The 54,631-nt window shown below is 61.9% G+C and carries 60 protein-coding genes and 1 pseudogene (1 of these 61 cut by a window edge); 24 read left to right on the top strand and 37 right to left on the bottom strand.

The features are described 5' to 3' along the window. The 3 genes from NKH98_RS25605 to NKH98_RS25595 all read left to right on the top strand — a co-directional run. On the top strand, window positions 1-630 hold the 3' end of the coding sequence (locus tag NKH98_RS25605) for a cytochrome b (protein WP_352902744.1). 672 nt of this gene lie to the left of the window's left edge; only the last 630 of its 1,302 coding nucleotides appear in the window; its start codon lies beyond the left edge, outside the window; the stop codon is at window positions 628-630. 89 nt (window positions 631-719) lie between these two features. Continuing rightward, window positions 720-1,592, top strand: coding sequence for a cytochrome c1 (locus tag NKH98_RS25600; protein WP_352477976.1), 873 nt, complete (start codon window positions 720-722; stop codon window positions 1,590-1,592). A 214-nt stretch (window positions 1,593-1,806) separates the two neighbouring features. Then, the gene (locus tag NKH98_RS25595; protein ID WP_254819181.1) at window positions 1,807-2,352 is read left to right on the top strand and encodes an adenine phosphoribosyltransferase; all 546 of its coding nucleotides are present in this window, start codon (window positions 1,807-1,809) and stop codon (window positions 2,350-2,352) included. Between the two features lie 41 nt (window positions 2,353-2,393). Here the strand turns inward: NKH98_RS25595 and NKH98_RS25590 are convergent, their stop codons facing one another. From NKH98_RS25590 to NKH98_RS25565, 6 genes are all read right to left on the bottom strand, one after another. Continuing rightward, window positions 2,394-2,864 (bottom strand): MaoC family dehydratase, encoded by a 471-nt coding sequence (locus tag NKH98_RS25590; protein WP_352477975.1) that lies wholly within the window; start codon window positions 2,862-2,864, stop codon window positions 2,394-2,396. Continuing rightward, window positions 2,861-3,322: a MaoC family dehydratase gene (locus tag NKH98_RS25585; protein ID WP_352477973.1), complete on the bottom strand. Its 462-nt coding sequence runs from the start codon at window positions 3,320-3,322 to the stop codon at window positions 2,861-2,863. Before NKH98_RS25585 ends, NKH98_RS25590 begins: the two co-directional genes overlap by 4 nt. Before the next feature lie 132 nt (window positions 3,323-3,454). Then, window positions 3,455-4,429 carry a magnesium/cobalt transporter CorA gene (gene corA, locus NKH98_RS25580; RefSeq protein ID WP_352477971.1) on the bottom strand — a complete coding sequence of 325 codons (975 nt, stop codon included), beginning with the start codon at window positions 4,427-4,429 and terminating at the stop codon, window positions 3,455-3,457. Window positions 4,430-4,647: 218 nt separating this feature from the next. After that, window positions 4,648-5,751 carry a redox-regulated ATPase YchF gene (gene ychF, locus NKH98_RS25575; protein WP_352806516.1) on the bottom strand — a complete coding sequence of 368 codons (1,104 nt, stop codon included), beginning with the start codon at window positions 5,749-5,751 and terminating at the stop codon, window positions 4,648-4,650. Between the two features lie 109 nt (window positions 5,752-5,860). Then, entirely contained in the window at window positions 5,861-6,586 is a 726-nt protein-coding gene (pth, locus tag NKH98_RS25570; RefSeq protein ID WP_352646587.1) for an aminoacyl-tRNA hydrolase, read from the bottom strand. Window positions 6,587-6,609: 23 nt separating this feature from the next. Then, window positions 6,610-7,254, bottom strand: coding sequence for a 50S ribosomal protein L25/general stress protein Ctc (locus tag NKH98_RS25565; protein WP_352646586.1), 645 nt, complete (start codon window positions 7,252-7,254; stop codon window positions 6,610-6,612). 389 nt (window positions 7,255-7,643) lie between these two features. Here NKH98_RS25565 and NKH98_RS25560 point away from each other — a divergent pair, with 389 nt between their 5' ends. Beyond that, the gene (locus NKH98_RS25560) at window positions 7,644-8,906 is read left to right on the top strand and encodes a flavin-containing monooxygenase (protein ID WP_352902742.1); all 1,263 of its coding nucleotides are present in this window, start codon (window positions 7,644-7,646) and stop codon (window positions 8,904-8,906) included. 126 nt (window positions 8,907-9,032) lie between these two features. Here the strand turns inward: NKH98_RS25560 and NKH98_RS25555 are convergent, their stop codons facing one another. Further along, complete coding sequence (locus NKH98_RS25555) at window positions 9,033-10,268, bottom strand: MFS transporter (protein ID WP_254819189.1); 1,236 nt, start codon at window positions 10,266-10,268, stop codon at window positions 9,033-9,035. Between the two features lie 131 nt (window positions 10,269-10,399). On the opposite strand from NKH98_RS25555, the gene NKH98_RS25550 reads away from it, so the two are divergent. Further along, complete coding sequence (locus NKH98_RS25550; RefSeq protein ID WP_352477962.1) at window positions 10,400-11,266, top strand: AraC family transcriptional regulator; 867 nt, start codon at window positions 10,400-10,402, stop codon at window positions 11,264-11,266. Between the two features lie 114 nt (window positions 11,267-11,380). Here NKH98_RS25550 and NKH98_RS25545 read toward each other — a convergent pair whose 3' ends face one another. The 6 genes from NKH98_RS25545 to lgt form a co-directional block, all read right to left on the bottom strand. Next, the gene (locus NKH98_RS25545) at window positions 11,381-12,316 is read right to left on the bottom strand and encodes a ribose-phosphate pyrophosphokinase (RefSeq protein ID WP_254819191.1); all 936 of its coding nucleotides are present in this window, start codon (window positions 12,314-12,316) and stop codon (window positions 11,381-11,383) included. Window positions 12,317-12,569: 253 nt separating this feature from the next. Further along, complete coding sequence (locus tag NKH98_RS25540) at window positions 12,570-13,190, bottom strand: hypothetical protein (RefSeq protein ID WP_352806525.1); 621 nt, start codon at window positions 13,188-13,190, stop codon at window positions 12,570-12,572. A 54-nt stretch (window positions 13,191-13,244) separates the two neighbouring features. After that, the gene (locus NKH98_RS25535; protein WP_023678425.1) at window positions 13,245-14,396 is read right to left on the bottom strand and encodes a M24 family metallopeptidase; all 1,152 of its coding nucleotides are present in this window, start codon (window positions 14,394-14,396) and stop codon (window positions 13,245-13,247) included. Further along, complete coding sequence (gene pgeF, locus NKH98_RS25530) at window positions 14,396-15,184, bottom strand: peptidoglycan editing factor PgeF (RefSeq protein ID WP_352806528.1); 789 nt, start codon at window positions 15,182-15,184, stop codon at window positions 14,396-14,398. The genes NKH98_RS25535 and pgeF overlap by 1 nt, the downstream gene beginning before the upstream one ends. A 138-nt stretch (window positions 15,185-15,322) precedes the next feature. After that, window positions 15,323-16,411: a class I SAM-dependent methyltransferase gene (locus NKH98_RS25525; protein WP_352902740.1), complete on the bottom strand. Its 1,089-nt coding sequence runs from the start codon at window positions 16,409-16,411 to the stop codon at window positions 15,323-15,325. After that, window positions 16,408-17,259: a prolipoprotein diacylglyceryl transferase gene (lgt, locus tag NKH98_RS25520; protein WP_352806532.1), complete on the bottom strand. Its 852-nt coding sequence runs from the start codon at window positions 17,257-17,259 to the stop codon at window positions 16,408-16,410. The genes NKH98_RS25525 and lgt overlap by 4 nt, the downstream gene beginning before the upstream one ends. 131 nt (window positions 17,260-17,390) lie before the next feature. Between lgt and NKH98_RS25515 the strand changes: the two genes are divergently transcribed. From NKH98_RS25515 to NKH98_RS25505, 3 genes are all read left to right on the top strand, one after another. Continuing rightward, window positions 17,391-17,693, top strand: coding sequence for an accessory factor UbiK family protein (locus tag NKH98_RS25515; RefSeq protein ID WP_352902735.1), 303 nt, complete (start codon window positions 17,391-17,393; stop codon window positions 17,691-17,693). 331 nt (window positions 17,694-18,024) lie between these two features. Next, window positions 18,025-18,525, top strand: a complete 501-nt coding sequence (locus tag NKH98_RS25510; RefSeq protein WP_023678420.1) for a type III secretion system chaperone family protein — start codon at window positions 18,025-18,027, stop codon at window positions 18,523-18,525. A 6-nt stretch (window positions 18,526-18,531) separates the two neighbouring features. Beyond that, a complete protein-coding gene (locus NKH98_RS25505; RefSeq protein WP_352477950.1) occupies window positions 18,532-18,891 on the top strand; it encodes a tRNA-binding protein in 360 nt (119 codons plus the stop codon). Between the two features lie 12 nt (window positions 18,892-18,903). On the opposite strand, the gene NKH98_RS25500 is transcribed toward NKH98_RS25505, so the two are convergent. From NKH98_RS25500 to NKH98_RS25485, 4 genes are all read right to left on the bottom strand, one after another. Then, window positions 18,904-19,926, bottom strand: a complete 1,023-nt coding sequence (locus NKH98_RS25500; RefSeq protein ID WP_352902733.1) for a glycosyltransferase family 4 protein — start codon at window positions 19,924-19,926, stop codon at window positions 18,904-18,906. Window positions 19,927-20,131: 205 nt separating this feature from the next. Beyond that, a complete protein-coding gene (locus NKH98_RS25495) occupies window positions 20,132-21,547 on the bottom strand; it encodes an ATP-binding protein (RefSeq protein WP_352806541.1) in 1,416 nt (471 codons plus the stop codon). 49 nt (window positions 21,548-21,596) lie between these two features. After that, a complete protein-coding gene (locus NKH98_RS25490) occupies window positions 21,597-22,316 on the bottom strand; it encodes a response regulator (RefSeq protein WP_023678415.1) in 720 nt (239 codons plus the stop codon). Further along, a complete protein-coding gene (locus NKH98_RS25485) occupies window positions 22,303-22,830 on the bottom strand; it encodes a MarR family winged helix-turn-helix transcriptional regulator (protein WP_023719182.1) in 528 nt (175 codons plus the stop codon). Before NKH98_RS25485 ends, NKH98_RS25490 begins: the two co-directional genes overlap by 14 nt. Window positions 22,831-23,073: 243 nt before the next feature. On the opposite strand from NKH98_RS25485, the gene NKH98_RS25480 reads away from it, so the two are divergent. The 3 genes from NKH98_RS25480 to NKH98_RS25470 all read left to right on the top strand — a co-directional run bounded on the left by NKH98_RS25480 (window position 23,074) and on the right by NKH98_RS25470 (window position 25,237). Continuing rightward, window positions 23,074-23,967, top strand: a complete 894-nt coding sequence (locus NKH98_RS25480) for a branched-chain amino acid aminotransferase (protein WP_352896143.1) — start codon at window positions 23,074-23,076, stop codon at window positions 23,965-23,967. Window positions 23,968-24,112: 145 nt separating this feature from the next. Further along, on the top strand, window positions 24,113-24,424 hold the full coding sequence (locus tag NKH98_RS25475) for a hypothetical protein (protein WP_254819202.1): 312 nt from the start codon (window positions 24,113-24,115) through the stop codon (window positions 24,422-24,424). 171 nt (window positions 24,425-24,595) lie between these two features. After that, on the top strand, window positions 24,596-25,237 hold the full coding sequence (locus NKH98_RS25470; protein ID WP_352896146.1) for an MBL fold metallo-hydrolase: 642 nt from the start codon (window positions 24,596-24,598) through the stop codon (window positions 25,235-25,237). A gap of 70 nt (window positions 25,238-25,307) precedes the next feature. Here the strand turns inward: NKH98_RS25470 and NKH98_RS25465 are convergent, their stop codons facing one another. From NKH98_RS25465 to NKH98_RS25455, 3 genes are all read right to left on the bottom strand, one after another. Further along, window positions 25,308-25,718 (bottom strand): BA14K family protein, encoded by a 411-nt coding sequence (locus NKH98_RS25465; RefSeq protein ID WP_254819204.1) that lies wholly within the window; start codon window positions 25,716-25,718, stop codon window positions 25,308-25,310. Window positions 25,719-25,911: 193 nt separating this feature from the next. Continuing rightward, complete coding sequence (locus NKH98_RS25460) at window positions 25,912-26,124, bottom strand: cold-shock protein (RefSeq protein ID WP_006202521.1); 213 nt, start codon at window positions 26,122-26,124, stop codon at window positions 25,912-25,914. Between the two features lie 224 nt (window positions 26,125-26,348). Further along, window positions 26,349-26,561, bottom strand: coding sequence for a cold-shock protein (locus NKH98_RS25455; protein WP_006202520.1), 213 nt, complete (start codon window positions 26,559-26,561; stop codon window positions 26,349-26,351). A 498-nt stretch (window positions 26,562-27,059) separates the two neighbouring features. Here NKH98_RS25455 and NKH98_RS25450 point away from each other — a divergent pair, with 498 nt between their 5' ends. Continuing rightward, a complete protein-coding gene (locus NKH98_RS25450; protein ID WP_352879031.1) occupies window positions 27,060-27,455 on the top strand; it encodes a Kazal-type serine protease inhibitor family protein in 396 nt (131 codons plus the stop codon). Between the two features lie 10 nt (window positions 27,456-27,465). Here the strand turns inward: NKH98_RS25450 and NKH98_RS25445 are convergent, their stop codons facing one another. The 4 genes from NKH98_RS25445 to NKH98_RS25430 are packed head-to-tail and all read right to left on the bottom strand — an operon-like array spanning window position 27,466 to window position 28,327. Continuing rightward, window positions 27,466-27,690 carry a hypothetical protein gene (locus NKH98_RS25445; protein WP_254819206.1) on the bottom strand — a complete coding sequence of 75 codons (225 nt, stop codon included), beginning with the start codon at window positions 27,688-27,690 and terminating at the stop codon, window positions 27,466-27,468. A gap of 32 nt (window positions 27,691-27,722) precedes the next feature. Next, window positions 27,723-27,860 carry a hypothetical protein gene (locus tag NKH98_RS25440; RefSeq protein WP_254819207.1) on the bottom strand — a complete coding sequence of 46 codons (138 nt, stop codon included), beginning with the start codon at window positions 27,858-27,860 and terminating at the stop codon, window positions 27,723-27,725. A 45-nt stretch (window positions 27,861-27,905) separates the two neighbouring features. After that, entirely contained in the window at window positions 27,906-28,151 is a 246-nt protein-coding gene (locus tag NKH98_RS25435; RefSeq protein WP_254819208.1) for a hypothetical protein, read from the bottom strand. Continuing rightward, window positions 28,148-28,327 (bottom strand): hypothetical protein, encoded by a 180-nt coding sequence (locus NKH98_RS25430; protein ID WP_502894322.1) that lies wholly within the window; start codon window positions 28,325-28,327, stop codon window positions 28,148-28,150. Before NKH98_RS25430 ends, NKH98_RS25435 begins: the two co-directional genes overlap by 4 nt. A 424-nt stretch (window positions 28,328-28,751) precedes the next feature. Here NKH98_RS25430 and NKH98_RS25425 point away from each other — a divergent pair, with 424 nt between their 5' ends. The 3 genes from NKH98_RS25425 to NKH98_RS25415 all read left to right on the top strand — a co-directional run bounded on the left by NKH98_RS25425 (window position 28,752) and on the right by NKH98_RS25415 (window position 31,050). Then, window positions 28,752-28,934 (top strand): hypothetical protein, encoded by a 183-nt coding sequence (locus NKH98_RS25425; RefSeq protein ID WP_352902729.1) that lies wholly within the window; start codon window positions 28,752-28,754, stop codon window positions 28,932-28,934. A 10-nt stretch (window positions 28,935-28,944) separates the two neighbouring features. Beyond that, complete coding sequence (locus NKH98_RS25420; protein ID WP_254819211.1) at window positions 28,945-29,211, top strand: DUF1488 family protein; 267 nt, start codon at window positions 28,945-28,947, stop codon at window positions 29,209-29,211. Window positions 29,212-29,394: 183 nt separating this feature from the next. Beyond that, entirely contained in the window at window positions 29,395-31,050 is a 1,656-nt protein-coding gene (locus NKH98_RS25415; RefSeq protein ID WP_352902727.1) for a tetratricopeptide repeat-containing sulfotransferase family protein, read from the top strand. On the opposite strand, the gene NKH98_RS25410 is transcribed toward NKH98_RS25415, so the two are convergent. The 6 genes from NKH98_RS25410 to NKH98_RS25385 form a co-directional block, all read right to left on the bottom strand. Next, a complete protein-coding gene (locus NKH98_RS25410; protein ID WP_254819213.1) occupies window positions 31,037-31,390 on the bottom strand; it encodes a DUF1428 domain-containing protein in 354 nt (117 codons plus the stop codon). The two genes, NKH98_RS25415 and NKH98_RS25410, sit on opposite strands and share 14 nt — an antisense overlap. Before the next feature lie 78 nt (window positions 31,391-31,468). After that, window positions 31,469-31,897 (bottom strand): VOC family protein, encoded by a 429-nt coding sequence (locus NKH98_RS25405; RefSeq protein ID WP_352896162.1) that lies wholly within the window; start codon window positions 31,895-31,897, stop codon window positions 31,469-31,471. Between the two features lie 127 nt (window positions 31,898-32,024). Further along, window positions 32,025-32,198: a hypothetical protein gene (locus NKH98_RS25400; RefSeq protein WP_023719167.1), complete on the bottom strand. Its 174-nt coding sequence runs from the start codon at window positions 32,196-32,198 to the stop codon at window positions 32,025-32,027. A 103-nt stretch (window positions 32,199-32,301) separates the two neighbouring features. Further along, on the bottom strand, window positions 32,302-33,486 hold the full coding sequence (locus tag NKH98_RS25395; RefSeq protein ID WP_352902724.1) for an ATP-binding cassette domain-containing protein: 1,185 nt from the start codon (window positions 33,484-33,486) through the stop codon (window positions 32,302-32,304). 73 nt (window positions 33,487-33,559) lie between these two features. After that, a complete protein-coding gene (gene uvrB / locus NKH98_RS25390; protein WP_352902722.1) occupies window positions 33,560-36,874 on the bottom strand; it encodes an excinuclease ABC subunit UvrB in 3,315 nt (1,104 codons plus the stop codon). Between the two features lie 113 nt (window positions 36,875-36,987). Next, window positions 36,988-38,241 (bottom strand): hypothetical protein, encoded by a 1,254-nt coding sequence (locus tag NKH98_RS25385; protein WP_352902720.1) that lies wholly within the window; start codon window positions 38,239-38,241, stop codon window positions 36,988-36,990. A gap of 143 nt (window positions 38,242-38,384) precedes the next feature. Between NKH98_RS25385 and NKH98_RS25380 the strand changes: the two genes are divergently transcribed. The 3 genes from NKH98_RS25380 to NKH98_RS25370 all read left to right on the top strand — a co-directional run bounded on the left by NKH98_RS25380 (window position 38,385) and on the right by NKH98_RS25370 (window position 40,497). After that, window positions 38,385-39,425: a CapA family protein gene (locus NKH98_RS25380; protein WP_352902718.1), complete on the top strand. Its 1,041-nt coding sequence runs from the start codon at window positions 38,385-38,387 to the stop codon at window positions 39,423-39,425. A 105-nt stretch (window positions 39,426-39,530) separates the two neighbouring features. Continuing rightward, entirely contained in the window at window positions 39,531-39,920 is a 390-nt protein-coding gene (locus NKH98_RS25375; RefSeq protein ID WP_352902716.1) for a hypothetical protein, read from the top strand. Beyond that, entirely contained in the window at window positions 39,868-40,497 is a 630-nt protein-coding gene (locus NKH98_RS25370) for a hypothetical protein (RefSeq protein ID WP_352902713.1), read from the top strand. Before NKH98_RS25375 ends, NKH98_RS25370 begins: the two co-directional genes overlap by 53 nt. A gap of 13 nt (window positions 40,498-40,510) precedes the next feature. Here the strand turns inward: NKH98_RS25370 and NKH98_RS25365 are convergent. After that, window positions 40,511-40,881 (bottom strand): annotated as a pseudogene (locus NKH98_RS25365) (YegJ family protein). A 320-nt stretch (window positions 40,882-41,201) separates the two neighbouring features. Between NKH98_RS25365 and NKH98_RS25360 the strand changes: the two are divergent. Continuing rightward, window positions 41,202-42,824 (top strand): FAD-binding oxidoreductase, encoded by a 1,623-nt coding sequence (locus tag NKH98_RS25360; RefSeq protein WP_352902711.1) that lies wholly within the window; start codon window positions 41,202-41,204, stop codon window positions 42,822-42,824. A 7-nt stretch (window positions 42,825-42,831) separates the two neighbouring features. On the opposite strand, the gene NKH98_RS25355 is transcribed toward NKH98_RS25360, so the two are convergent. Next, window positions 42,832-43,341 carry an RAD23 family protein gene (locus NKH98_RS25355; protein ID WP_352802680.1) on the bottom strand — a complete coding sequence of 170 codons (510 nt, stop codon included), beginning with the start codon at window positions 43,339-43,341 and terminating at the stop codon, window positions 42,832-42,834. Between the two features lie 211 nt (window positions 43,342-43,552). Between NKH98_RS25355 and NKH98_RS25350 the strand changes: the two genes are divergently transcribed. Continuing rightward, a complete protein-coding gene (locus NKH98_RS25350; RefSeq protein WP_352902710.1) occupies window positions 43,553-44,668 on the top strand; it encodes a hypothetical protein in 1,116 nt (371 codons plus the stop codon). Here the strand turns inward: NKH98_RS25350 and NKH98_RS25345 are convergent. Beyond that, the gene (locus NKH98_RS25345; RefSeq protein ID WP_023719157.1) at window positions 44,630-45,064 is read right to left on the bottom strand and encodes a DUF4383 domain-containing protein; all 435 of its coding nucleotides are present in this window, start codon (window positions 45,062-45,064) and stop codon (window positions 44,630-44,632) included. The genes NKH98_RS25350 and NKH98_RS25345 overlap by 39 nt on opposite strands. Before the next feature lie 735 nt (window positions 45,065-45,799). Here NKH98_RS25345 and NKH98_RS25340 point away from each other — a divergent pair. Next, a complete protein-coding gene (locus NKH98_RS25340; RefSeq protein WP_352902709.1) occupies window positions 45,800-46,738 on the top strand; it encodes a diacylglycerol/lipid kinase family protein in 939 nt (312 codons plus the stop codon). A 615-nt stretch (window positions 46,739-47,353) separates the two neighbouring features. Here NKH98_RS25340 and NKH98_RS25335 read toward each other — a convergent pair. The 4 genes from NKH98_RS25335 to NKH98_RS25320 all read right to left on the bottom strand — a co-directional run bounded on the left by NKH98_RS25335 (window position 47,354) and on the right by NKH98_RS25320 (window position 51,265). Then, complete coding sequence (locus tag NKH98_RS25335; RefSeq protein WP_352902707.1) at window positions 47,354-48,565, bottom strand: mandelate racemase/muconate lactonizing enzyme family protein; 1,212 nt, start codon at window positions 48,563-48,565, stop codon at window positions 47,354-47,356. Beyond that, the gene (locus NKH98_RS25330; protein ID WP_352902705.1) at window positions 48,562-50,178 is read right to left on the bottom strand and encodes a GMC family oxidoreductase; all 1,617 of its coding nucleotides are present in this window, start codon (window positions 50,176-50,178) and stop codon (window positions 48,562-48,564) included. Before NKH98_RS25330 ends, NKH98_RS25335 begins: the two co-directional genes overlap by 4 nt. Before the next feature lie 151 nt (window positions 50,179-50,329). Then, complete coding sequence (locus tag NKH98_RS25325; RefSeq protein WP_352902702.1) at window positions 50,330-50,665, bottom strand: VOC family protein; 336 nt, start codon at window positions 50,663-50,665, stop codon at window positions 50,330-50,332. A 27-nt stretch (window positions 50,666-50,692) separates the two neighbouring features. Continuing rightward, window positions 50,693-51,265 carry a GNAT family N-acetyltransferase gene (locus NKH98_RS25320; RefSeq protein ID WP_352902700.1) on the bottom strand — a complete coding sequence of 191 codons (573 nt, stop codon included), beginning with the start codon at window positions 51,263-51,265 and terminating at the stop codon, window positions 50,693-50,695. Between the two features lie 304 nt (window positions 51,266-51,569). Here NKH98_RS25320 and NKH98_RS25315 point away from each other — a divergent pair, with 304 nt between their 5' ends. From NKH98_RS25315 to NKH98_RS25305, 3 genes are all read left to right on the top strand, one after another. Next, entirely contained in the window at window positions 51,570-52,190 is a 621-nt protein-coding gene (locus NKH98_RS25315; RefSeq protein WP_352902698.1) for an SIR2 family protein, read from the top strand. A 69-nt stretch (window positions 52,191-52,259) separates the two neighbouring features. Then, window positions 52,260-53,966 (top strand): serine/threonine protein kinase, encoded by a 1,707-nt coding sequence (locus NKH98_RS25310; protein ID WP_352902695.1) that lies wholly within the window; start codon window positions 52,260-52,262, stop codon window positions 53,964-53,966. Between the two features lie 126 nt (window positions 53,967-54,092). After that, the gene (locus tag NKH98_RS25305; RefSeq protein WP_023678380.1) at window positions 54,093-54,488 is read left to right on the top strand and encodes an acyl-CoA thioesterase; all 396 of its coding nucleotides are present in this window, start codon (window positions 54,093-54,095) and stop codon (window positions 54,486-54,488) included. Window positions 54,489-54,631 lie beyond the last annotated feature (143 nt).

Below are 54,631 nucleotides of genomic sequence, written 5' to 3'. Positions count from 1 at the left end.
ACCGGCATCGAGGTCAAATCGAAGACCGACACGCTCGCCTTCACGCCTTACGCGACCATAAAGGACGGGTTCGGCATGATCGTATTCCTGTTCGTCTTCGCCTATTTCGTGTTCTACCTGCCGAATTATCTCGGCCATCCCGACAATTACACCGTGGCCAACCCGCTGAAGACGCCGGCCCACATCGTGCCGGAATGGTATTTCCTGCCGTTCTACGCGATCCTGCGCGCCATCACCTTCAATATCGGGCCCATCAACTCCAAGCTCGGGGGCGTGCTCTGCATGTTCGGCGCGATTGTCATGCTGTTCCTGGTGCCGTGGCTCGACACCTCGAAGGTGCGCTCGGCAGTCTACCGGCCCTGGTACAAGCTGTTCTTCTGGCTGTTCGTGGCCGACGCCATCCTGCTCGGCTGGCTGGGCTCGCAGCCGGCCGAGGGCAGCTATGTATTCATGGCGCAGATGGCGACGCTGTTCTATTTCGTCTTCTTCCTGGTAGCGCTGCCGGTGCTCGGGCTGATCGAAAAGCCGCGACGGCTGCCGAATTCGATCACCGAGGCGGTGCTCGAGAAGAACAAGGGCGGCGGCGGACATCCTGCCGGTGCCACGACCGCGCCGGAAACCAAGGGCTGAGCATGATCCCGAAAAGTGGAAACCGGTACTCGGACAAGGTCATGCTCGAGACGATGACAGCGCGTCAGAGAATCTCAAGGGGAATTGGCATGAAAAAGATTCTCTCCTCGCTGGCGTTGCTTGGCCTTGTGGCCGCGGGCATGGGTGCCGCAAGCACTGGAGCCAGCGCCCAGGAAGAGGCGCACAATGAGGCGGCGCCGACGCATTTCCCGATACACGAACCGAAGGAAATGGACTGGAGCTTCGCCGGGCCATTCGGCACCTACGATAAGGCCCAGCTGCAGCGCGGACTGAAGGTCTACAAGGAAGTCTGCTCGGCCTGCCATTCGATGAATTTGGTGGCGTTCCGTACGCTGGAAGGCCTTGGCTATTCGGATGCGCAGATCAAGACGCTGGCGGCCGAATATACGATCCATGACGGCCCGAACGATGCCGGCGACATGTTCGACCGTCCCGGCAAGCCGTCCGACCATTTCCCGGCGCCATTCCCCAATGTCGAAGCGGCAGCGGCGGCAAATGGCGGCGCAGCACCGCCCGACATGTCGCTGCTGGCCAAGGCGCGCGGGGTCGAGCGCGGCTTCCCGCGCTTCGTGTTCGACATCTTTACGCAATATGCGCAGGGCGGCCCCGACTACATCCACTCGCTGCTGACCGGCTACGACCAGCAGCCGCCGGCGGGCATGGTCATACCGGAAGGCACGCACTACAATCCGTACTTCCTGTCCGGCGTGTCGCTGAAGATGCCGAAGCCGCTCTCCGACGGCCAGGTTACCTATGATGACGGCGCGCCGCAGACGGTCGACCAGTACTCGCGCGACGTGTCGGCCTTCCTGATGTGGGCGGCCGAGCCGCACCTCGAGGACCGCAAGAAGACCGGCTTTCGCGTGCTGGTCTTCTTGCTGCTGTTCGGTGCGCTGGTCTACCTGACCAAGCGCAAGGTGTGGGCCGGCGTGGCGCACTGAGCCCTGCGATATACGAGAATGCGAGGGCGTCGAAGGGCGCCCTTTTCATTGCAGGCATGTCAATTGATCGCAGCCGACGCTGAGCAAGGCCCATTGCCGGACAATTTTCCGTCAGGCATCACATGGCGGTAGCCGGACTTGGCGGCACCGGGTTACGATTGGCCCATTCCTTTCACGCCTTCAGCCGAATCTGAATAGCCCGGAGAGCCGCTCGATGAAATCCTCGCTCGAAGAGACGCTGCTTGCCGCGATCCGCACCATTCCGGATTATCCCAAGCCGGGCATCCTGTTTCGCGACATCACCACGCTGCTCGGCAATGCGCGGGCCTTCCGCCGCGCCATCGACGAACTGGTGCATCCGTATGCCGGCCTGAAGATCGACAAGATCGCCGGCATCGAGGCGCGGGGCTTCATCCTCGGCGGCGCCATCGCCCACCAGCTCTCGGCCGGCTTCGTGCCGATCCGTAAGAAAGGCAAGCTGCCTTACGAGACGGTGCGGGTCGCCTACAGCCTGGAATACGGGCTGGACGAGATGGAGATGCACAAGGACGGCGTTTCTCCAGGCGAGAAGGTAATCCTCGTCGATGATTTGATCGCCACCGGCGGCACGGCCGAGGCGGCCGTCAAGCTATTGCGGCAGATCGGCGCCGATATCCTCGCCGCCTGCTTCGTCATCGACCTGCCGGACCTTGGCGGCCGAGAGAGGTTAGAGGCGCTCGGCGTGCCGGTGAGGACGCTGATCGGGTTTGAGGGGCATTGAGCGTTCCTTCCTTCTTTCCTGTGGGAGAGGGGAAACTCCGCTCACTCCACCTTCACCAGCACGGCACTTTCGAATTCGATGACCTTGTCGCCGGTCGAATCGAAGGCCTCTGAGCGGAGCGTCAGCAGCCGCCAGCCCGGTCGCGAGGCGATGGGGCGATGGGCCAGCGCGGTGCGGGTGAAAGTCACGGTTTCCCCTGCATAGACAGGTTTGGGCCATTTGAGGTTCTTGAAGCCGGGCGAGGGACCGAATTCCGGAACCGGCCCGGGGCCGGGCCAGCGGGCGACCTCTGCCTCCATGCCAGCCTGGAGGTTCAATTTCATCCAGGTGGCGGCGGTGTGCCAGCCCGAGGCGCAGAGCCCGCCGAATATACTGTTCCTCGCCGCCTCTTCGTCGATATGGAATATCTGCGGGTCGTATTTGCGGGCGAACGCCTTGATCGCCTCCGGTTCGAATCGATGTGAACCAAGCGTGACGGTGATACCGATGCAGAAGAATTCGTCGAGGCTCACGCACTGCCCTCGCGGGTGAGGAACATGACGGTGTTTTCGAGCTCGAAAACACCTTCGCCGCGCTGGTTGAACAACTCGCTGCGCATGGTCACCAGGCCAAGGCGGGGCTTCGATCTGGACAGTCGCTTGGCAAGGACGGTGGTGCTGCCGCTCAACAGGTCACCGGCCAGGACCGGCCGTTTCCATTTGACCTGGTCGACGCCTGGCGCGCCCTGGGAGGTCGAGTCGAGCAGGAAGGCATCGCACAGCATGCGCATGAACATGGCGCAGGTGTGCCAGCCCGAAGCCGCCAGCCCGCCGAGGATGCTGGCCTTGCCCGCGGCCTCGTCGAGATGCATCGGCTGGGCATCGAACTCGTCGGCGAATTCTATGATTTCAGCGGCGCTTACCAGCTTGGTGCCGAGGTCGAGCGAAGCGCCCTCGACAAAATCCTCATAAGCCCAGGTCTTTGTGGTCATGGTCTGGAAATCCTGTTCAGGATTGTACAATCGCTACGGGTCGGCTCCCGGATGCAGGCAGGGCGGCATTTGGTCAAGCAATTTCTGGTGCGCCAGCCTGCTGTGCCCAAGCCGTAGCGCGCATTGACGACCCTATAGCCAGCCGCGACGGCGGAAATACCAGAAGGGCAGGATTGCCGAAAGCACCATCATGCCGATGGCGAAGGGATAGCCAAAGTGCCATTTGAGCTCAGGGATGATGTCGAAATTCATGCCGTAGATTGAAGCGACAAGCGTCGGCGGCAGGAAGATGACAGCGGCGACGGAGAAGATCTTGATGATGGCGTTCTGCTCGATCGAGATCATGCCGAGCGTCGCGTCGAGCAGGAAGCTGATCTTCTGCGACAGGAAGGTGGCGTGGTCGGCAAGCGACAGCACGTCGCGCGACAAGGTCTTGATGCGGGCGCGGGTATCCTTGCTCATCTTGGTCTGAGTGGAGGCATGGGCGAGAAAGCCGGCAAGGCGCTGCAGCGAGATCAGGCTGTCGCGGACCGAGGAGGCGAGGTCCTCCTTGCGGCCAATGCCTTTCAACAGTTCCTGGAAGTCACGGTTGCGCTTGGAAACCTTGGTCGATCGTGCCTCGAAGATGTCGCGCGAGATCGCCTCGACGTCGCGGCCGGCGCGCTCCAGAATATCGGCGAGGCGGTCGACGATCGCCTCCAGCAGGCCAATCAGGATGGTGTCGCCGCTGGTGCAACCGGTCGCCACCTTCTCGGCGCGCAGCGGAAAGGTCTTGAACGCCTTCGGCTCGTGGTAACGCACGGTGATCAGCCTGCTGCCGGCGAGCACGAAGGTGACCGGCGACATCAAGGGATCATCCAGTTCGGTCTGAGCCGGCAGAATGGCGGTCATGAAGTAGGCGCCGTCCTCGACGTAGAGACGGCTCGAGATCTCGATCTCCTCCATCTCTTCCCGGGTCGGAACGGCAATGCCGAGCCAGGTCTCGATCGTGGTCTCTTCTTCCTTTGTCGGGCTGAGAAGGTCGACCCAGACGACAGCATCGCTGTTTTGCAGGAGATCGTCGACAAGGCGCAGGCGATCATTGTCGACGACGAAGGCCTTGATCATCGCCGGTCTCCCTTGCTGTTGCTAAAGAGGGTTTCGTTCGGAAGGGGCGCGTCACTCTGATCGCACTGACATGGCCACGTGAGGCTCGAGACCAGCGCAGAGGCCCCTTAGACCGGGCGTGACGTGCCGTCAAGCAGCGGCAAGGCGCCGCTGCGATGCCTGTTATGAAGTTGTGACCGAGCAACAGCCATTGTGGAGGCCGGGCGGGTCTCGCCGGGTCAGGTGTTGAACTTGAACAGCATGATGTCGCCGTCCTGGACGACATACTCCTTGCCTTCGTCGCGCGCCCTGCCGGCCTCCTTGGCCGCCACTTCGCCGCCCAGCCTGACGAAATCGTCATAGGCGATGGTCTGGGCGCGGATGAAGCCGCGCTCGAAATCGGTGTGGATGACGCCTGCCGCTTGCGGCGCCTTGGCACCCTTGTGCACGGTCCAGGCGCGCGTCTCCTTGGGGCCGACGGTGAAATAGGTGATGAGCTGCAAAAGCTCGTAGCCGGCGCGGATCACCTTGTTCAGGCCGGGTTCGTCCAGGCCGAGCGTTGCCAGGAATTCCATTTCCTCTTCGTCCGAGAGCTGGGCGACTTCGGCCTCGATCGCCGCTGAAATCACGACGGTGCGGGCACCTTGCGCGGCGGCCATCTTCTCGACCGCCCTGGTATGCGCGTTGCCGGTGGCGGCGTCGGCTTCGGCGACGTTGCAGACGTAAAGCACCGGGTGTGAGGTCAAGAGATTCAGCCCCTGCAGGATGCGCAGATCCTCACCCGAGATGCCGTTGAGCAGGATGCGGGCGGGCTTGCCGGCCTGCAGCAGTTCAAGCGCCGCTTCCATCATCGGAAGTACGGTCGCTGCTTCCTTGTCCTTGCCGGCGGCACGCTTGCGGATCTGCACGATGCGGCGCTCGAGGCTGTCGAGGTCGGCAAGCATCAATTCGGTCTCGACGGTCTCGGCATCGGCGACAGGATCGATGCGGCCCTCCACATGGGTAATGTCGTCATCCTCGAAGCAGCGCAGCACATGGACGATGGCGTCGACCTCACGGATGTTGGCGAGGAATTGGTTGCCAAGCCCTTCGCCTTTCGAGGCGCCACGCACCAGGCCGGCAATGTCGACGAACGAGATGCGGGTCGGGATGATCTCTTTCGACTTGCCGATCGCGGCGATCTTCTGCAGGCGCGGGTCGGGCACCGCCACCTCGCCGGTGTTCGGTTCGATGGTGCAGAACGGATAATTGGCGGCCTGTGCCGCCGCCGTTCTGGTCAACGCATTGAAGAGCGTCGACTTGCCGACATTGGGCAAGCCAACGATGCCGCATTTGAAACCCATTTTTGTCTGGTCCTATCGGGAAATCGAATTTGATCAGGGCTATGGGCGAAAGCGCCGATGATCGTCAAGCCCTGAGCACTTATGCCCGCGGCGCTGACGGCGCCATGGCTCAGTCCTTGCCGCCAAAAAGCTTCTTCAGCATGGCCGCCATCGGGCCGGTTTCGGGCAGCTTGGCCGCCGGCTGCTGCGGCCGCGCCTGGCGGACGTGGCTTTGTGCCTTTGGCGCCTTGGGCGGCCGGCGGTCGTCGTCGCCCGTCGGCGTGAGCTTGTCGCGCAAGGCCAGCGTCACGCGGTTCATGAAGGAATTGTCGTCGCCCTCGGCAAGCAATCCGGCACCGTCGGCGATTGCGTCGAGCAGCACGTCCAGCCATTCGCGGTCGGCCTTGGCGAAATCGCCGAGCACATGGCCATGCACCATTTCCTTGACGCCGGGGTGGCCGACGCCGATGCGCACACGGCGAAAATCCTTGCCGACGTGCTGGTCGAGCGAGCGGATGCCGTTGTGGCCGCCGGAACCGCCACCGACCTTGACGCGCACCTTGCCGGCAGCAAGGTCGATCTCGTCGTAAAAGACAGTCAGCGCCGAAGGGCCGAGCTTATAGAAGCGCAAGGCTTCGCCGACCGACTGGCCGGACAGGTTCATGAAGGTCTGCGGCTTGATCAGGATCACCTTTTCGCCGGCAAGCGTGCCTTCGGCGATCAGACCCTGGAATTTCTTCGACCAGGGCGAAAAGGAATGGCGGCGGGCGATCGCGTCCGCCGCCATGAAGCCGACATTGTGCCGGTTGCTGGCGTATTTCGCGCCCGGATTGCCGAGGCCTGCAAAGACAAGCATCGTCGCCTCCGGGCGGGAAGGGGTTACTTCTCTTCGGCGGCAGGAGCCGCTTCGGGCGCCGCCGCTTCAGTCGTCTCTTCTACCGCCTCCGGCTTCATCGCCGAGGAGCCGGCAATGGTGGCGATGGTGAAGTCGCGGTCGAAGATCACCGGCTTGACGCCGGCCGGCAAGGTGACGGCCGAAATGTGGATCGAATCGCCGATATCGGTGCCGGTGAGATCGATGGTGATGAAATCCGGGATCGCATTGGCCGGGCAATGGAACTCGACCTCGTGGCGCACGATGTTGAGCACGCCGCCGCGCTTGATGCCGGGCGACTTGTCCTCATTGATGAAGTGCACTGGCACATCAACATTGACTTCGGTGTCCTTGCCGATGCGCAGGAAATCGACGTGGACCGGAAAATCCTTGACCGGGTCGAGCTGAAAATCCTTGGGCAGAACCTGGATCTTGTTGCCGTCGACATCGATCGTGGCGACCGTGGTCAGAAACCCGCCGCCATGGATCTTGTAGTAGATGTCCTTATAGGTCAGCGCAATTGCCAGGGGAGGCTGCTTGTCGCCGTAAATCACTGCAGGCACTTTACCGTTGCGGCGAACTGCACGGGCGGACCCCTTACCGACCTGTTCGCGCGCTTCGGCCTTGAGCTCGTAAGTATCGTGGCTCATGGCATTTCCTTTCGCGTTGTTCTGGAGCGTTCGCGGCCAGCGTGGCTGGGCCGTAAACGTCGAAAGCCGCCGGGTGGGGCGGCCTTCCGCCGCGTTGCCTCCAAGGGTGTCTACGCGGGTGGCGGCTCTATAGCGGAAGGCGGCGCGAGGTGCAAGCCAAAGGCAGGTATGAGCAGCATCTCACTGAATTTCGGCTTTGCGCCCTTGGCGGACGTTCAGTTGACAAACTTCCGCACAGGCGCGACTTACACGAGACACGACATCTTAGTCATCGCCACGCCAAGTGTTGTCATGTTCGATTTGTCAAGCCTGAGAGCAAGCCGTACTGGAAAGCGAACCGTTTACTGATTTCACGAAGTACAATGGGGTGACAGTCAGAGGGGAACGCAATGACGAGCGCAACGGACATTCTTGATGCCGTCGTCATCGGTGCCGGCTGGGCGGGGCTAGGTGTCAGTCATGCGCTGATGCAGCGCGGCTTACGTCACAGGGTGCTGGAGCGACATCGCATCGGTGAGACCTGGCGGACCCAGCGTTGGGACTCATTTCGGATAAATACCGCGAACATCCAAACGGTCATGCCCGGGGATAGCTATGTCGGCTCCGATCCCGACGGCGCAATGACAAGCGGCGAGTTTGTCGCGATGTTGGAGGACTATGCCCGCCGTCATGCCCTCCCGGTGGAAACCGGTACGCCGGTGACCGACCTTGTTGCGAGCGACGGCCTGTACCGGCTTACCATTCCGCGCGGTTCCCTGTGTGCGAGAAATGTGGTGATCGCCAGCAGTAACCAGAACTGCCCGGTGCGCCCGTCCTTCTCCGCTTTGTTGCCGCCCGAAGTCCGGCAGATCGACGCATCAGCCTACCGCAACGCATCCGGTCTCGACAGTGGAGCGGTGTTGGTGGTCGGTAGTGCCCAGTCGGGAGGCCAAATCGCCGAGGACTTGGCCCAAGCGGGGCGAACTGTGTTTCTCGCAACGAGCCGAGTCGGCCGGCTGCCCCGAACGTATCGAGGTCGTCACATCAGTGTCTGGCTGGTTCTTAGCGGACTGCTAGACGTGACGCGCAAGGAAATACTTGAACAGGGCCCAATCCCAGGAAGGCCGCTGCAAGGAGCGCTCCATACGATCAGCCTGCAGTCCCTCAGTGCGCAAGGCGTCGTCGTACTGGGTCGGCTCACGGGCGTCGACGACGGCTGCCTCTCGTTCAGCGACGAGGCGGAAGCGCATGTTCGCCATGCGGACGAGGGCTCCGCCAGAGTTCGAAGCCAGATCGACGATTATATCGCGCGCAACCGAATCGATGCCCCCGAGGCTGAGCCGGACCCGGCGGAGACGATTGAAGCGCGTCTGCCCAATCCACCGATCCGATCAATTGATCTCGCGGCGCGGGGGATCACAACGGTGATCTGGTGCACCGGTTTCACTGGGGATTTCGGATGGGTGCGCGTTCCCGATGTGCTCGATCCACACGGCCAACCACTGCACGAGAACGGGTTTGCGAGCGTCCCGGGTGTGTATTTTGCCGGGCTGCCTTTTGCAATCACCCGGCGGTCGGGCACAATATTGGCAATTGCGGAGGAAGCAGCCCTGGTGGCCGACGATATCCAGCGTCGTTTGGTAAGGATCGCCTCCGACCTCCCGATTCAGTGATCCCGACCGCAGACGAATCTCATCCGGTCGGCGGCTCTCTCCTCTCGCGAGATTTGAGCCATTCAAGATGAATGGCCGCGGAGGGTTAAAAGCCGAGGTTCAACCCGACGTGTCACCTGCTCGTGGTCAATGCTCCACCTTCCTGGCTTTCCGCATGTTCGGTAAGAACACCGTCAGTAGCCCGAGCAGCGGCAAATACGAGCAGACCTGGAAGACGAAATCGATGCCCTTCATGTCGGCGACGACGCCAAGCACGGCGGCGGCGATGCCGCCCATGCCGAAGGCGAAGCCGAAGAAGATGCCGGCGATCATGCCGACGCGGCCGGGCACCAGTTCCTGGGCGAAGACGACGATGTTCGAGAAGGCCGAGGACAGGATCAGGCCGATCAGCACGGTGAGAACCATCGTCCACTCGAAATTGGCGTAGGGCAGGGCCAGCGTGAAGGGCAGCACGCCGACGATCGAGAACCAGATCATCGCCTTCTGCCCGTAGCGGTCGCCGAACGGGCCGCCGAGCAGGATGCCCAGGGCCGAGGCGCCGAGGAACAGGAACAGCATGACTTGCGACATCTGCACCGAAACACCGAACTTATGAATGGAATAGAAGGTGTAGTAGCTGGCAAGGCTGGAAATATAGGCGTTCTTGGTCAGTACAAGCAGCGTCAGCACCAGCAGCGCTCCCATCACCTTGCGGCGCGGGAAGGGCGAGACGAAACCTGCCGCCTTGCGGGTGCCCTGTGCGGCACGCAGGCGGCTGTACCAGCCGCCGACCTGCCACAGCACGATGATGCCGATCAGCGAGCCGCCGGCGAACCAGGCGATGCTGGTCTGGCCGAAGGGCACGACGATGAAGGCTGCCAGCAGCGGCCCCATAGCCTGGCCGAAATTGCCGCCGACCTGGAACAGCGACTGCGCAAGACCGAACCGGCCGCCGGAGGCGAAGCGGGCGATGCGCGAGGATTCCGGATGGAAGATCGCCGAGCCGATACCGATCAGCGAGGCGCCGATGAGGAGCAGGAAATAGTGTCCGGCGTAGGCCAGCACGACCAGTCCGATCAACGAGGAGGCCATGCCGTAGGGCAGCGAATAAGGCATCGGCCGCTTGTCGGTGATCATGCCGATCACCGGCTGCAGCAAGGATGCCGTCACCTGGAAAGTGAAAGTCAGGAGGCCGATCTGCCAGAAATCGAGACCGTAATTGTCCTTCAGCAGCGGATAGATCGCCGACAGCAGCGACTGCATGATGTCGTTGATGCAATGGCAGAAGCTCACCGCCAGGATGACGGTGAAGGCCGTCGCCTGAGCTGAGATGTGGCCGGCCGCTGCCGGCTCGCCCTCGGCGGTTGCTGTGGTATCTGTCAAGGCATGCTCCGTGGTCTTTTTTGGCGGGCACTTCCGCACGCGGTCTTATGGGGCTGGCTGCCTTATACGTTGCTTGTCACGCGACTTCTTTCGTGGTTTGGTCCAATAGTTTCGCAAGTGGGCCATAGCTGATGCCGCATGGCAGGGAAATGTTCAAAGCGGGCGACGGTGATCTCGGGTTGTTGCATGAGCGTCGCTGGCAATGGCTGGAGCAGGCCGTTGGGCCGGCAGTGGCGCTGCCGACCGAATATCCGGACGGCTACCATGTGCCACGGCACCATCACAGCCGCAGCCAGTTGCTGCACGCGCTGGTCGGGGTCGTGCTGGTAACGACGCGGCATGGGCGCTGGATGGTGCCTCCCGACCACGCGATGTGGATCCCCGCCGGCACCGAACATTCCGTCGAGATGCTGGGCGACGTCAGCATGCGGTCCGTCTATGTGATGCCGGAGGCCATTCCCGGCCTGCCGGACGGGTTGCGCGTCGTCGGTATCACCGATCTGATGCACAGCCTGATCGTGGAATCGGAAAAGCTGCCACAGGGCGCCGAGTTGGAGGGGCGGGGCGGGCTGATCATGAAGCTCCTGCTGCACGAAATCCCGAACCTGCCGGAACGGCCGCTCGGACTGCCGTTCCCGTCCGACGCAAGACTGGCAGCGCTGTGCCGGCGCTTCGTCTCGGCACCGTCACCGCATGCGACGATCGACCAATGGGCCGCTATCGTTGGCATGAGCCGCCGCTCTTTCACCCGCGCGTTCCACCGCCAGACGGGATTGTCGCTGTCGACCTGGCGTCAGCAGGCCTGTCTGTTCGCGGCGCTGCCACGGCTGGCCGACGGCGAGCCGATCACAAGGGTGGCGCTCGATCTCGGCTATGACAGCGTGCCGGCGTTCATCACCATGTTCAAGCGCATGCTGGGAGCCTCGCCACGCGGTTACATGCGGGGCGCCCGTGATGCTGGCGAAGGTGCGGCGAATAAACGGTCCGGCTCGGCCTGAGTCGCAGCCCTGAAGCGCGTAGCGTTCGACCGGCCTCATGCGACGCGCTTTGGATTCTTGTTTTTATGCAGGTCGTTATCGCAAAACCGCTGCACAGTTTTGCGCGGACATGCATTAATCGAACAGGCTCGACACCGATTCCTCGGTCGCCGTGCGTGAGATTGCCTCGCCCATCAATTCGGCGATAGAGATGACGCGGATATTGGCGGCGTCGAGCACTGCCTGCGTCGGCTGGATGGAATCGGTGATGACCAGTTCCTGCAGTTTCGAGGCGCCGATGCGGGCGATGGCGCCGCCGGACAAAACGCCATGGGTAGTGTAGGCGGTGACACTGGTGGCGCCGTCGGCAAGCAGCGCATCGGCTGCATTGCACAGCGTGCCGCCCGAATCGATGATGTCGTCGATCAACAGGCAATCCTTGCCGCGCACGTCACCGATGACGTTCATGACTTCCGATTCGCCGGGGCGCTCGCGGCGCTTGTCGACGATGGCGAGCTGGGCATCGATGCGCTTGGCGAGGGCGCGGGCGCGGACCACGCCGCCGACATCCGGCGAAACCACCATGACATTGGCAAGCTGCTTGTATTTCGCCTTTACGTCGCGGGCCATGACCGGCACGGAAAACAGATTGTCGGTCGGGATGTCGAAGAAGCCTTGAATCTGGCCGGCATGGAGATCCAGGGTCAGCACCCGGTCAACGCCCGCCCTCGTGATCATGTTGGCGACCAGTTTGGCCGAGATCGGTGTGCGGCCCGAGGCACGGCGATCCTGCCTGGCATAGCCGAAATAAGGAATAACCGCAGTGATGCGCTTGGCCGAAGAGCGCATGAAGGCGTCGATCATGATGAGCAGTTCCATCAGATGATCGTTGGTCGGGAACGAGGTGGACTGCAGGATGAAGACGTCCTCGCCGCGCACATTCTCCTGGATCTCGACGAAGATTTCCTGGTCGGCGAAGCGCCTGACGCTGGCCTTGCCCAGCGGAATGTTGAGGTAGCGGGCGACTGATTCGGCCAGCACCCTGTTGGAATTGCCCGCGAAGAGCTTCATGCACCGTTCCTGGCGAAGGATTGAGAGACTCCGATAGCACTCCAGCCTCTTAGTCGGGCTTTTAGCGGCCCGCGCCGGTATTGCAAGCGTCGTGAATGGGAATCCGCCGGCTAATCTCAATAAACGCTTACGGCTTGACGATGCGGCGATAGGTCCACTTCGATGCCGACGGAATCGGGGATAGCTCTATCTTTCAGTCTGAGCATGGTCTCTTCCGAAACCGGATTCCACTTTTCGGAAATCATGCTCCAGGTCAGCCGGCGCCGCCGCCAAGCCAGGTGGCGAACTGGTCGATTGTCTGGTCGGCAATTGCCTGCATGGTCGCCGGGGCGACCGCCGCCCAGCCTTCGCCGCCGCCGACAGAGGGCGCCTTCTGCTGGCCGTTGATGCGATGCAGCCGGTTGCCGGCCGGGTCATAGATGTCCCAGACGTAGATGACGGTGGTGTCCTTGCCTTCCGTCATGGTCGAGAAATAGCCCTTGAGCACATGCGTTGGGGTCTGGTCGGTGCTGCCGGCCAAGGTGATGCCGCGCTGCCTGGCGCGTGTCTGAAGCTCGGCGGTCAGCGGTGTCGCGGCTTCTACCGAGGCGCCGACGATCGGCGCCACCTGCAGCCGGGTCCGCGCAATGGCAGCCGCGCTTTTGGCGGGCGGCACGGCTGCTGCAGCCGAAGGCTGCGCTGTATCTGCAGTTTGCGCGGTGCCGGCAGGCTGAGCCGGAGTTGCGGGGGGCGTTGCGGCACTTCCGGCTCCGGAGAGCGATTGCGTCGATTGCGGGGCAATGGCCGACGGTTCGAGAACGTCCTTCGCATTGGTGCAGGCCGCCAGCGCCAGCGCCACGAGCAATGACACGGTCGTCACATGCGATCGTCTCATTGGCCTGAAAACTCCTTGGCGACGAACGCCCCTCACACTCTTTGCATTATGGATTCACTGCACGATCAAGTCGAGATCATGGCGGGACAGCGGCTTCGGCTGGGATTCGGTCGTCAGATAGGTGCGGCCAAGCGTCATCGCGGTTTCGGTTTCGGAGTCCATGATGATCATATGGGCGAACAGCGTCATGTTCGGCGCAATTGGTTCGGGATTACCCTGATAGAACATCGGCATATCCATCCAGGACGGGGTGAAGCGGGCGCCGAGCGAATAGCCGCAGGCATTGAGCCGGTGCTTGGTCAAATTGTGGGCTTCGAGGGTGCGGGCATGGGCGTCGAACACGTCGCCGAACGTATTACCGGGCGTCATCGCCTTCTCGACTGCAAGTAGCGCGGCGCGGGCGGCATCGAACAATTCCTGGTGGCGTTTCGATACCTTGCCGGTCAACACCGTACGCATCATTGCCGCATGGTAGTGGTGGAAGACACCGGCCCATTCGAGCGTCAGCTGGTCGTTCTTGGTGAGCTTGCGGCGACCGGCCTTGTAGCGGCAAAGCAGGGCGTCGACGCCGGAGCCGATGATGAACTCGTTGGCCGGATAATCGCCGCCGCCGGCAAAGATCGCACCTTGCATGGCGGCGAGGATCAGCGCCTCATCGCCGCCCTGCTTGATCAGCGGCAGTGCTGCGTCCAGCGCGTCGTCGGCCAGATTTGCGGCTTTTTCCGCCTTGGCGATTTCTGCCGGGCTCTTGAACAGCCGTAGCCGACTGACAATGCCGGAGGCATCCGCGATCTGCCCGAAGGTCTGCAACTGCTCGTCGAGGCGCCGGCCATTATAGGCCGTCAGGCCGTGGGTGTCGTATTCGACGCCGATGCGGGCGCCGAGCAGGTCGAGTTCGTTGAGCAGATTGCGCAGGTCGACCGCCGGATTGGCGCCGTTACGGTCCGTCCACAAAACGATGTTGTCGATGATCGAGGTGTGGCGCGCCTGGCGCAAGTCGGCCGAACGCGTCAGCAGCACCATCGAGCCGTCGGCCTTGACCACCAGGCACTGGAAAAAGCAGAAGCCGAAGGTGTCGTAGCCGGTTAGCCAATACATGCTTTCCTGGGCAAACAGCAGGACGGCGTCGAGCTTCTTTTCGGCGATCTCGATCATCAGTCGATCGCGCCGCGCGTCGAATTCCGAGCGTTCGAAATGCAGCGCCATCAGTCAGCCTCCAAAACGATTGCCGAAACCTGCCGCCCGTAGTCGGGCTCGTTGCGATGGGTGCTGCGCCGATAGGAGTAGAAAAGCTCTTCCTCAGCATAGGTGCAGCGGCCAAGTCCTTCGGCGTTGACGCCAGCCTTGATCAGCCGGTCGACCGTGTAGCGGTTGAGATCGAACATCGCGTGTCCGGCATTTGCTGAGGGCGCGAAATAGCGAGCATTGCCGGCATCGGCGTCGACGAAACGGGCGACGAATTCCGGTCCGACTTCGTAATTCCGTGGGCCGATCGAAGGACCGAGCACTGCGACGATGCGGTCGCGCCGGGCGCCGAGGCTTTCCATTGCCGCGATGGTGTTTTCCAGCACTCCGGTGAAAGCGCCTTTCCAGCCGGCATGGGCGGCGCCGATAATGCGCGCCCCGGCGTCGGCGAAGAGGACCGGTCCGCAGTCGGCGGTCGAGGCACCGACGGCAATGCCCGGCCGGTCGGTGACAATGGCGTCGGCCTTGGGCCGCTCGCCGGCAAAAGGCTCCCTGGCAATGACGACGTCCGGCGAATGAACCTGGTGAGCGGTCAGCAGATGGTTTGCAGGCACGCCCATCCATTCGGCGACCCGGCGGCGATTCTCGCGCACCAGCGTCTGGTCGTCGTTCGAGCCGGTGCCGATGTTGAGGCCCCGGTAGATGCCGCTGGAAATGCCGCCGACTCGCGTGAAGTAGCCGTGGCGGATGCCTTGCGCCGTTTCCAGCAAGGGCGACCGAACGGGATCCGGTTTGGTCTGATTCAGCATGGCGGCTTTGTTGTCCGTATGGGCGATTTCGTCAAGCGAGTTGAAGGGCGCAGTTGAAGGCTGGTCGGTTGAAGGCTGGCGAAGTTGATGTCGGGCGCTAGTCGGAGACGGGAGAGTGAGAGAGGCGGCAGCGAAAAGTCAATCCGTGCTTGGAAACGGCGGAACGGCAATGCCTGCGGGGAGAACGGCAAGCACCTTGAAGAGTTCGCCCATGGCCTGCGGGCCGGCGAGGCGCTCGACGTCGGCCGCGATTTTTTCGCGAGCTGCCTCATCGGCATTGGCGCCGAGCCGGCCAGCCCGTTCGAGGAGCCCCATCTTGAGCAGGAATTCACCTTGCGTGGAGAGGTGGGCATCAAGGCCGTGCGCCCGAACGGTGGCCGCGAGGGCGGCGAAATCGACATGGGCGGTGAGATCGGCCTGCCCCGGATTGGCCAGCACGTCCTCATGACCGTGCTTGCGCAAGGCCTGCAAGGTGTCGCCGATCCCGGGCTGGAGGTGACCGTAGTCGAGAAACAGGCCGGCGCCGCCAAATCCGGCAAGTCGCCCGGCGATTGCCGCCATAAGGGCAGCGCGGGCTGGCGCCACCTCGACGATGGCACCTTGCGGCGCATTCTCGGCACCCTCCGGCAGCAGCATCGGGTCGAGCGAGCCGGCGCCGACGAAAAAGCGCAGCCGGTTCGCATCGTCGAGACCGATCATCCGTTCGCGCCAGCCGGCTCCAGCGCGGACGAACTGCCGGATGGGCACCGCGTCAAACAGCTCGTTACCAACAGTCAGAAGCGGCCCCTGCGGCAGCGTCTCGACGGCCTCATGCCAGGCGATGGTGGCCGACGTCCCGGCAAGCGTCCGTTTCTGGACCTCGGTCAACCGCGGACTGGTCTCGATCAAGGCGAACGATGCGCTGGCGGTAAGCGTCGGATCGAGCCGCGAAAGCGTGCGCAGCATATCTCTCATCAGCGTGCCGCGGCCGGGGCCGATTTCGGCGATGGCAACCGGCGTCGGCCGGCCGATCGCCAGCCATGCCTGGTAGAGCCAGACAGTGACCAGCTCGCCAAACATCTGACTGATCTCCGGCGCGGTGACGAAGTCGCCGGCGGCGCCAAACGGCTCGCGTGTCGTATAATAGCCGTCCTTCGGATCGAACAGGCAGAGCGCCATGTATTCGCTGATGGGGATCGGTCCCACCGCACCGATCAGCTCGGCGATGCGGGTCTTCAGCCGCGTCATGCCGGCTGCGGTTTTGTCACCGGCTTGGCTGTAGCCATCGCCCAGATGCCGGCCAGCACCATCGGCAGTGACAGCACCATTCCCATGGTCAGCCAGCTCGTGCCAAGGAGGTAACCAAGCTGCTGGTCGGGCTCGCGAAAGAATTCGACGAAGATGCGCGAGGCGCCATAGCCGGCGATGAAGGCGCCCCCGACGAAGCGCGGCGTCTTCAGCTTGAGCCTGGAATGGGTGAGGAAGCGCAGGACCAGGAACAGCACCAGGCCTTCGAGCAGCGCCTCATAGATCTGGCTCGGATGACGTGCAAATGGGCCGCCATTGGGGAATTCGAATGCCCATGGCACGTCGGTCGACCGGCCCCATAGTTCGGAATTGATGAAGTTTGCCAGGCGAACGAGGCCAAGCCCTACCGGCACGCCGGCGGCAACCACGTCGAACAGCGACCATGTGCGGATGCCGCGAGACCGGGAAAACAGCGTCATGGCGAGAATGACGCCGAGCAGGCCGCCATGAAACGACATTCCGCCCTGCCAGACGGCGACGATATCAAGCGGATTGGCAATGTAGCGCGGCAGGTCGTAGAACAGCACGTAGCCGGTGCGTCCGCCGAGCACCACACCGATGGCTGCCCAGACGATGAAGTCGTCGAGGTCGACGGGCTTCATCGGCAGGATGCCGTCGGGCCAAAGCTTTGGGTTGGTGACGAGGCGTTTGGCATACCACCAGGCGAACAGAATGCCGACGATATAGCCGACGCCGTACCAATGCACCGCCAGTGGTCCGATCCGGACGATGACCGGGTCGATGTTGGGAAAGGGCAGGGCGGCCAGCGGCAGCAAATATTCGCTCAACAGGGTCTCCAGGTTCCCAATCAGGTTCGGGCGCGGACCATGCGGCAGGCTTTTGGCGCGGTCAAGGCAAGCATATGCTTGCATTCCGAATCGTGCGCCACTACGTCAATTCAACCAAGCGAGGATTTGCCATGGCGACCGGACCGAACCGCATTCTCGATGAATTCGCCAAGCTGATGACCGATGCAGCCGGTGCCGCGCAGGGCGTGCGGCGCGAGGTGGAGACCGCCTTCAGGGGCCAGGCCGAGCGCATACTCAACTCCATGGACGTGGTGCAGCGCGAGGAATTCGACGCCGCTCGCGACATGGCGGCGAAGGCCAGGGAAGAAAACATCCGCCTCGCCGCTCGCATCGAGGCGCTCGAGGCCAGGCTTGCCGAATTGACCGGTCAAGCAGCGCCTGCGGCTGCGGTTAAGCCGCGTGCAAAAAAATAATCAGCAATAAATCGTTAAACTTTTCCACAAAGCCGGATCGCAAAAAGCGCTTTGTCGTGAATCGCTTACCGGTACTGCGTGAATCTTTGTGACAGCGCCTTTCCACATGCGAATGACGCAGTGCGAAAAATTTGGCTGGTCACGCGACTCCCGATCAATAGACTGAATTTGTTGCATGATTCGGAGCAGGGTCGTGCGCCGGGCGGTGGGGTCCGGTCCGGGGTCTTTGCGTTGACGAAGTCCTGGCCGTCCGAGTTCTAGGCAGAATTGTTCGAGTGTGCCTCTCCCGCGGAGCGTGTGGTGGCGCTCCCAGAACGACAGGAAGCATTTCATGGAACTTCTCGAACTCGAATTCTCCCGCGAAATTCATCCGGTGGATGTTATCGAGCAGGTGGCGCACAACAACGACTGGTCCTTCGAACGGGCCGGCGACGACGAGATCTCGATTTCGGTTGCCGGGAGCTGGACCGACTACCACGTTTCATTCTCCTGGATGGAGGACTACGAGGCGCTGCACCTGGCCTGCGCCTTCGACATCAAAGTCCCGGAGGCGCGCGCGCTCGAGGTGATGCGGCTGCTTTCGCTGATCAACGAGCAGATGCTGTTTGGCCATTTCGATCTCTGGGAGCAGGAAGGCGCCATCATGTTCCGCCAGTCGCTGCTGCTGGCCGGTGGGGTCGAACCGTCGAGCCAGCAGGTCGAGGTGCTGCTGTCGTCGGCGCTGGAAGCCTGCGAATGCTATTTCCAGGCGTTCCAGTTCGTCGTCTGGTCGGGGACTTCGGCCAAGGATGCGTTGGCCGGCGTGCTGTTCGAAACCTACGGAAACGCCTGACCGTCGATGAGTTCGAGCAACACGCGAAAACCCGAGATCAGCTTTGCCGATTTCGACCGTATCGACATCCGCGCCGGCACGATCGTAGAGGCCGAGCCTTTTCCCGAGGCGCGCAAGCCGGCGATCAAGTTGAAAATCGATTTTGGTCCCGAGATCGGGGTGAAGAAATCCTCGGCCCAGATCACAAAATACTATACGCCCGAAACCCTGATCGGCCGGCAGGTGTTCGCTGTAGTCAATTTCCCGCCGCGCCAGATCGGGCCATTCATGTCGGAAGTGCTGACGCTCGGCTTTCCCGATGAAGAGGGCGCCGTCGTGCTTGGCGCGATCGAGCGCAAGGTGCCGGACGGAGGCAGGTTGTTCTAGCTGCGCTGTTGCTCACGCAGCCAGTTTACGCGTGGTGCCCAGCGCCTCTTCAACCGTTTCCATGAACATTTCCGCGCAGGCCTTCCAGCTGTAGCGCATCGCGCGTTGCCGCGCCTCGGCGCGGTCGACGTGAAGGGCGGCGAGCGCTGCTTGCCGCAGGTCGTCCGATACCGCGCCGCCGATGCCGTCTCCGACGATGTCGATCGGTCCGGTGACGGGATAGGCTGCGACCGGCGTGCCACTGGCCAGCGCCTCGATGATGACGTTGCCGAATGTGTCGGTGCGGCTGGGGAAGACGAAGGCATCGGCCGAGGCGTAGATCTCGGCCAGCTCGTCATTCGGACGATGGCCGAGGAAATGGGCATCGGGATATCTGGCCTTCAGCTTCGCTAGTTCCGGCCCTTCGCCTACGACCACCTTGCTGCCCGGCAGGTCGAGGTCGAGAAAGGCCGGCAGGTTCTTTTCGATCGCGACGCGGCCGACGCAGAGGAAGATCGGTCCGGGAAATCCCAGGTCCTTTCTTTTATCCGGCCGAAAATGATCGGTGTCGACGCCGCGCGTCCACGGCCGGAGCCTGGTGAAGCCGCGCGCCGCAAGATCGTCGGCAAGCGACTGGGTGGCGACCAGCGTGCCCTGTCCTGAATTATGGAAATCGCGCAGCCAGCGATAGGCCCATGCTTCAGGCACCGGCAGGCGTGCGCTCAGATATTCCGGAAAACGTGTGTGATAGCTGGTCGTGAACGGGCGGCCGGCGTTGCGGCAGTAGCGCCGGGCCATAATGCCGAGCGGTCCTTCGGTGACGATATGAACGTGGTCCACCTTGCGCGCCTCGATCAGCCGCGCCACGCGGTGCGGCGTCGTCAGCGCCAGCCTGATATCGGGATAGGTCGGCAGAGGCAGGGTGCGAAAGATGTTGGGCGTCAGGAAATCCGTCTCGACGTCGAAGGATTTCAGGGTCTCCGAGAGGCGCTCCAGCGTGTGGACGACACCGTTGACTTGCGGGCGCCAGGCGTCGGTGACCATCAGGATGCGCATGGCGGTCCCTTGGCGGCAAGCTTGATTGCCTTGCCGCGATGCCTGAGCGGCGACCACGCCGCAGCTCTGGTGTCGCACCGGCGCACCCGGGCAGGCGCGGGGTCGAAATGAGGCCGCAGGGCCGAATCAATCAGGATCGCGCGCTTCATTGGCGCTCTTCACCATGGTTTCATGACGGGCGAATGAAGGCCGGGTCTCGCTGCCGTCAAGCCGGAACCTTGATCACCGCCCGCAAGCCGCCGAGCGGGCTGCGTTCGAGGACGATGTCGCCGCCATGGCTGCGGGCAATGTCGCGTGCGATGGAGAGGCCAAGGCCGGTGCCGCTGGCGTCGAGGTTGCGGGCCTCGTCGAGCCGCACGAACGGCTTGAATACATCCTCCCGCTTTTCGGGCGGAATGCCCGGACCGTCATCGTCGATGGTGACGAGCAGCGAACCGCGTCCATGATTGGCGTTGATCTCCACCGTCTTGGCATAGCGGAATGCATTGCCGACGACATTGGAGAGCAGCCGGGCAAAGGCATTGGGGCGCACGTGGACGTGCGGATCGCCGGTAAGTACGGTCGACAGCTTGCGCTTGCGCAGCGCGGCTTCCTCGCGAAGCTTGTCGAAGAAGGCTTCGAGGTCGAACCGGCCGGCATCTTCCGATGCTTCGCCGCGTGCAAAGGCAAGGTAACCTTCCAGCATCGACTGCATGTCGTCGATGTCCTGGTCGAGTGCCTGGGTGTCGGCCGCCTTGGTCCCGGCCAGTGCCAATTGCAGCTTGAAGCGGGTGAGGATGGTCCTCAGATCGTGGCTGACGCCGCTCAGCATGGCGGTGCGCTGCTCGAGCTGGCGTTCGATGCGTTCGCGCATCTGGATGAAGGCAAAGCCGGCGCGGCGGACTTCCTCGGCGCCGCGCGGGCGAAAATCGCGCGGCATCGGCCGGCCTTTGCCAAAGCTCTCGGCTGCCTCGGCCAGCGTCAGAATCGGCCGGATCTGGTTGCGCAGGAAAGGAATGGCGATCATCAGCAGCACCAGCGAGGTGCCGACCATCCAGATCAGGAAAATATGGGTGTTCGACGCATAGGCCTGGCTGCGGCGCACGAAGACGCGCAGCACCTTGTTCTCAAGCTGGACGCGGACCTCGACGATATTGGAATTGCCGACCGTATCGATCCAGAACGGACGGTTGATCTGGCGGGTGATCTCGGACGAAAGGATCTCGTCGAGGATCGAGAAGAACGGCTTTGGCCCGGGTGGCGGCAACGGGTCGGGGGGGAGGAGGTCGACCTTCAGCTGCATGCGATCCTGGGCGATGCGGATGACGTTCGCGTAGTCGGCGTCATGCGGATAGGTCTCTATCAGGTCGATGATGGCGGCGATGTCGCGCACCGTGGCCTGTGACAGGCGTTGCGTCACGGTCTGCCAATGGCGCTCCATGAAGACAAAGGCGACGACCGACTGCAGCATGATCATTGGCGCTATGACGATGATCAGCGAGCGGGCATAGAGCCGCTTCGGCATGTAAAGCGACACCAGGCGCCAGAAACGGTTCCAGGCACGCGGCACGGCCTTCAGCGCCCGCGTCGCGCGGGCGCTGAAGCCGCCATCTCCCGGCCGTTCGAGTTGCGTGGTCGCCATTCGTCTTTTCGCTCACCGGGACCCGGCAAGGTCCGCTGTCGGCGGCATTCTATTCCACGCTGAGCCGATACCCAATACCACGCACGGTCTGCAGCCAGACCGGATTGGACGGATCGCGTTCGATCTTGCGGCGCAGCCGGTTGATCTGGACGTCGATCGTGCGCTCGCCGACCTCGGATTCGTCGCCGACAAGCTCATGCCGCGGTATCGTCTCGCCGGCACGGGCAGCGAAGATCGCCAGGATTTCCTGCTCGCGGTCGGTCAGCTTGAGCGCCTCTCCGCCGCGCTTCAGCTCACGCCTGGCGATCTGGAACGTATAGGGACCGAAGACCAGCTGTTCGACCTTGGGCGTCGTCGCGGGGCCGCCGCGGCGCAGGATATTGTTGATACGCAGGATCAGCTCACGCGGGTCGAACGGTTTAGGCAGATAGTCGTCGGCGCCGGCCTCGAGCCCGGTGATCCGGCTGTCGGTTTCGGACAGTGCGGTGAGCATCAGGATCGGTACGTTTTTCTCCGCCCGCAGCGCCTTGGTGAGATCGACGCCGCTTTCACCCGGCATCATGACGTCGAGCACGATCAGATCGAAGTCGAGGCCGGCGAGCTTGCGCCGCGCCTCGCCGGAATTTCCGGCGACGGTGACGCGAAAACCGTTTTCGGTGAGATACTGTTTCAGAAGATTGCGGATTCGGGTGTCGTCGTCGACCACCAGCAGATGCGGCGCGTCGTCTTCCGGTGCTGTCGGATGATCAACCCTCTCAATGGTCTCCATGGCTTTTCCCTGACATCTTTGCGGGCACAATGTCGATCTGCGCCCTTAGTTCCGGATTGACCATCGCTTCAAGGAACCGTTCGATAACGGCGCGTTCGGTGGCTCCGGAATCTTCCAATGCAGCATGGATGCGGCGCGACTGTGGCCGCGCCAGCGCCAGCGCCAGCGCACGGCCCTTGGCCGTCGGATAAAGCTCGCGCTGGCGGCGGTCGCGGGGGCCCTGCAATTGCACGATATGGTCGGTGTCAATCAGTTGCTTGAGCACGCGCGCCAGGCTCTGCTTGGTGATCTTGAGCACGTCGAGGAGCTCGGCGACCGTCAGGCCGGGCCGGCGATTGACGAAATGCAACACCCGATGATGGGCGCGGCCAAAACCGTAATCGGCCAGGATCTGGTCAGGATCGGAGGTAAAGTCGCGATAGGCGAAGAAGAACAACTCGATGATGGCGAAATCGATGCCGTCCTCGTCGGTGATCGCCGTCCTGATCGGCTCTGCGGCTGCGTGGCTCGTCATCTTTTCTCCGTGTGAAGCAGAAATTATGTCAGCACTATTGACGTATTTTCCGCGCGATGGTAATTTTTGGCAAGCTTTTCGGCGGATTGCGAACGAAAAGGCAAGCGAAGCCGTTTTTTCCGGAACTTCCTGAGTTTGCCAGACCTTAAATATCCGCCTACGCTTTGAGACAATGGCCGTCCGCAGCGGCCGAGGCGAAACACGCAACGACACTGTGCGGGCTGCCGCCCGCGGGAGGTTACCATGGCATCCGTTCCCTTCGACCAACTGGACGGCTTTATCTGGATGAACGGCGAATTCGTCAAATGGGCCGACGCCAAGATCCACGTCTTGACCCACGGGCTGCACTACGCCAGCGCGGTATTCGAGGGCGAGCGCGCTTATGGGGGCGAAATTTTCAAGCTGACCGACCACACCGAACGCCTGCATGAATCGGCGCGCCTGCTTGGCTTCAAGATACCCTACTCGGTCGCCGAGATCGACGACGCCTGCCGCACGCTGTTGAAGAAGCAAGGTTTCCAGGACGCCTATGTCCGGCCGATCGCGTGGCGCGGCAGCGAACAGATGGGCGTTTCCGCACAGAACAGTCGGATCAACTGCGCCATCGCCATCTGGCAGTGGCCGAGCTATTTCGACCCGGCGCAGAAGCTCAAGGGCATCCGCCTCGACATGGCCGAATGGCGCCGCCCCGACCCGCGCACCGCACCGTCGAAATCGAAGGCGGCCGGCCTCTATATGATCTGCACCATGTCCAAGCATGCCGCCGAGGCCAAGGGCTATGCCGACGCCATGATGCTCGACTGGCGGGGCCAGGTGGCGGAAGCGACAGGCGCCAACATCTTCTTCGTCAAGGACGGCAAGATCCATACGCCCAAGCCCGATTGCTTCCTCGACGGCATCACCCGCCGCACGGTCATCGGCCTTGCCAAGGGCCGCGGTTTGGAGGTGATCGAGCGCGCCATCATGCCGGAAGAGCTTGAAGGCTTCCAGCAGTGCTTCCTCACCGGGACGGCAGCCGAGGTGACGCCGGTTTCGGAGATCGGTCCATACCGATTCGAGGTCGGCGAAATCGCCAAGACGCTGATGAATGACTATTCTGCGGCCGTTCAGCCGAAGCACGCAATCGCTGCAGAATAACGAAAGTCACAGCTTTTTTAACTAGTAAGGGCGGTTTTCGGGCCGCCCTTTTTATTTAAGCGCTTCTGCATTTGACTTTCACACAATTCGGCGTCTCATGATGGGGTCGGCCCGGGAGGCTGGCAGCCATGGAGGGACTGGAAATATGGATATGAACACGCTTCTTCCGATCATTATTCAGGTGATTACGGGTATCATCGGTGGTCAGGCGGTTGGCGCGGCTATCAAGACGGCGGCGATGGGGCAGCTTACCAAAATCCTGGGCGGCGCTGTTGGCGGCGTCGGCGGTGCGGCCATCCTCAACAGTCTGCTGGGTGGCGCGGTCGACCCGACAGCCGCGGCCACGGCGGCAGGGGCAGGCAGCGCGTTGAACATTTCAAATATCGTTGGCGGTGCCGGCGGCGGCGCCATCCTGACCGGCATCATCGGTGCGGTCATGAACGCGATGAAGAAATAAGCTTTGACGTTTCAGGTTTTCAAATGGGCGGCTTCGGCCGCCCATTCCGTTTTCCGTTTGTGGAGCGGTGGACGCCGTTCGCGTGTGTCTCTACATCAGGGTAAAGGTTAGGGCTTTCCTGACGCGTTCGAGGGGGGGCGCGCAGCGCTCCGACAGCGTGAAAGGACGAATATGGGTCAGCTCAACGCCGGCATCGTGCCGGTCACGCCGTTCCAGCAGAACTGCACCATTCTCTTCGACATAGACGACAGGCAAGGCGTTGTCGTCGATCCGGGCGGCGACATCGACAAGGTGCTGGCGGCGCTCGAGGACAATGCGATCACTGCCGGCGCGATCTGGATCACGCATGGCCATATCGACCATGCCGGCGGGGCCATGGAGCTGAAGGAGGCGCTCAGTATCGAGATCATCGGCCCGCATGCCGCCGACCGGCCGCTGCTCGCCAATCTCGAGAACCAGGCGAAGCGCTACGGCATCACCGATCCCGTGCGCAACTGTGTCCCCGACCGGTTCCTTGCCGAAGGCGAGACCGTTTCGTTCGGCTCACACGTGTTCGAGGTGCTCCATTGTCCGGGCCACGCACCCGGCCACGTCGTCTACTATAACCGGGCGGCGAAGTTCGCGCATGTCGGCGACGTGCTGTTCCGCGGTTCGGTCGGCCGCACCGACCTGCCGGGCGGCGACCACGCCGCGCTGATCGCCTCGATCAAGGAGAAGCTTTTGCCGTTGGGCGACGACATCGGCTTCATCTGCGGCCACGGTCCCGGCGGCCGTTTTGGTGAGGAGCGGCGGAGCAATCCGTTCCTGATCTGAAACCGCTTGCCGGAAACAAAAAAGCGCGGCCTGTGCGACCGCGCTTTTTTCCGGCAGGAAACTGCCTCCGTTAATTGGCGGTGCAGAAATGCTGTTCGCCGTCATAGCCTGTGAACGTGCCGGTACGCGCGTTGAAGCTCCGGTAGCGGTCCGAGCAGTATTCGTACCAGCCGCGGGTCCAGGGCTCCGCATAGCTTTCGGCATAGGCCACCCGCGGCTGCACGTAATAACGGCGCACCGGGGCAGGCCGGTAGTATTCATCATCATAGGCCGGGTCGTAATAGCGGGGCTGCGGGCTGGCGAGCGCACCGCCGATCAGGGCACCGGCCGCAAGGCCGAGCACGCCTGCCGCAACGGCGTCGCCGTTGCCGTGGTGCCGGCGGTGATGGCGCCATTCATCGGCACTGGCCGCGGGCAAGGTCGCAAGCGTGGTCGCAACGACCGCGGCGGACAGGATGGCAGTCTTGAAAATTCGGTTCATGTCGGTCTCCTTCGTGCCGGCCCGGGTCGTTTTCGGGGGATGCGGTCCGGCTTTAACGAAGATTAATATGGGACCGTGGCTGAACGGGGGCTGAACGAAATTTGGCCAGGCGGGTTCATCCAACCGGGCGATTCAAGCGTGCGGCAAACACCGCAGGCCAGACCGGCCCGCGTCCATTCTGTCCAGGGCCGGTTCAGCCGATCGACAGGTTGACGGCTTTCGGACCCTTGCCGCGCTTGTCCGGCTCGGTGTCGAATGTCACTTTCTGCCCATCCTCAAGACCGGGAAGACCCGACGCCTGCACGGCCGAAATATGGACGAAGACATCCTTTGCCCCGTCGTCCGGCGTGATGAAGCCGAAGCCCTTGGCGTGATTGAAGAATTTGACGGTGCCGGTCTGCGGCATGGGAAGCTCCTTTGATCCCACAAGTCCAGTCTCGGGCCGGCAAATGCCCGGACGGAAATTTGTCCTTTATTTTAGTGCCATCGGCAAGAGAAAGTTTTGCGGGTGCCGGCAAGCATCCCAGAACACAAAAGGCGCGACGAAAACCGCCGCGCCTTTATAAAATTCACGTCACACCAAGCCTTGCAGCATCCTCACACCCGAAAGGACGCGCGGCACGCCGCCGTTCAGGCGGCGCGGAGATTGACCGCTTTCGGACCCTTGCCCATACGGTCGGGCTCGACATCGAAGGTGACCTTCTGACCGTCGACGAGCGTGCGCAGCCCGGAAGCCTCAATCGCCGAGATGTGGACGAACACATCCTTGGCGCCGCCATCGGGCGTGATAAAGCCGAAGCCTTTGGTAGCGTTGAAGAATTTAACGGTGCCGGTCTGGGCCATTGGGGAAACTCCTTCACCCGTGTCAGTCTTGGTGGTTCCGCCCGCCGCCTGGCGCCGTGGGCAAGTCCCGGTGGTTGCTTCGGCAGTCATGCACTGGCGCATGGTAAAACCCCCCGCCGAAAACGGGGCTGTCAGAGATTCACAGTATCGGGGAAAGGTCGTCCAAAACGTTCCGCTCTCCGGGTCGCAAATGCCCGAACACAAAATTTATCGCACGGAAACGTGATGCTTGCAAGATAGAGCCGCGGGCGGCCCAACAGGCGCATCCCGACGCATCGCAGCGATAGTCCCGGTTCTCCGCGCGGTCATCGGCCAGACGCAGCCCAGGCATGGTCCAGCAAGCGGGGCCGGTGCTGTTTTGCCTTTGCGCCGGCATATCGCCTTGGTTGGCCATGCCGCCCGTTGCAAACAGGGTTTGCATTTGGCGGCGGAATGACGAGGATCGGCCGGACGCAGGCACCATTTGTGCAGGCACGAGCTTCGAGGGAGGGAACATTCATGCGGTTTCTTGCGGCAATCTTCTCGCGGCAGGGTTTTTCCATCCTGTTCCTGTCGGCAATTCTCGCGGCCTGCACCGTCGTGGTCGATGAGGGGCCGGGGCCGCGCCCGCCACGGCCGGGACCGCAATTCTGCACCAGGCAATATGACCCGGTCTGCGCCAGGCGCGGCGGCGACCGCCAGACCTTCGCCAACGCCTGCCTTGCCGAACGCGCCGGATACCGCATCATCCGTGAAGGCGAGTGCCGTCGCGGTGGTGGCGGCGGGGAGCAGACATTCTGTACCCGCGAATACCGCCCGGTCTGTGCCCGTCGCCATGGCGAACTGCGCACGTTCCCCAATGAATGCGAGGCCCGCGCGGCTGATTATAGGGTCGTCGATGATGGGCCGTGCTAGCGCACCGGCCTCACTGTTCGTCCGGATAGGCACCATCGGCGGGGCCGACGTAGAGCTCGGCGCCGTCCTCGTTGGAGATGCGCAGGCGATCGGGGATCTGCGGCATCATCAGCGTGTGAAGCAGCGTGGCGGCGCCTTGCAGGGCGGCGCGCAGGTTCGGCGCCTCCAACGACACCCGGTCGAGTGTCGCTTCGTCGGCGTCGCGCGAGCGGTAGAACTCGATGACGAAGTTCAAGCACGCCTCCAGCAGATTGTCTGCGATCGACCCTAGCCTTTGGACTTGGGTTTCGTACCGGTCTCCGCCTGCTTGACCGCCGAGCCGAACGGCGAGGCCGGCTTTGCAGCCACCTTGTCCTTCTTGGGCTTGCGTGTCTCGCGGTTGCTTCGCTGTTGACCCTTGGCCATTTCTGATCCCTCGTGCGTGGGTGGTAATGTCGAGAGTGCTATCGCTCAGCCGGCCGGGTTGTCGACCGGTTCGAGATTATCTTCCGTCGTGACCCGCTCGTAGGTCTCCTGCTCGCTGCGGATGCGGTATTGCGGCGAGCCGTCCTTGACCGGCAGCCGGCTCTTGATCTGGAACAGCTCCGCGGTCTTTTGGACAAGGCCGATGCGGCTCTTCATGCGGACGGTCTGGCCGACGGTGAAGATATGCGACGGCGTATCCGTGCGCCGCGCACTCTGCTGGAAGCGGATCATGTAACGTTCTCCTGATCGTGCCGAAGCGCTGCTTCGAGTTCGGCGTGGTCGACGGCGACAAGCTGGCTGGTCGGGCTTTTCACCGTCCTTGACGGCAGATGGATGAAAGTGGCGACGCGGCGCCAGGCAAGCCACGACATGCCGTCGATCAGTTCCTCGTCCGTGGTCGATGTCATAGTCGCCGGCCGGCTGCACGCCATCTAGCCCGCCAAGCACGAAAGGTGCCGCGAAATGCGCGATGGAATGAGTGGTGCGGGCAGACATTCTTGTGCCTTGAAGTTTCTTTCCGGCCTGGCCCTGAAAACGGGGCCTGCATTGCGGTATCGGGTATCGGCGATTTGAATGAGTTTTGGCGGGCCGAGAACCCCTGACGCCGCGAGGGGACCAAGCACGGCCCAAAAACGGTTCCATACCAATATTCTGAAAATGCGGCTTATTCAAGAAGATTCCGGCTTTTTGCCGCTACCAACGTAAAATTACTTTTCTATGGTTATTTGCGAAACGATGATACGGTGCCGGGCATCTCAAAAATTGTTTGAAGAAGTTCCGGAAGAGTTCCTCCGGCATTTGTGTTTATTTAGGTATGAAGGGAATAGAGTCATGAGTTCCATAAGAACACCGAATGTCCCGACAGTTGCAGTCGATCCTGTCGTCAAGCCGACAAAGGTCATATCGCCGCGCCTCACGATAAGAAGCGACGAGGCGGCAAGGCGAAGGATTGCCGACACCGACGGCACGGTGCGGCGGGCGCGCCAGCTTGCCGAAAGCAACCGCCTGATTTGACGCGCAAGCCATGACACTCAATTTTCCCAATCCCAGCCGCTCCTACGACGCTGCAGCCAAGCGCGTTCGTTTCGTCGGGCATGACGGCATGTTCGAAGTCCCGTTCTTTATCGAGGTTACGGCACTTTCGACGGTAAACCCGGCTGCAAGCGGAGCCGAAGCCGAATTCCTCAGTGCCTTCGACGCCAAGCGTTCGTCGATCCACGATATTGCGCGCGAAGCCTACTCGCACGGCCGCAAGAACATGTATGTGCTGACGCCGGCCGACTTTCGGTAAGTTCCCCGGGTTCGGAGGTTTGCTTCGTAGCGACCGCCGTCTGCTCTTGCACGTGCCGCAGCGATGGCCTAGATCGCGGCAGGCGGACAACACGGCAGGTTTCCCATCAACAGAGATCCGAGACAACCGGCAGGCGCACGTTACGGCACAGGCGGACAGCCGCCGCTGGGGTTCGACCAGTACGTGCAGCGGGCGCTGCAGCTGCACCAGGCGGGGCGCCGGCAGGAAGCCGAGGCGCTTTACCGTCAGGTGCTGGCGCAAAAGGCCAACCACCCGGCTGCTGCGCATTTCCTCGGGCTTCTGCTGCACCAGACCGGGCGCAGCGCCGAGGGGCTGGCGCTGATCGAACAATCGGTGCGTCTGCAGCCGAACAATCCGGATTTCCTCAACAATCTCGGCACCGTGCTGCGCGACCTCGGCCGGGTAGCGGCCGCCGCCGATCTCTTCCGCAAGGTGGTGGCGATTCGGCCGGACCAGTTGGCGGCGCGCGACAATCTCGGCTCGTCGCTGAAGCAGCTCGGCCAATTCGAAAGCGCCGAAGATATTTATCGCGGCACGATCGGCCGCAACCCGTTCCATGTCCGCGCCCGCGTCGGGCTTGCCGAAACGCTGCAGGAAGCGGGCCGGCTGGATGAAGCACTGGCTGTTTTTCGCGAGGCGCTGACGATCCGGCCGAAGGATGCCGATCTTTTGCACGGCCTGGGCGTCGGGCTAATGGAAAAGGGCAATCTCGACGAGGCTGCGGATCTTTTCAGGCAGGCGCTGGCGGTGGACCCCGGCATGGCCAGGGCCTGGCTGATGCTCACGCAGGTCAAGCGCCAGAAGGAGCGCGACGCCGAGCTTGCCCGCATGGAGGCGGAGCACGCCAAGGCGCCGCAAGGCAGCCTGGCGCGCATGCAGCTTTCCTTCGGCCTCGGCAAGGCCAACGACGACCTCAGGGATTATGGCCGCGCTTTCGACTATTTCGCCGAAGGCAACGCGATCCGCCGCCAGGGCATCGATTACGATGCCGGCAAGACGCGCGGCGAGTTCGAGGCGATGAAGGCCGTATTCGACAAGACCTTTTTTGAAAAACACAGGCCGGGCGGGATCGCCGACGACACGCCGATCTTCGTTGTCGGCATGCCGCGATCCGGCACCACGCTGGTCGAGCAGATCATCGCCAGCCATCCGCAGGTCTATGGCGCCGGCGAGCTCAGCATATTGAAGACGGCGGTCGGTAAGCAGTTTCCGCTCGGCATGAAGGGCGGCTTTCCCTGGGGCATCGCCGACATGTCCGACAAGGCCTATGCCGAGGCCGGCCAGGCCTATCTCGATATGCTGCACGCCCGCTATCCAGGTTTTCGGCACGTCACCGACAAGATGCCCGGCAATTTCCTCTTGGTCGGCTTTATCCATATGATGCTGCCGAAGGCCAAGATCATCCATTGCGCGCGCGATGCGGCGGCGACCTGCCTGTCGATCTACAAAGTGCATTTCCGCGGCGACAGCCACCGCTACGGCTACGATCTCGACGAGCTCGCCGATTTCCACAACCTCTACACCGATATCATGGCGCACTGGCACGCCGTGCTGCCTGATGTCGTGCACGACGTTCGCTACGAGGATTTCGTCGCCGACCAGGAAGGCCAGTCGCGGGCGCTGATCGCCCATCTCGGCCTCCCATGGGACGACGCCGTGCTGTCGTTTCACCAGACCGACCGGCCGGTGCGCACGGCGTCGGCCGCGCAAGTGCGCCAGCCGATGTATCAGGGCTCGGTCGATCTGTGGAAGCGCTATGGCGACCGGCTGAAGCCGCTGCTCAATAAACTTGATCGAGGGGCGCCTACAGCTCGATGAAGGGCTGAAAACCGCCAAAGATCATGCGCTTTCCGTCGAACGGCATGGTCTCCCAGTCCGGCTTGAGGCGCGGATCGGCCATCACCTTGGCCATCACCGCATCACGATGCTGCCTGGATTCATAGACGACCCAGGAGAAGACGACGACCTCGTCTTCCTTGGCCTGCACGGCGCGCGGGAACGAGGTGAGCTCGCCATAGGGTACGTCGTCGCCAATGCATTCGACATAGGCCAACGCGCCATGCTCCTTCCAGACGGCGCCGGCCGTCTGCGCCATTTTCTTGTAGGCATCGAGATTTGCCTTGGGCACGGCCAGTACGAAACCGTCGACATAGGACATCTGACTTCCTCCATGTGATCGTTTTCCTCTCCCTTTAGAGCGGGGAGAGGTGATTTCAGACACAGCCTGTGTTGGATGTTAAGCTGCTTTCACCGGTGCGTTCATTGCCCATTCGACGCCGAACGGATCACGCATATTGCCCCAGCGGTCGCCCCAGAACATCACCTGCAACGGCACGACTTCCTCGCAACCCGCCTCAATGGCCCGCTTCCACCAGGCGTCGATGTCGTCGCTGCCGAGATGGAGCTGCATGGTGTAGCCCTGCGGCTTCACAGCGGCCATTCCATGCTCGGGATAGAAGTCGGAAAGCATCAGGGTCGAACCGTTGATGTGCAGATGGATATGCATGGTGCGGCCCCGTTCATCCGGCGGATAGGCAAAGACCTGCTCGGCACCGAAGGCCTTTTGGTAAAATTCTGCGGCTTTGAAAGCGCCGTCCAGCTGAAGGTAGGGCGTCAATCCGCCAAGCACTTTGGCGGCGGACTGGGTCTGCGGCTGATCATTCATGTCATGCTCCTCTTTGCGTCTGGTTGGCCTTTGCGAACCACAGGACGAACGGAACGGCGAAGATCCTACACGGCCGATGGCTTTTGGATTCGAAATGGCGCCTGCCGCGACGGCCAACTGCCACCTTTCAACCTTCGATGCGAATCCGCGGGCTGTTTTGCGCGTCGACGACGATTTCCGGCCAGCCGATATCTTTGCGCAACTCGATCGGCAATGAAAGGATGGCGCGTTCGCTGCGATAACGGGCGCGAGCCGCCGAGTAACGCGTCACGGCGTGACCTATGGATGACAGAATAGACATGATGCTTTCTCCTCGATTGGCGCCGGCATCACCGTGTCGGCGTCCCAAGGACGTGGCATGCGATCATCATCCGACAGAGCGCCGGATTTTTTTCCGCAATTTTTTAACCGCCCGCTTCGGCTACCTCCTGGAAGAAAGCTTCCGGGCTATCGATCTCGGTCAGCCGCCGTTTCTCGATCAGCCAGAAGCGGTTGCCAACCGCGCGGATGAAGGAGCGGTCGTGCGAGGCAAGCAGGCAGCTCGCCTGACGTTCCAGCAATTCCGCTTCCAGCGCTTCCTGGCCATCGATATCGAGATGATTGGTCGGCTCGTCGAGCAAATAGAAATTGGGATTGGCGAGCCTGAGCGCCAGCATCATCAGCCGCGCCTTCTGTCCGCCCGACAGCACGGCGATCCGGCGCTCCTGCATGTCGATGCTAACGCCGACGCCCGCGAGCAACGAGCGGGCGCGCTGCTCGCCGACATCGAATCTGCGCGAGAGCATCGCCAGCGGCGTGTCGTCGCCGCCGATGCCCGACAGCGTCTGGTCGCTATAGCCGAGCACGGTCGACGGCGTCACCTTCACGCCTTGCGCCGCCGTTTGCGGCTCGACGATGGCATTCCGGATCAGGCCGATCAGCCGTGATTTGCCGACGCCGTTACGGCCGAGCAGGACAATGCGGTCGCCTTGGCAGATATGGCGCTTGCCGGTGCCGAACAGAACCGTGCCGTCAGGCATTCCGACCACCAGATCGTCGAGCGTGATCAGCACCTTGGCATGGCTGCCGCGATTGGCGAGCTTGATCGTGCCCGCCGATCTTTCGCGGTGCGCCGGCGCTGCCGCTTCTTCCAGGCGCTCTGCCCGCTGGTTGAGCTGCTTGGTCTTGACCGTCAAAAGGTCGCTGCCGGAATTGATGCCGATATTGTTGAGCTTGGCCGCTTGCCGGCGCAGCTGCTGCGCCACTTTCATGTCGCGCTGGAACTTGCGTTCGGTCGAGGCGTCGACCTCGTCCAGCGCAAGCCTCGCCCGCGAATAGGGCAGCGAAAACACCGGCGATTGTTCGGGACGCAGGAACAGCGTGCGGTTGGTCGTGGCGTCGAGGAACGCCCTATCATGGCTGACGATCACCACCGGCACCTCGCGCGGCAGCGCGTTCAACCAGGTTTCGAGCTGGCTGATCTTGCCGAGGTCGAGATGGTTGGTCGGCTCGTCGAGAAGCAGGACGTCGGGGTCGGTGACCCAGACGCGGGCGATCAGCGCCAGCCCTTGCCAACCACCGCTCAAGGCTCGCATCGGCCGCTCGCGCATCAGCACCCCTCAACCGTCTCGGCGCTGCGTGCCGATCCACCTTCTCCCACAACAAGGGGAGAAGGGAAGCTCGCTACCGTCCCGGCCGACCCGTCTTTCCCGGCCGACGCTTTTCGCGGCGGGCGTCGGCGGGGTCTTCGTAGGAGCCGATGCCGGCGCGCTGACGAACGATTGGCTTCGCGGAATCGTCGCGATCCTTCGCGCCCCCCTCTGCCCTGCCCTCTTTGCCACCACTTGGCATCTCCCCCACGAGGGGGGAGATCGGCTGTGGTTTCGCCGGCGCTTTTCCCTGGACCGGCTTCTCGGTCCGCCGCACCGTCATCTCGTCCAGTGAGTTCTTCCTGAACAGCGGCTTGGTCGGTTCACCCGGTATACCGAAATCCGAACCGTGCGCTTCCTGCGCCGACTGTTTCTTGAACAGCGAACGGGAGACCGCGCCTGACGGCGTCGGCATGTCGGTCCCAGGTCCCATATCGTCCAGCGAAGGTTTCGCGAACAGCGGCTTCTTGACCGGTACGGCGCCGTCGGCGCCCATTTCGTCGAGCTCCGGCTTGCGGAAGAGGTTGGGCCGGGCAGCCTTGGCCGCCTCTTCGGCGGCATGTGCCTCGTCGAGCTTGCGGAAACGCTCCTGTTCCTCTGCTGTACGATGTTTGGCCACGCCCTTGTTGTGCTTGCCCTTTTCGCGGCCCGAAACCGGGCTTTCCATGTCGGCATATTTGGCCAGCGGGTCGTCCGAGATGGACAGTTCCATCTCGCGCAGCCGCTTGATCTCGTCGCGGATGCGGGCCGCCTTTTCGAAATCGAGGTTGGCGGCGGCGTCGCGCATCTGCTTTTCCAGGGCGTCGAGATGCGCCTTCAGATTGTTGCCCATCATCGCGCCGGCGCTGTCGGTGAACTGCGAAATGTCGGCGCGGACATGATCCTTCTCGTAGACCGAATCCAGAATGTCCGAAATGCGCGACTTGACCGATTCCGGGGTGATGCCGTTGGCCGCGTTCCACTCCATCTGCTTTTCGCGACGGCGGTTGGTCTCGGCCATCGCCCGCTCCATCGAGCCGGTGACCTGGTCGGCATAGAGGATCACCTTGCCGTCGACGTTTCTGGCGGCGCGGCCGATGGTCTGGATCAGCGATGTCTCGGAGCGCAGGAAGCCCTCCTTGTCGGCGTCGAGAATGGCAACGAAACCGCATTCGGGAATGTCGAGACCTTCGCGCAATAGGTTGATGCCGACCAGCACGTCGAAGGCGCCAAGGCGCAGGTCGCGCAGGATCTCGATGCGCTCCAGCGTGTCGATGTCTGAGTGCATGTAGCGGACGCGAATGCCTTGCTCATGCAGATATTCGGTCAAATCCTCGGCCATGCGCTTGGTGAGCACAGTGACCAGCGTGCGGTAGCCGGCCCTCGTGGTTTCGCGGATTTCGCCGACTACGTCGTCGACCTGTGTCTTGGCCGGGCGCACTTCGACCGGCGGGTCGATCAGGCCGGTCGGGCGGATGACCTGCTCGGCGAAGACGCCGCCGGACTGCTCCATCTCCCAGGCGCCGGGAGTCGCCGAAACCGCGACGGAGAGCGGGCGCATGGCGTCCCATTCCTCGAAGCGCAGCGGCCGGTTGTCCATGCAGGACGGCAGGCGGAAACCATACTCGGCCAGCGTCGCCTTACGGCGAAAGTCGCCGCGATACATGCCGCCGATCTGCGGTATGGTGACATGGCTTTCGTCGATGAAGACCAGCGCATTGTCGGGAATGTATTCGAACAAGGTCGGCGGCGGATCGCCCGGCTTGCGGCCGGTCAGATAACGCGAGTAATTCTCGATGCCGGCGCAGGAACCGGTCGCCTCCAGCATCTCCAGGTCGAAGCGGGTGCGCTGCTCAAGCCGCTGCGCCTCAAGCAGGCGGCCAGCCTTTTCAAGCTCTTGCAGCCGATATTTTAGTTCTTCCTTGATCGACTTGATGGCTTGATTCAAGGTCGGGCGCGGCGTGACGTAGTGCGAATTGGCGTAGATCTTGACGCTCTTCAGCTCGCCGGTTTTCTGGCCGGTCAGCGGATCGAATTCGGTGATCGCTTCGATCTCGTCGCCGAACAGCGAGATGCGCCAGGCGCGGTCTTCCAAGTGGGCCGGGAAGATCTCGATCGTGTCGCCGCGCACCCGGAACGAGCCGCGGACGAAGTTGATGTCCTGGCGCTTGTATTGCTGGGCGACGAGGTCGGCGAGCAGCGCGCGCTGGTCGAGCCGGTCGCCGATCTGCATCTGGAAGGTCATCGCCGTATAGGTCTCGACCGAGCCGATACCGTAGATGCAGGACACCGAGGCGACGATGATGACGTCGTCGCGCTCGAGCAGCGAGCGCGTCGCCGAATGGCGCATGCGGTCGATCTGCTCGTTGATCGAGGATTCCTTCTCGATGTAGGTGTCGGTCCGGGGCACATAGGCCTCGGGCTGGTAGTAGTCGTAGTAGGAGACGAAATACTCGACGGCGTTTTCCGGGAAGAATTTCTTGAACTCGGAATAGAGCTGCGCGGCCAGCGTCTTGTTGGGCGCCAGGATCAGAGCAGGGCGTTGCGTCTGCTCGATCACCTTGGCCATGGTGAAGGTCTTGCCCGAGCCGGTGACGCCGAGCAGCACCTGGGTGCGGTCGTTGCTGTTGACGCCCTCGACGAGATCCTTGATCGCGGTCGGCTGGTCGCCGGCCGGCTCGAAATCCGAGACCATCCTGATGGCGATGCCACCTTCGGACTTCTCCGGCCGGGCAGGGCGGTGCGGCGTCCACAGCACGCCATCCTTGTGCAGCGGATTGCCGGATTCGATCAGCGCCGACAGCGCTGCGACGGTGGCGGTGACGCCGCCCGAGGCCATGGCCTCGGCGTCCTCCAGCGAAATGTCGAGACCGGCGACCGGATTGAGACCGGCCGCAGTGCGCTCCCGCGCCGAAGCCGCGCCGCCCATCGAGGTGCCGCGCGCCGTCCGGCCGGGGGAAGAGGAGCGCTCGGGGATTTTCTTGGCAGACTTGGCGCCTTCCCTCCCCCTCGAGGGGAGGGTGGCGGCGGAGCCGCCGGGTGGGGTCGGTGCGGCAGTGCTCTGCGACCCTTCATGCCGAGCGCTTCCTTTGCCGACCCCCTCTGTCGCCTTCGGCGACATCTCCCCCTCGAGGAGGGAGATTTGACGCCCTTCCTTCTCGGCCTCCTGCTCGATCTGCTCGGCCCAGTCGGCAATCGAGCCGGTCAGCGGCGCACCGGTAAACTCGGCCTGCGGCGCCTCGGCAAAGCCGCCCTTGTGCAGCGGCTCCGACGCATCGAGGAAATCGGTCAGCGGGCTGCGTCGCTTGGGCGGCGAAGCGCGATCGTCATTCGCCGGCGGCGGCGTTTTCTTGTCGGAGAGTCTGGCCATGGCCCGAATATGGGAGGTATCGGCCAAAATGGAAAGAGCGGAGTGGCGGGTGGCGCGAGGGGCAATTTGGCTCCTGACGGCAGGCTGTCAGGAGCACCCTCCAGGCTTCCTTCTCAGTTAAACCAAAGCGCGAACGTCAGAAACCCGGCTCCGCCGAACTGGCGCTGGATCTGGTTGAACTCCTCGCTTGTGAGAATCTTACCGCGTTCGAGATAGGGCGCGATGGCCGGCCCGGTGATCGACAGCACCAGGTCGAAGGGCTTTGGCTCATCAAAGAAGCGCTTCATGTTGATGCCTTTGTCGGCGATGCGGAAATGCGGCAGCAAGCTGCGTCCCTCCAGCAGATCCTCGGCCATGGCCAGGGCGGCGAGCCAGGCCTGCACCTGCTGCTCGCCGACTTCAAGGCCGGTCAGCGGGCTGGCGCCTTTCTGCTGCGGCCCGGGCAGCCATTCGCGGTCATTGTCGGTTTCGGCGCGGATGGCTTTCCAGTCTTCGCGCGACAGTCGGATCATCTCCATCAGATGGCGGCGCGCCGCTTGCCGGCGCTCAGGCTCGACCACTTGCCAGTTGATGAGATGCACCAGGGAGATGAAGTCGGCGAGGCGCCATTCGGACGATAGGATGCCGCCATTCATGCCACCGTCCAGCGGCACGAGCGTATCCTGCAGCGGCAGTTTTGCGCGCGGGAACAGCATGTGGAAGGAGCCGTCGAAGGCGTTTTTGAAATCATGCGCCAGCCAGAAGTCGGCCTGCGCCATCAGGAACTCGGCATAGCCCTGCAGCCAATAGCCGTCGGCGCGGTCGAAGCGGAAGGTGAGGGCGGGTGCGGCCGCGTCTGGCACACCGCCGCCGCGTGACAGAGACGCCATGATCGCGGCGGCACTTTCGTCCGGCGCGATCTGGCCATCCTCGTTGAGATCGATGCCGAGGCGGGTGAGGTCGATGACCATGCCGATGTCCGCGTCGGCGGGTACCGAACCCAGCATGGCTGCGGATTTCTCCAACCGGTCGCGGAAGGCGACGAGAATGGCGCGGAATTGTCCGTAGGTCAGCGGCTCGGGATCGGGGTTGTCCGGCACCGGCAGCCGCATCAGCGGCAGCGTGAACGATCGCGGGCTTTCGAAACCGTGGCGGTGCAGGCCGCCGGCCAGGATCTCCAGCGCGGTGAAGAATTCGCCGGCGCCGGCGGCGTAGGCGGCTGCCGGATCGCCTGGCGCGGCGGCTTCCAGCGTGGCAAGAGCGCTGTCGCGCTCAGTCACGGTTTTTGCCTCGAACAGTGCCGCGGCACCCGGCACTGCGGCGCCGGCCGAAGACAGCGGCAGGAGAAGAACGATGGCGCATGCCATCAGCCTGGAATAACGCATCATCGTGATCGCCCCTTTTATCGCTCCGCAGCGGATCATACACGCATTTGGTTCGCGCGCCTGTAGCCCTGTGGATCAACGATAACAGTCAGCGCTTCAATCAATCCGGCTGGCGGTCTACACAAGGCAAACCATTGGGCCGTCGCGTGTCGAATTATCCGCTTTCCTACAAACTGTCCTGGCTGCCACGCTTCCTCCGGCCTTCGCTCAATGGCGACGCGCGCGGCTTTGCTCCGGCGGACGCAGCCCTGCTCGACCCGCCGCCGGCGCGCACGGTGCGGTTGGCTTTCGTCGGCGATATCTCGGCGGTGGCCAATCGCGGCGCGCCGGACTGCGACCCCGCGATCGCGGCGCTGTTCGCCTCGGCCGATCTCGTGGTCGGCAATTGCGAAAGCCCGGTGGTGGAACGGCCGAGCGCTGTTTTGGGTACGAGGTTTGGCACGCATCACGCGATGAGCGAGCGGTTCCTTGCCGAGGCGCTGGCCGCCGCCGGCATTTCGCGTGAGAAACTGGTGCTGTCGCTGGCCAACAACCACGTGCTCGACCAGGGCATCGCCGGCTTCGACGAGACGGTCGCCGCGCTGGAGCAATTGGGCATCCGCACAATCGGCGCTGGGGCTCCAGTCGAGCGGTTTGCGGTGGGACCGCTGACAATAGGCCTTGCCGCCTTTACCTTGTGGCGCAATGCCGACGCGGCTCAGTTCGCGGGCCGTGTCTCGATGGAAAGCAATCCGGCGCAATGGCCGCGCGATGCCGCTTCGGGTGTCGACCTCCTCTGCGCGGTGCCGCATTGGGATTGGGAATTCCGGCATTTTCCACGTGCGAAGACGCGGGCACTGGCGCGGCTTCTGGCCGAACACGGCGTCGGCCTGGTCGCCGGACATCATGCCCATGTCGTGCAGCCGATCGAGCGGATCGGCAAGACGCTCGTCGCCTATGGACTCGGCGATTTCTTCGGCACCGCCTTCGCGCGCCAGCCTTGGCCTGGCCGCATCGGTGCCATTCTCGTCGTCGACATCAGCGCCGATCCCGGCACGCGCGGCGCCATTGCCGCCTACCGGCTGCATGCCTTCATGCGGCTGCGCGCCGGCGATCACGAGCGGCTGGTGCCGGTTGAAATGTTGAAGGGAAATCCAAGGCAAAGGGTTCTGGCCCGCCTCGATGCGATCTTCAGTGCCGGGCGCTGACGGCTGCGCTGACGCGGTCCACCAAACCGGCTATCATGCCCAGCGCGGGCAGGCTTGTGGCGGCGGTGGGTGATGGAAACTGCGGATTTCATGCCGAGCGAAGCGGTGATCGCCGGCCTCAGGAAGAACATCGAGGCCTATGAGGCCGAAAGAGCTTCGGCCCATCGCCGGACGCGCTGGCGGGTCCCACTGTTCATCGGGCTGGTGCTGGCGTTCGTGGTGTTTGTGGCCTGGCTCTTCAACGGGGTTGCCGACCCGAACGAGCAGTGGGTCTCGACCCCGCATGTGTTCCTCTATGTCGGCGGACTCCTGGCAGCGATCTTGCTCTATTTCCGGGCGATCAAGCCAGCGAGCAAATTGCAGCAGTCGTTTCGCAGCACGCTGTTGCCGATCATCTTCGGTTTCATCGAGGACATGCGGTATCTTCGGTTTCATCGAGGACATGCGGTATCGGAACAACGTCAAGCCGAATTCGTTCGACCGGCTGCCGCGTGAGACGGTTGGTTCGTTCAACCGACAGTCTTTCGACGATGTTTTCTCCGGCCGCTACGAAGGGTTTCCATTCGAGCTGTACGAAGCAGATCTACGGGAAGGGACGGGCAAGAGCACGACGGCAGTGTTCAAGGGCGTGATCGTCGCTTTCGAGACGATCGTGCCGTTCCCCGGCACATTGGTGGCCGCGCGCCGGACCAACAAGGTTGTCGGCTTCCTCCGCGGCATCTTCGGCGGCAAGATGCAGGAACTATCCAGCGGCGTACCCGAACTCGACGCCGCCTATAAGTTCCGCACCGACAATATCGAGGCGGCGCGGCCGCTGGTGACGGGCCGGCTGGCGCAGGCGCTGCAATGGCTCGGCGAGACCCGGCCGAACGATCCGGCACGCGTCGCGCTCAACGGCAGCGACGGCTTCCTCCTGCTGCCGCAGGAAAGGAATTTCTTCGAGCTCCCGGATAGCTCCACGCGCCTCGACTACACCAAGCATGTCGCGCCGATGATCGCCGACATGGGCGCGATGCTGGCGACGGCGGCTTTGGTGCGCAAGATCGGGGCGAAGGACGAGGAGGCGAGGTAGTCCGGCTGGGCGGTCAGCAATCGAAGCCGCGTTGGCTACGCATGTAGTCGACTTCTTCCTTCGGCATCGACTTGAACATCACACAGACGGTGAAACTGCCAACCTGGTGACCGTTTTTGGTATATCCCCAGTCGGAAATATCGTCTCGGTTGAATTTACATACTGGCCAGCCACGACGTTGTGGACGCTATGTGGCTCATTCGCCAATATCCCGACGAATCCGGTTTCGTTCCGCTGGAACGGGATGACCCAGAAGTGTTCGGTCACATGTCCGTCCTTGATCATCACCTTCAGTTTGAATGTGTCCGTTCCAGGTGGCGGTGTCTGGGATAATGCCAGGAATGCATCCAGGGTGGCACGTGCCTGTGCAGTCGCCGCCGCCATATCTGGATCGTCAGGCGCGACTGCGACGACGCTGTCGTCGCCCTGACTGGAGTCGTGAGCCTCGGCGCATATCGGAGCAAGCTCTAGCATCAGGGACAGTATCGCGCGGGACACGAGCTTCATGGAATGGGCGCCCATACAATGGTCAGCATCATCATGGATCCGTTCGGATTTTCAATCATAGCGCGAATAATACATCAATTGCAACCATAAGAAAATGCTCCTGATGCTGATGCCGCAACTGCCGCTAGTTCTGCTACGCACTCCGGCTCTGGTTTTTGCCGAAAACCCGCGCTATCCCTGAGGCAGCGAGGGGTGTCATGGTCGAAGAACGCAAGGGGTTTCGCCTGTCGCGGCGGCTGCTGCTTGGTGCGACGGTGGTCGGCGGCGCGATGGTCTGGGGCGGAACGACCGTGGCGCGGCTGGCGCGCGGTCCTTCGGGGCAGAAGAATTCCGGGCGCATCGCCGACATTGACGGCATCGATCTGGCGCAGAAGCCGCCGGAGGGCCCGCCAGCCTACGATCCGTCGCTGCCATGGCTGACCAAGGGCGGCGACATCAACGATGCCAGCGGCCTGTCGATGACGCCGGTCTACGGCGTTGTCGAAGTCAGCGAGGAAGACCACATTGCGAGCGCGCTGGCCTTTGCCCGCACCAATGGCCTGAAGGTCTCGGTCGCGGCGGTGCGCCATTCGATGGGCGGACACGCTTTCGACGACAACGCACTGGTCCTCGACATGCGCAAATTCAACAAGGTCAGCATCGACCCGGCTGCCAAGACGATGACCTTGCAGCCGGGCGCGCGCTGGCACGACATCCAGAACCTTTTGCACCCGCGCTTTGCGGTGAAGGCGATGCAGTCGACCGACATCTTTTCGGTCGGCGGCTCGCTGTCGGTCAACGCGCATGGCATGGACCACCAGGCCGGCTCTGTCGCCGGCTCGATCCGATCGATGCGGGTGATGCTGGCGGACGGTTCGGTGACAACCTGCTCACCGGCCGAAAACACCGAGCTGTTCCGCCACGTCGTCGGCGGCTACGGCCTGTTCGGCGTGGTGCTGGAGGCGACGCTCGACATTGTCGACAACGCCGTCTACCGGACCTCGCGCGAGATCATCAAATCGGACGACTTTCCAAGGTTCTTCGCCGAGGTGCTGGAGCCAAACAGGGCGATCGGTCTGTGTTATGGGCACCTGTCGACAGCGCCGGGTAATTTCCTCGAGGATATGATCGTCTACCGCTATGACAAGGTGGCCAACCAGCCGCCGGCCGACCAGCCGGCAATCGGCGAACCGGGTTCAGTCGGGCTCAAACGGGTGATCATCAACCTGGCGAAATGGGGAAGCCTGTTCCAGGAACTGAAATGGTTCACCGAAAAGACGCTGAAGCCGCAATTCGAGAGCTGCACGGTGGCGCGCACGACGGCAATGGCCGAAGGCGAGGCCTGCCTCGTCACCCGCAACAATCCGATGCACGATTCAGTGCCCTATCTGTTCAACGATCTGCTCGATGAGACCGACATCCTGCACGAGTATTTCATCCCGCGCGCCGCTTATAACCCGTTTATCGCCGAAGCGCGCGAGATCCTGCGCAACCAGAGCCTGCCGGTGCTCAACGCGTCGGTGCGCGTCGTCCACAAAGAGGATGTGGCGCTGAATTATGCGCCGGAGCCGGCCTATTCGCTGGTGCTCTACATCAATCAGCCGACCGACGCCGACGGCAATGCCAGGATGCGGACGCTGACAAGGGCGCTGATCGATGTGACGATCAAGCATGGCGGGCGTTTCTTCCTGCCCTACCAGCTCCATTACACGGGCAAGGAGCTGCTTGCGTCCTATCCGGAACTGCCGTCCTTCCTGGCGAAGAAGCTGCAATACGATCCGGGTGAGCTGTTTTCGTCAACTTTTTATCGCGCCATCAGGGCATTGATCGGCACGGCCTGAGCGTCGGTTACAGACCGTCAGGCAGTTTCGCCGCCAGCCAGTTCGCCGAGCGCTTGGCGATGCCGATCGTTGCCGCTGCGGCGCGGCCGAGATCGGTCTTGACCACGGCGTAACCCGCCTTCGTGCGGTAGAGCACGGCGCGGCCGCCATCGACCGCCGCTTCATAGGCGACCGGCCGGACGGCTTCCGTTTCCGTCGCCGTTGCCTGCGTTCCGACGGCAGCACTGGGCCGATGGCTCAGCTCCGGTGGCAGCGGGTCTGTCGCGGCGGTGCTGGCCGTCGTCAATTCGGGCTCCGAAGCGGTCGCCGCGAGCTGAGATGACGAGTTCTGTGTGCGGCAGATGCCGGAGACCAGCGGATAGTCGAAATTGCGCTCGTGCAGCATCTGGCTTTTCATCGCCGCTTCGCATTCGGCGATGGTCGACCATTTGGCGGGCGTCTCGCCGATATATTCGCAAAGCCTGGCGTCGCAATCGCAGCCGACGATGGTCATGGCGACAAGGGCGGTCTTGATCACGGTCTTGTCCCTCCGAGTTGCCTGGCGATGTGCGCAGGACAAATTGCTGCGGTGTCATCAATCGTTGCGGAACAAGGCGGGATTTGGCCGCGATTGTGGAATGAGCGTGGCGGAGCATCACGCAACGTCTTGCCGGGGCCGGCTGTGGCCGAAAGGCCTCAGTAATCGTAGACGTGCTCGAGCCTGGCGTCATCAACACCGGCAGCACGATGTGCAGCTTGCGCACGGCGACGGTCAGGCCGGTGCGTCGCGTCGAAGGTTCCGCCGGAAGCGGGTAGCTGAACAAGGTGCGTGCACCTTCGGGAACCTTGATTTCGTCGTTGGAAAGCATGGTGACCATGATCTCGTCATTGCCGCCGATCTCGACGAAGGAGATGCCCTTGCCGATCAGGCGCGGGATCATGTCGGTGAACACCTGATAGCGCCTGGTGACGAAGACCGTGCCGTCGGCGCCGAGATCGCGCTCCAGCAAAGTGTCGGGCTCGTTGCGCGTCACCTCGCTGACCGGACCCTTGGCCCAGACGTGAATGTCGAGCAAGGCCGGGTCGGTGGTGGCGGCGAGCGCCGACTTGATCAGATCGGCGTAGCCTTGCTTGATGGTGTCGGCGAGGCCGAAGGCGAGCTTGCGTTCGCTGGTACGGACAGCGCTGTCGTCCGCTGCCGGCTGGACGGCGAACAGGCCGGCACGCTTTTCGGCATAGGGAAACTGGTACCACGGCACCTGGTCGAGAAAACCGGCATACTCCGCCGCCACCTTGGCCTGGTAGATGTCGACGGCGGTGCGCTTGCCGGCTGTCGCTTCGGTGACGCGGCCGACCGTATTTTCATAGGCCCACTGGATGGCGTGCTCGATCGTGTGGCTGGTGCCGATGATCACCAGCATCTGGTGGTTGTCGAGGTTGAACTTGTAGGCGGAGCTGGCGCGGATGACCGTCGCATAGTCCTGCCAGAAACGGCCGATATAGGAGAGATAGGGAAAACCGCTCGGCTGGTTCTTGTCGACGAAGCCGGCATATTCGCGGGCGGCGTAGACGATGGCCCATTCCGGATAAGTAAGAAAGGTCGATTCCTCCGGCCGCTGGTAGCCGGGGATATCAGCACGGACCTTGTCGGCCAGCGCCTTCGGCGGGGCACCCTCAGCGACGCCCGGCAATGGCGTTGTGTCCAGCGACGGCGTCGTGAGAAAGCCGTAGGCCAGCCCGGCAATCGGGATCAACACGACAATGACGACGAGCCAGAGGATCGCCTTGATGATGCGCTTCAGCCAGCGGAACAGGAACATGGCCGGTCAGGCCGTGGCGAAATGGTCGTACACACGTTTCGATAGCCAGAACCCGACATAGACGGCAAAGCCGCCAATGACGATGTGCGGCAGGTTGGCGAAGAAGCGGGCCGGGAATTCGATGTCGTTCAAGGAGCGGAAGCCGTTGATGAAAATGCCGCCATCGAGGCAACCGGAACCGGTGACCAGGCCGAGCACGCCGTCGAACAGATAGACCGAGCCGAACAGCTTGAAATAGAACACCGCCTGGCGGTGCGAGATGAAGGCGGCCGCCAGCGCCCAGACGCCGGAGAAGGCGTGCAGCAAATCATCATACCATTGCAGCGAGAACAGGCCGAACAGATTGCCGCCGGCATCGTTGAAGGCCGGCACATAGCCGATGGCAACAACGCCGAAGAACAGGAAAGCATAGGCAACAGCAAGCTTCTGGATGAGCGTCATGAAATGTCCCCCTGCCGTCAGCCCTTTTAAGCGGCCCCCGACGGCAAATGGATAGTAGCTGATTTTGGCGCAGGGTGAAGCGTCGCCGGCAAAATCGTCCGGCGGGGCCACAAAGACAGTCGGCGCCGGGATTTCTCCCAGCGCCTCCCTGTCAGATCAGGACACGGTCGCGGCAGCAACTCCCGAAAGATGTCGCGCCATGCCGGCCTTGATTTTGAGGGTCCTGCCAGTCGCCGCCCGAGGGTAGCGTCCGTTCCGGACCACGCCGGTCTCCACTCTTGCGAGCTTTGCCCGGCGCGCCATCGAAGGTTTTTGCCGTCCTTCATGGCAGCATCGGTCCGCCGTCGGCGTTCGCACGCTTTCCGCGGCCCCGTAGGTCTCGGCTTCCATCCCTCCAACAGGCAAGCCTGTTCTCGGTCAGGGCCGTACGGGCCTCAGGAAATCCGCCGTTCCGCTGTGCCTTTCGGCGTGGCGATCGGTAGCCGCCTGAGATGGGTTTAATGTATGTCGGATAAGTGTTTGGCGGAACTGCCGCGTGCCTGTGGATAGCGGGATTATCGGGGACTGACCCTGCCAAAACGCCGACTTTCCGATCTCTGCCGCCGCCGGCCGGGATTTGCCGCCTCGAGGCCAAAACCGCATTGTCGGACATTCGATCTTGCCCCGCGGGCCGGCGCGGGCTTCAATGCCGGCAAATGATTGGAAGGCGTGTTCGATGGCCTTGGGGAGGCGGGCTTGAAGGTCGCGGTGGTTCTCAATCCGATCGCCGGCGGCGGCAGGCTCAAGCGGCATTGGCCCGAGGTTGCGGCGTCACTGAAAAGACATTTCGGCGATTTCGAGCTGCGTGAAACGCAGGCCGAGGGCGATGCCGAACGGCTGGCGCTCGACCTTGCCGCCATCGGCTTCGAGCTGGTGATCGCGGCCGGCGGCGACGGCACCGCCAGCGAGGTCGCCGACGGGCTGCTGAAAGCTTTCCGAGAAAGCGGCCGGACGGCCGAGCTTGGGCTGCTGCCGTGCGGCGCCGGCATCGACTTCGCCCGCGGGCTCGGCCTGTCGAACAATGTCGACCTGACACTGAAGCGGATTGCCGAGGCCAAAGGGCGCAAGGTCGATGCCGGCTGCATCAGCTATGTCGACGACCACGGCGCGCTGGCCAGCCGCCATTTCATCAACATCGCCAGCCTCGGGCTTTCCGGCGCCACCGACCGGGCCGTCAACGCCGACAAGCGCAAGGGCAAGGTTTCCGCCAAGGCGCTGTTCTACTGGCGCACGGTCTGGGAGTTCCTCCGCTACCGCTTCCAGGACGTTGCGATCACCATCGACGACGGTGCCCCGGTCGAGGCGCGCATGGCACTGGTGGCGGTGGCCAACGGCAAATTCTTCGGCGGCGGCATGATGATCGCGCCCGATGCCGAGGTTAACGACGGCGAGTTCGACATCGTCATTCTGCGCGCCGCCGGCAAGCTGAAGCTGATCTGGGACATCCGCCTGCTCTATGGCGGGCGGCACCGCAACCATCCGGCGATCACCATCCTGCGCGGCAAGAAAGTGGTTGTCGAGCCGATCGGCGATGTGCAAAAGAACGCCGCCCTGATCGACATAGACGGCGAATCGCCGGGTCGCATACCGGCGACCTTCGAGATCCTGCCCGGCGCCTTGACGCTGAGATATTGAATCAAGGCATTGAGGGGTTGATTCAAGTTCTTTCGGCGGTGATTCCAGCGATCCGGCCAATGCGCTGAAATCGCGTGACAATTGCCTGATGTCAGGCCTCGAACTTGGCCGGGAAACCAGGCGCGCGAAGATCGGTTCCGATCGCATCTTCCAGAAGCCTGACGATCATGGTCGACCAATTCCTTGAAACAGTGATTTTGGCAGGTGGCGGCCCATCGGCAGCGAACGTCGGTCGTTCCTGTCGGTGGTAAATCGCAAACCTTGGAGATTGGCCGAATCCCTCCCAACTTCGTCATCCCAGGGCGAAGCAGGAGCGAAGCTCCGTCGCGGAGACCCTGGGATCCATGCCGTAACCTTGATCAAAGAGTGCAGCGGAGCAGAATTTTGCACCGCAGCAGCGCTCTGAAGTCGCGGCATGGATCCCGGGGTCTGCGCCGCGTCGCTTCGCTCCTTGCTCCGCCCCAGGATGACGAAGCGATGGGCGTTTGCGCTAATCACCAAGGCATGCGGTCCGTCAACGCAAGCGACCCGTCAAATCCTCTGTGCCGAGGAACCAGGCGCCGGGCCCCGGTCGTAGACGGCGACGGCAAAAGCCGTTGCGGATCAGGCTGGCGCTCACGGCATCAGCGGTGTCTGCATCATCTGCAAATGCAGGTCCTTGCCGGTCCAGGGATGCGCTTCGCAAACGGCTTCATCGAGTTCGACGCCGAGGCCGGGCTCCTTCGACGGGATGACATTGCCGTCCTGCCATTCGATCTTCTTCTTGAGCAGCTTCTCGTGAAATCCGCCCCACTGCTTCAGCGATTCCAGAATGAGGAAGTTGGGCAGCGTCACCGCGAGCTGGATGTTGGCGGCGCCGACGATCGGCCCGCAATAGCAGTGCGGCGCGATCTGGATGTGATAGGCTTCGGCCATGGCGGCGATCTTCTTGGTTTCGAGAATGCCGCCGGAGCGGCCAAGGTCCGGCTGCAGAATGGTCGCCGCGCGGTTCTCGATCACACGCGCGAATTCGAACTTGGTCGTCAGCCGCTCGCCGGTGGCTATCGGGATCGAGGTCGCACGGGCGACCTGCGCCATCACCTCGGGCATGTCGGGCGGCACCGGCTCCTCGAACCACAGCGGGTCATAAGGCTCGATGGCGCGGGCCATGCGCAGCGCCCCCGAAGCTGTGAACTGGCCGTGCGTGCCGAACAGGATATCGGCGCGGGTGCCGACCGCCTCGCGGATCGCCTTGACCATACGGGCGGAGAGGTCGATGTCAACGAGGCGCGGCTGGTGGCCGTCGAAGGCGGTGTAGGGGCCGGCCGGGTCGAGCTTGACCGCGTTAAAACCCTGCTCGACATATTCGAGCGCGCAGGCGGCGGCCAGATCGGGGTCGTTGTAGACGTTCTTGCCGCGGGCGTCCTCGGAGTGGACGCTGCCGCTGTGCGGGTAGAGGTAGGTATAGGAACGCAGCGTTTCGTGCACCTGGCCACCAAGCAACTTGTAGACCGGCTTGCCGGCCTCCTTGCCGATGATGTCCCAGCAGGCGATTTCGAGCGCCGAGAAACAGCCCATGCCCGACACGTCGGGGCGCTGGGTGAAACCGGATGAATAGGCGCGGCGGAAGAAATTTTCGACGTCGTGCGGATCGCGGCCGATCAGATAGCGCTCTGCCATGTCCTCGACCATTTTTGCGGTGACGTGGGCCGAGAAGGTGGCGTTGTAGGCCTCGCCATAACCGACGACGCCGCCATCGGTGGTGAGCTTGACGAAGATGAAATACTTGCCGCCGATGCCGGGCGGCGGATTCCCGACCACCCAGGTCTTGACGTCGGTGATTTTCATTTCTGATCCTCCAGAACCAGTTCGGCGCCCTTCCATCCGGTCATGATCGCGGCGGCGTTGGTGTTGCCGGTTATGTTGTCCGGAAAGATCGAGGCGTCGATGACGCGCAACGCCTGGATGCCGTGTACCTTGAGGCGCGGATCGACGACGGCGCGCGCCGCGTCCGGCCCCATGCGGCAGGTCGAGACCGGATGATAGACGGTGCCCGAGCGCTTCCTGAAATCCTGGATGAGGTCCGCGTCGGAGGTGATCGAGGGACCGGGCAAAACTTCTTCCTCTATGATCTCGGCCATTGCCGGCATCGAGGCGATCTTCCGGACGAATTTCACCGCCGCCAGCATTTCAGCGACATCCGCCTCGGTCGAAAAGGCGTTGGCGACGATTTTGGGATAATCGCGCGGATTGGCGGAACGGATCATGATTTCACCGCGGCTCGACGGACGGCAGTTGGACAGCCCGATGGAAAAGCCGGGCCACGGATCGGGCGTCAGGATCGGCCGTTCGCCGCTCTTCGGAATGACGGTCGAAAACGCCTGGAAATAGAGCTGCATGTTGGGCCTCGTCGCCGCCGGATCGGTGCGGAAGAAGCCGCCGGCATTGTTCATCGACAGCGACAGCGGGCCTGAGCGCAAAAACACGTATTGCATGCCGACCAGCAGCTTGCCCCACCACGGACGCAGGATCTGGTTGAGCGTCGGCTGCCTGCCCTTGAAGGTGTAGTTGACGCCGACATGGTCCTGCAGGTTTGCCCCGACATTCTCGTTGGCGTGAACGACAGGAATGCCGAGCGCGCCAAGTAGCGCCGACGGGCCGATGCCGGAGAGCTGGAGAAGTTGGGGCGAATTGACCGAACCCCCCGACAGGATGATCTCGCGGCCGGCGCGGGCGGTTTTCGTGGCGCCATTCTGGAGATACTCGACACCGATGGCGCGCTTGCCCTCGAAAAGGATTTTGGTCGCCAGCGCGTTGATCTCGACGCGGACGTTTTTGCGCTTCATCGCCGGGCGCAGGAAGGCGCGCGCCGCCGACATGCGGCGGCCGTTCCTGGTGGTGATCTGGTAGACGCCGACGCCTTCCTGCGAGGCGCCGTTGAAATCCGGGTTGAGCGGCAGTCCGGCCTGGTTGGCGGCGGCGAGATAGCGCTTGGTGAGCGGATGGACGGAGGTCGAGCAGTCGGTGACATGCAGCGGCCCGCCGACGCCGCGCCATTGGTCGGCGCCGGCCTGGTTGTCCTCCAGCGCCTTGAAGGCGGGCAGCAGGTCGTCGAAGCCCCAGCCGGGATTGCCGGCCGCTGCCCAAGCGTCGAAATCCTCGCGCGCGCCCCTGATCCAGACCATGGCGTTGATCGAGCTCGACCCGCCGAGCAGCTTGCCGCGCGGCCAGTGGTCGACATTGCCGGCGAGACCCGGGTCCGGCTCGGCCTTGTAGTTCCAGTTGACCGCCGGGTCGAAGAAGGTCTTGCCGTAGCCGAGCGGCATCTGCACGTAGAAGCGGCGGTCGCTGCCGCCGGCCTCGAGCACCAGCACCGAGAAGCGGCCGGAAGCCGACAGCCTTTCGGCCAGGACCGAGCCGGCCGAGCCGGAACCGACAATGATGAAGTCATAGGTCTGCATGGTGGATAAAGATGGCCCTGAATTTCGCCCAGCCTAGACGCCGCGGACCGTCGCCATCACCGGAGCTTCCGGCATCGCTTGTGAAAAAAGCGACTGGCGCGCGTTGCTCACGCTATGACGCGACTGCTTTGCGGAAGGCGCGGCTGGAAATTTAAATCGTGTTATCGCATGGGTCATGGGCGTTGGCGAAAACATAGCCGCCCGCCTCATGCGGGGCGCCGAATAGCAGGCCGTCCCTGGCGCATTGCGCAGAAAACGCCTGGACGTCCTCGACATCGAAAACCAGTTTAACGGTCGATTGTCCCGACCGCTGTCCTTTGCCAGCCTGGTGGAGCATCAGGCGTGTGCCTCCGGCTGGACTGACCAATTCGACAATACGGTCGCCGTCCTCTCGATGCGCTTTGAAACCGAAATGCTTTTCGTAGAAGGCGACTGTCGCTTCCAGGTTCTTGGCGTAGAGAACAATTCGATTGAGCGCTAAAGCCAATTGTTCCTCCGCCAACCGGTCCGAGCATCACAGGCGATGATCGGCAATCTGCTTGAAATCATAGCGCATGATCGGGCGGGCCGGCGTCCTGCGTGCGACCACCCTGAACCCGGCGCGCGCGAAGGTGGAGGCATATCCGCTGCCGGAAGCGCTCGGCGATACGTCGGCGTCGAAAGGATAGGCTTCGAGGGCAGGAGCATTTGCGCGCCTTGCGACTTCCAGGGCCTGTGCAATCAGCTGGGATGTTACGCCCCGCCGGCGGCATTGTTTTCGCACGTAGAGGCAGGACAGGGACCAGACCGGCCTGTCATCCACGCGCTTGAGCCGAAATAGCCGATCGAGCCAGGGCAGGGCATCTCGTGGCGTCACCTGGCACCAGCCGACAGCCACATCGCCGTCGAAAGCAAGCAAACCCGGAGGCGGACCATGCTGGACGGCTTGCCGGAACGCTGCCTTGTTTTCCTCACTGGATCGCTTTCGATAAGAACGACCGATCCGCCCGTACATACACCAACAACGACTGCAGACGGCGCTGTCACCGAACAGGTCCTCGAGCGCGGGCCACAGATCGGGCGTCAGTGGGCGAAAGGTAAATTCCATATCAGCCGTAATCCGCTATCTATTGTTACCCAGTCTAGCCTTGAGCTATGCGTTAGCGCATCACAGGTTGCGGCCCATGCGCGATGTTCGAAAACGGGGTTTCACTCAGCATCCCGTTCATGCACCAACTCAGCGCAGAAAACCGAGGACGGCCTCCATGAATTCGGCAGGGTACTTCCCACTCCCTGAACTCGATTCTTGCCCCATGTCCCGACCAAAATAAACTCGTTAATCAACAATAAAAAACCTAGCGGTCAGGTTGAGGGGATTGTAGCGTGCCCTTACAGCGTGCTGGGAAAACTCGATGTCGTTCAACGAAATATTCAAACAACCCGCATACACCTTATTGCGCAAGGCAATAAGCGAACACATCGCCCCACTGACTCTAGTCATAGGCTCAGGCGTCAGTAAACCAGCAGGCTTGCCGGATTGGCACGGGCTCAGACGTCTTGTCCAATTGCACCTCGACAACCTTCGTGATGCCAAATGGGATGAGAACCCCAAATTTGACGACATAAAATTTAGAAATACCAAAGGCTTAGACGACTACTGGTCGTTCTTTGAATCGGCGCGTGAGCTTTTGACTGCTGCAACATTTAATGGTCTAGTTAGAAATAGCCTAGACGTGCCGCACGATGTTTCGTCGACTTCCTACAGCCGCCTATTCAACCTAACGCCGCGCGGGGTCGTGACCTTGAATTTGGATCGGCTTGCAGGTGAGGCTTTTTCGAGATCGAACCAGGGTGAGTATATACTTCCAATATACGGATTCGAACTTTCGAGAAAATGGCAAGTAATAACAGACGAACGACCGTTTCTCGTTTATATTCACGGGCATATCTCAGACTCAGAAACTTGGGTTATTACGAAATATCAGCTAAACAAGCTTAGGGAAACAAAGGCGCATGATCTTTTTCTGTCATAATTATACTTAAATCACACAGTTCTGTTTTATGGAATTAGTGTCGACGATCTGGCTATCTCAGAGCGGTTGGTGTCTCTTAGGGAGGCGGGGTTTGAAGCTCCTAGGCTGTTCTGGCTAACAAATCGCAAGGATCAGCAAGCGACAAAATGGGCGTCTGACAACAATGTCCAGAGAATATTCTATAGTGCAAATAATAATAATGACCATCAGGCAGTTGTAAATGCGATTGTCGACGACATTAACTCATTTAGATCGCTGGATGCAGAGGCGGCCCCGGGAGAAGCAATCTCAAGTCGTCTATTCGATACCGAGCTGAGCAAGAAAGATAGCCCCAGACTGATCGCTAATGAGAGTCCTGAAGAGGTTAGAAAGTTCCTTTCAAATGCGTTAGTGACGGAGATTAGAGAGAGTAACGGATCAGATGTTTATGACGTGTTCGAAAAATTTGTTTTACGATACGACTACGCCATCCAAACAAGGTCCTTTTATAGGTCAAATTCTGACATTGATAGGTATTTCTTTGGGTACAAGCTGCATTTTCCAGAACTTGGCCGCGGGAATTTTGGTACGGTATATCTATCCGAATCTAAGGATGAGAAATTCTTTGCCCTGAAGATAATGCATAGTCATATTCTTAATACGAGAGAAATGCTTGGGGGGTTTCGGCGAGGCGTTAAATCAATGAGGATTTTGACGGCCAATCGCGTTGCCGGTGTTGTGCCGCTTGTAGAGTCTTTTGAGATGCCACCAACTCTGGTTATGGATCACGTTTCTGGAAATAGCCTGGAAGAGCTGTTCACCGAGGTCAGTCGTTTCTCTTGGAGACTAAGAATCAATATTGTTTCGGATGTTTCTGGTATAGTCGATTCTTGCCACAAACTTCCTGAGATGGTTCTTCATAGGGATATAAAACCTTCAAATGTTATGATCGAGAATTTTGACTTTGCAACTCTGGAGTATTCCAGAGTCGTGGTTCTCGATTTTGATATGTCTTGGCACAAGGGTTCCAATGAGAAGGACGTAGTTTTCGAGTCCCGCGACGATTTTGGCTATTTGGCGCCCGAACAAACAAATCCAACTAAAATTGGCTCAGCGAGATCAGCGAAGGTCGATACGTTCGGTCTCGGGATGACCATCTACGCTCTGTTCGGAGGGCAGCACCCGATTCCGGGCCAGTCGATGAGTGAAAACTGGATGGGCAAGATAAAGACGGCCACTCGATCCAAGTACGAAGGAGATTGGCGATGCTTTCCCGAGCGATTAGCAAGAACGATTTTTGATGCCACGACCTTTGAACAAGAGAAAAGGTTGGAATTCTCTAGCCTGCGGAGTAGGCTTGAAAAGATGAAATTGACCATGGAGGGCGGTCGGGCCGATGTTTCGATAGATGTGATTGCTGAAGAGATACTTTGTAGGATTGCGAATGGGAGGAATTATTCATGGAACGACATACAGGATAAGGGCAGGGTAGATTTTGTGGGTGGGTTCTCTATCGCCACCAGTTCAATACTTGAGGATAGCAGCACTGTTGTCGAGATTGATTACGTCGACAGCGGGTCGAAGGCGCATAAGAAGAGAAACGAGATGATGGGACAGTGCAGAGATGAACTTGAGACTTTGTGTAAAAAAGAGGAATATGTGATTTCTAGAATAAACCTAAACCACGGCATTTTAGGATTCACGCTTCGGGTTGTTAACTGCAAGTCCGCCGATCGGTGCGCAAAAGTGTCTGCAGGTATTTTCGCTGCTGTATCCCCATTATTGAATATTTACTAGGCGCGCCAAGCCACTCGGGGGATGCGCCTCGGGCCGCCGCAAAAAGCATGGATCAGCGAATAATTGACCTCTGGGTGCCGTGACGGTAGGGGATCGAGGGCAGCCGATCTCGAAGGGATTTCGCGCATGGTGCATTACGCGGACGGGCGGCCGATCGGCGATCTGACGCTCAGGACGCTGGCCATGCCTTCGGACGCCAATGCGGCAGGCGACATTTTTGGCGGCTGGGTGATGGCGCAGATGGATCTCGCCTGCGGCATCCGCGCCGCCGAGCGCGCCAAGGGCCGCGTGGTGACGGCGGCGGTGAAGGAAATGTCCTTCGCCAAGCCGATGAAGATCGGCGACACGCTGTGCATCTATACGCATGTCGAACGGGTCGGCCGCACCTCGATGACGCTCAAGGTCGAGGCCTGGGCGCAGCGCTATCTCTCCGACCTGATGGAGAAGGTCACCCATGCCGACTTCGTCATGGTGGCGCTGGACGGCGAAGGCAAGCCGAAGGCGGTTCCGGCCGAAGGCTGATCCGGCCTGATTCCAGAAGACGGATTTAAACAGCCGTCTCTCCCGCGCGGGCAGGGGAATCGCATATGGCGATTTTGGGGTTGAGTTTAGGCTGAGAAAGGATTCTTTGGAGAGGCAGTTGAGCGAAGGAGCGACTGCCATTT

The sequence above is a fragment of the Mesorhizobium sp. M0833 genome, from assembly GCF_040319905.1.
Lineage (GTDB): Bacteria > Pseudomonadota > Alphaproteobacteria > Rhizobiales > Rhizobiaceae > Mesorhizobium.
Note: the sequence above shows the minus strand (reverse complement) of the source record. Positions and strands in the feature narration are given on the sequence as shown.

Bases quoted from the DNA above. Each gene is read 5' to 3' on its own strand.
- NKH98_RS25600 (WP_352477976.1), top strand. From the start codon at position 720: ATGAAAAAGATTCTCTCCTCGCTGGCGTTGCTTGGCCTTGTGGCCGCG.
- NKH98_RS25595 (WP_254819181.1), top strand. From the start codon at position 1,807: ATGAAATCCTCGCTCGAAGAGACGCTGCTTGCCGCGATCCGCACCATT.
- NKH98_RS25585 (WP_352477973.1), bottom strand. From the start codon at position 3,322: ATGACCACAAAGACCTGGGCTTATGAGGATTTTGTCGAGGGCGCTTCG.
- corA (WP_352477971.1), bottom strand. From the start codon at position 4,429: ATGATCAAGGCCTTCGTCGTCGACAATGATCGCCTGCGCCTTGTCGAC.
- ychF (WP_352806516.1), bottom strand. From the start codon at position 5,751: ATGGGTTTCAAATGCGGCATCGTTGGCTTGCCCAATGTCGGCAAGTCG.
- pth (WP_352646587.1), bottom strand. From the start codon at position 6,586: ATGCTTGTCTTTGCAGGCCTCGGCAATCCGGGCGCGAAATACGCCAGC.
- NKH98_RS25565 (WP_352646586.1), bottom strand. From the start codon at position 7,254: ATGAGCCACGATACTTACGAGCTCAAGGCCGAAGCGCGCGAACAGGTC.
- NKH98_RS25560 (WP_352902742.1), top strand. From the start codon at position 7,644: ATGACGAGCGCAACGGACATTCTTGATGCCGTCGTCATCGGTGCCGGC.
- NKH98_RS25550 (WP_352477962.1), top strand. From the start codon at position 10,400: ATGCCGCATGGCAGGGAAATGTTCAAAGCGGGCGACGGTGATCTCGGG.
- NKH98_RS25545 (WP_254819191.1), bottom strand. From the start codon at position 12,316: ATGAAGCTCTTCGCGGGCAATTCCAACAGGGTGCTGGCCGAATCAGTC.
- NKH98_RS25540 (WP_352806525.1), bottom strand. From the start codon at position 13,190: ATGAGACGATCGCATGTGACGACCGTGTCATTGCTCGTGGCGCTGGCG.
- NKH98_RS25535 (WP_023678425.1), bottom strand. From the start codon at position 14,396: ATGGCGCTGCATTTCGAACGCTCGGAATTCGACGCGCGGCGCGATCGA.
- pgeF (WP_352806528.1), bottom strand. From the start codon at position 15,184: ATGCTGAATCAGACCAAACCGGATCCCGTTCGGTCGCCCTTGCTGGAA.
- NKH98_RS25525 (WP_352902740.1), bottom strand. From the start codon at position 16,411: ATGACGCGGCTGAAGACCCGCATCGCCGAGCTGATCGGTGCGGTGGGA.
- NKH98_RS25515 (WP_352902735.1), top strand. From the start codon at position 17,391: ATGGCGACCGGACCGAACCGCATTCTCGATGAATTCGCCAAGCTGATG.
- NKH98_RS25510 (WP_023678420.1), top strand. From the start codon at position 18,025: ATGGAACTTCTCGAACTCGAATTCTCCCGCGAAATTCATCCGGTGGAT.
- NKH98_RS25505 (WP_352477950.1), top strand. From the start codon at position 18,532: ATGAGTTCGAGCAACACGCGAAAACCCGAGATCAGCTTTGCCGATTTC.
- NKH98_RS25500 (WP_352902733.1), bottom strand. From the start codon at position 19,926: ATGCGCATCCTGATGGTCACCGACGCCTGGCGCCCGCAAGTCAACGGT.
- NKH98_RS25495 (WP_352806541.1), bottom strand. From the start codon at position 21,547: ATGGCGACCACGCAACTCGAACGGCCGGGAGATGGCGGCTTCAGCGCC.
- NKH98_RS25490 (WP_023678415.1), bottom strand. From the start codon at position 22,316: ATGGAGACCATTGAGAGGGTTGATCATCCGACAGCACCGGAAGACGAC.
- NKH98_RS25485 (WP_023719182.1), bottom strand. From the start codon at position 22,830: ATGACGAGCCACGCAGCCGCAGAGCCGATCAGGACGGCGATCACCGAC.
- NKH98_RS25480 (WP_352896143.1), top strand. From the start codon at position 23,074: ATGGCATCCGTTCCCTTCGACCAACTGGACGGCTTTATCTGGATGAAC.
- NKH98_RS25475 (WP_254819202.1), top strand. From the start codon at position 24,113: ATGGATATGAACACGCTTCTTCCGATCATTATTCAGGTGATTACGGGT.
- NKH98_RS25470 (WP_352896146.1), top strand. From the start codon at position 24,596: ATGGGTCAGCTCAACGCCGGCATCGTGCCGGTCACGCCGTTCCAGCAG.
- NKH98_RS25465 (WP_254819204.1), bottom strand. From the start codon at position 25,718: ATGAACCGAATTTTCAAGACTGCCATCCTGTCCGCCGCGGTCGTTGCG.
- NKH98_RS25460 (WP_006202521.1), bottom strand. From the start codon at position 26,124: ATGCCGCAGACCGGCACCGTCAAATTCTTCAATCACGCCAAGGGCTTC.
- NKH98_RS25455 (WP_006202520.1), bottom strand. From the start codon at position 26,561: ATGGCCCAGACCGGCACCGTTAAATTCTTCAACGCTACCAAAGGCTTC.
- NKH98_RS25450 (WP_352879031.1), top strand. From the start codon at position 27,060: ATGCGGTTTCTTGCGGCAATCTTCTCGCGGCAGGGTTTTTCCATCCTG.
- NKH98_RS25440 (WP_254819207.1), bottom strand. From the start codon at position 27,860: ATGGCCAAGGGTCAACAGCGAAGCAACCGCGAGACACGCAAGCCCAAG.
- NKH98_RS25435 (WP_254819208.1), bottom strand. From the start codon at position 28,151: ATGATCCGCTTCCAGCAGAGTGCGCGGCGCACGGATACGCCGTCGCAT.
- NKH98_RS25430 (WP_502894322.1), bottom strand. From the start codon at position 28,327: ATGACATCGACCACGGACGAGGAACTGATCGACGGCATGTCGTGGCTT.
- NKH98_RS25425 (WP_352902729.1), top strand. From the start codon at position 28,752: ATGAGTTCCATAAGAACACCGAATGTCCCGACAGTTGCAGTCGATCCT.
- NKH98_RS25420 (WP_254819211.1), top strand. From the start codon at position 28,945: ATGACACTCAATTTTCCCAATCCCAGCCGCTCCTACGACGCTGCAGCC.
- NKH98_RS25410 (WP_254819213.1), bottom strand. From the start codon at position 31,390: ATGTCCTATGTCGACGGTTTCGTACTGGCCGTGCCCAAGGCAAATCTC.
- NKH98_RS25405 (WP_352896162.1), bottom strand. From the start codon at position 31,897: ATGAATGATCAGCCGCAGACCCAGTCCGCCGCCAAAGTGCTTGGCGGA.
- NKH98_RS25400 (WP_023719167.1), bottom strand. From the start codon at position 32,198: ATGTCTATTCTGTCATCCATAGGTCACGCCGTGACGCGTTACTCGGCG.
- NKH98_RS25395 (WP_352902724.1), bottom strand. From the start codon at position 33,486: ATGCGCGAGCGGCCGATGCGAGCCTTGAGCGGTGGTTGGCAAGGGCTG.
- uvrB (WP_352902722.1), bottom strand. From the start codon at position 36,874: ATGGCCAGACTCTCCGACAAGAAAACGCCGCCGCCGGCGAATGACGAT.
- NKH98_RS25385 (WP_352902720.1), bottom strand. From the start codon at position 38,241: ATGATGCGTTATTCCAGGCTGATGGCATGCGCCATCGTTCTTCTCCTG.
- NKH98_RS25370 (WP_352902713.1), top strand. From the start codon at position 39,868: ATGCGGTATCGGAACAACGTCAAGCCGAATTCGTTCGACCGGCTGCCG.
- NKH98_RS25360 (WP_352902711.1), top strand. From the start codon at position 41,202: ATGGTCGAAGAACGCAAGGGGTTTCGCCTGTCGCGGCGGCTGCTGCTT.
- NKH98_RS25345 (WP_023719157.1), bottom strand. From the start codon at position 45,064: ATGACGCTCATCCAGAAGCTTGCTGTTGCCTATGCTTTCCTGTTCTTC.
- NKH98_RS25335 (WP_352902707.1), bottom strand. From the start codon at position 48,565: ATGAAAATCACCGACGTCAAGACCTGGGTGGTCGGGAATCCGCCGCCC.
- NKH98_RS25330 (WP_352902705.1), bottom strand. From the start codon at position 50,178: ATGCAGACCTATGACTTCATCATTGTCGGTTCCGGCTCGGCCGGCTCG.
- NKH98_RS25320 (WP_352902700.1), bottom strand. From the start codon at position 51,265: ATGGAATTTACCTTTCGCCCACTGACGCCCGATCTGTGGCCCGCGCTC.
- NKH98_RS25315 (WP_352902698.1), top strand. From the start codon at position 51,570: ATGTCGTTCAACGAAATATTCAAACAACCCGCATACACCTTATTGCGC.
- NKH98_RS25305 (WP_023678380.1), top strand. From the start codon at position 54,093: ATGGTGCATTACGCGGACGGGCGGCCGATCGGCGATCTGACGCTCAGG.